The 46426-nt window shown below is 37.9% G+C and carries 39 protein-coding genes, 1 tRNA gene and 1 rRNA gene; 33 read left to right on the top strand and 8 right to left on the bottom strand.

Translation table 11 applies throughout. The annotated features are described in order from the left end of the window. A 5S ribosomal RNA gene (rrf, locus tag E7A03_RS09540) occupies positions 1-107 on the top strand; the annotation flags it as partial. A gap of 682 nt (positions 108-789) precedes the next feature. Here the strand turns inward: rrf and E7A03_RS09545 are convergent. Both E7A03_RS09545 and E7A03_RS09550 read right to left on the bottom strand, forming a co-directional pair. Beyond that, the gene (locus E7A03_RS09545) at positions 790-999 is read right to left on the bottom strand and encodes a TOBE domain-containing protein (RefSeq protein WP_004693239.1); all 210 of its coding nucleotides are present in this window, start codon (positions 997-999) and stop codon (positions 790-792) included. A gap of 88 nt (positions 1000-1087) precedes the next feature. Next, positions 1088-1161 (bottom strand) — tRNA-Gly (locus tag E7A03_RS09550). Between the two features lie 138 nt (positions 1162-1299). Here E7A03_RS09550 and E7A03_RS09555 point away from each other — a divergent pair. The 20 genes from E7A03_RS09555 to E7A03_RS09650 all read left to right on the top strand — a co-directional run bounded on the left by E7A03_RS09555 (position 1300) and on the right by E7A03_RS09650 (position 25519). Continuing rightward, the gene (locus E7A03_RS09555) at positions 1300-2631 is read left to right on the top strand and encodes a PepSY-associated TM helix domain-containing protein (protein WP_004693241.1); all 1332 of its coding nucleotides are present in this window, start codon (positions 1300-1302) and stop codon (positions 2629-2631) included. A 97-nt stretch (positions 2632-2728) separates the two neighbouring features. After that, positions 2729-3886 (top strand): Na+/H+ antiporter NhaA, encoded by a 1158-nt coding sequence (gene nhaA, locus E7A03_RS09560; RefSeq protein ID WP_004693243.1) that lies wholly within the window; start codon positions 2729-2731, stop codon positions 3884-3886. Positions 3887-3921: 35 nt separating this feature from the next. Next, complete coding sequence (nhaA, locus tag E7A03_RS09565; protein ID WP_004693245.1) at positions 3922-5094, top strand: Na+/H+ antiporter NhaA; 1173 nt, start codon at positions 3922-3924, stop codon at positions 5092-5094. 262 nt (positions 5095-5356) lie between these two features. Next, positions 5357-5965, top strand: a complete 609-nt coding sequence (locus tag E7A03_RS09570; RefSeq protein ID WP_004693247.1) for a peptidoglycan-binding protein — start codon at positions 5357-5359, stop codon at positions 5963-5965. Positions 5966-6191: 226 nt separating this feature from the next. Beyond that, positions 6192-7010, top strand: coding sequence for a pur operon repressor (gene purR / locus E7A03_RS09575; protein ID WP_004693249.1), 819 nt, complete (start codon positions 6192-6194; stop codon positions 7008-7010). Positions 7011-7141: 131 nt separating this feature from the next. Next, complete coding sequence (gene glmU / locus E7A03_RS09580; RefSeq protein ID WP_004693251.1) at positions 7142-8515, top strand: bifunctional UDP-N-acetylglucosamine diphosphorylase/glucosamine-1-phosphate N-acetyltransferase GlmU; 1374 nt, start codon at positions 7142-7144, stop codon at positions 8513-8515. A gap of 127 nt (positions 8516-8642) precedes the next feature. Continuing rightward, positions 8643-9596, top strand: coding sequence for a ribose-phosphate diphosphokinase (locus E7A03_RS09585; RefSeq protein WP_004693255.1), 954 nt, complete (start codon positions 8643-8645; stop codon positions 9594-9596). Positions 9597-9606: 10 nt separating this feature from the next. Continuing rightward, on the top strand, positions 9607-10185 hold the full coding sequence (pth, locus tag E7A03_RS09590; protein WP_004693256.1) for an aminoacyl-tRNA hydrolase: 579 nt from the start codon (positions 9607-9609) through the stop codon (positions 10183-10185). A gap of 57 nt (positions 10186-10242) precedes the next feature. Beyond that, positions 10243-11724, top strand: coding sequence for an aminotransferase class I/II-fold pyridoxal phosphate-dependent enzyme (locus E7A03_RS09595; RefSeq protein WP_287509180.1), 1482 nt, complete (start codon positions 10243-10245; stop codon positions 11722-11724). 2 nt (positions 11725-11726) lie between these two features. Then, positions 11727-12413, top strand: coding sequence for a dTMP kinase (locus E7A03_RS09600; protein WP_004693261.1), 687 nt, complete (start codon positions 11727-11729; stop codon positions 12411-12413). Positions 12414-12488: 75 nt separating this feature from the next. Beyond that, entirely contained in the window at positions 12489-13529 is a 1041-nt protein-coding gene (locus E7A03_RS09605) for a DNA polymerase III subunit delta' (RefSeq protein ID WP_004693263.1), read from the top strand. Further along, on the top strand, positions 13530-14375 hold the full coding sequence (locus E7A03_RS09610; protein WP_004693266.1) for a PSP1 domain-containing protein: 846 nt from the start codon (positions 13530-13532) through the stop codon (positions 14373-14375). After that, positions 14368-15093 carry a tRNA1(Val) (adenine(37)-N6)-methyltransferase gene (locus E7A03_RS09615; RefSeq protein ID WP_004693267.1) on the top strand — a complete coding sequence of 242 codons (726 nt, stop codon included), beginning with the start codon at positions 14368-14370 and terminating at the stop codon, positions 15091-15093. The genes E7A03_RS09610 and E7A03_RS09615 overlap by 8 nt, the downstream gene beginning before the upstream one ends. Next, positions 15083-15931, top strand: a complete 849-nt coding sequence (gene rsmI, locus E7A03_RS09620; protein ID WP_004693269.1) for a 16S rRNA (cytidine(1402)-2'-O)-methyltransferase — start codon at positions 15083-15085, stop codon at positions 15929-15931. The genes E7A03_RS09615 and rsmI overlap by 11 nt, the downstream gene beginning before the upstream one ends. 34 nt (positions 15932-15965) lie before the next feature. Continuing rightward, the gene (metG, locus tag E7A03_RS09625) at positions 15966-17912 is read left to right on the top strand and encodes a methionine--tRNA ligase (RefSeq protein WP_004693272.1); all 1947 of its coding nucleotides are present in this window, start codon (positions 15966-15968) and stop codon (positions 17910-17912) included. After that, complete coding sequence (locus tag E7A03_RS09630) at positions 17912-18682, top strand: TatD family hydrolase (RefSeq protein WP_004693274.1); 771 nt, start codon at positions 17912-17914, stop codon at positions 18680-18682. Before metG ends, E7A03_RS09630 begins: the two co-directional genes overlap by 1 nt. Positions 18683-18896: 214 nt before the next feature. Next, the gene (ppx, locus tag E7A03_RS09635; RefSeq protein WP_004693276.1) at positions 18897-20444 is read left to right on the top strand and encodes an exopolyphosphatase; all 1548 of its coding nucleotides are present in this window, start codon (positions 18897-18899) and stop codon (positions 20442-20444) included. Then, positions 20444-22009 carry a Ppx/GppA phosphatase family protein gene (locus E7A03_RS09640; protein WP_004697172.1) on the top strand — a complete coding sequence of 522 codons (1566 nt, stop codon included), beginning with the start codon at positions 20444-20446 and terminating at the stop codon, positions 22007-22009. Before ppx ends, E7A03_RS09640 begins: the two co-directional genes overlap by 1 nt. Beyond that, positions 21999-24116 carry a polyphosphate kinase 1 gene (ppk1, locus tag E7A03_RS09645; RefSeq protein WP_128114301.1) on the top strand — a complete coding sequence of 706 codons (2118 nt, stop codon included), beginning with the start codon at positions 21999-22001 and terminating at the stop codon, positions 24114-24116. Before E7A03_RS09640 ends, ppk1 begins: the two co-directional genes overlap by 11 nt. Positions 24117-24541: 425 nt before the next feature. Beyond that, the gene (locus E7A03_RS09650) at positions 24542-25519 is read left to right on the top strand and encodes a 3D domain-containing protein (RefSeq protein ID WP_004693280.1); all 978 of its coding nucleotides are present in this window, start codon (positions 24542-24544) and stop codon (positions 25517-25519) included. A gap of 122 nt (positions 25520-25641) precedes the next feature. Here E7A03_RS09650 and msrB read toward each other — a convergent pair whose 3' ends face one another. The 3 genes from msrB to E7A03_RS09665 all read right to left on the bottom strand — a co-directional run bounded on the left by msrB (position 25642) and on the right by E7A03_RS09665 (position 28898). Then, entirely contained in the window at positions 25642-26580 is a 939-nt protein-coding gene (msrB, locus tag E7A03_RS09655; RefSeq protein WP_227036790.1) for a peptide-methionine (R)-S-oxide reductase MsrB, read from the bottom strand. Further along, positions 26581-27702, bottom strand: coding sequence for a 5-methyltetrahydropteroyltriglutamate--homocysteine S-methyltransferase (locus E7A03_RS09660; protein WP_227036791.1), 1122 nt, complete (start codon positions 27700-27702; stop codon positions 26581-26583). It abuts the gene before it with no gap. 257 nt (positions 27703-27959) lie between these two features. Beyond that, the gene (locus E7A03_RS09665) at positions 27960-28898 is read right to left on the bottom strand and encodes a LysR family transcriptional regulator (protein ID WP_316074088.1); all 939 of its coding nucleotides are present in this window, start codon (positions 28896-28898) and stop codon (positions 27960-27962) included. A 106-nt stretch (positions 28899-29004) separates the two neighbouring features. Here E7A03_RS09665 and rnmV point away from each other — a divergent pair, with 106 nt between their 5' ends. Continuing rightward, positions 29005-29532, top strand: coding sequence for a ribonuclease M5 (gene rnmV / locus E7A03_RS09670; RefSeq protein ID WP_004697202.1), 528 nt, complete (start codon positions 29005-29007; stop codon positions 29530-29532). Between the two features lie 13 nt (positions 29533-29545). Continuing rightward, entirely contained in the window at positions 29546-30400 is an 855-nt protein-coding gene (gene rsmA / locus E7A03_RS09675; RefSeq protein WP_221741071.1) for a 16S rRNA (adenine(1518)-N(6)/adenine(1519)-N(6))-dimethyltransferase RsmA, read from the top strand. Between the two features lie 90 nt (positions 30401-30490). On the opposite strand, the gene E7A03_RS09680 is transcribed toward rsmA, so the two are convergent. Beyond that, positions 30491-31738, bottom strand: coding sequence for a sodium/glutamate symporter (locus E7A03_RS09680; RefSeq protein WP_101928140.1), 1248 nt, complete (start codon positions 31736-31738; stop codon positions 30491-30493). A gap of 445 nt (positions 31739-32183) precedes the next feature. Further along, positions 32184-33779 carry a peptide chain release factor 3 gene (locus E7A03_RS09685; protein WP_008713604.1) on the bottom strand — a complete coding sequence of 532 codons (1596 nt, stop codon included), beginning with the start codon at positions 33777-33779 and terminating at the stop codon, positions 32184-32186. A gap of 178 nt (positions 33780-33957) precedes the next feature. Between E7A03_RS09685 and E7A03_RS09690 the strand changes: the two genes are divergently transcribed. Then, entirely contained in the window at positions 33958-36267 is a 2310-nt protein-coding gene (locus E7A03_RS09690; RefSeq protein WP_316074089.1) for a DNA topoisomerase 3, read from the top strand. 212 nt (positions 36268-36479) lie between these two features. Here E7A03_RS09690 and E7A03_RS09695 read toward each other — a convergent pair whose 3' ends face one another. Continuing rightward, positions 36480-37778, bottom strand: a complete 1299-nt coding sequence (locus E7A03_RS09695; protein ID WP_316074090.1) for a DEAD/DEAH box helicase — start codon at positions 37776-37778, stop codon at positions 36480-36482. Positions 37779-38315: 537 nt separating this feature from the next. Here E7A03_RS09695 and E7A03_RS09700 point away from each other — a divergent pair. From E7A03_RS09700 to scfA, 9 genes are all read left to right on the top strand, one after another. Next, positions 38316-38549: a FeoA family protein gene (locus E7A03_RS09700; RefSeq protein WP_004697076.1), complete on the top strand. Its 234-nt coding sequence runs from the start codon at positions 38316-38318 to the stop codon at positions 38547-38549. 9 nt (positions 38550-38558) lie between these two features. Next, the gene (gene feoB / locus E7A03_RS09705) at positions 38559-40931 is read left to right on the top strand and encodes a ferrous iron transport protein B (protein WP_005387093.1); all 2373 of its coding nucleotides are present in this window, start codon (positions 38559-38561) and stop codon (positions 40929-40931) included. Positions 40932-41162: 231 nt separating this feature from the next. Beyond that, entirely contained in the window at positions 41163-41369 is a 207-nt protein-coding gene (locus tag E7A03_RS09710) for a FeoB-associated Cys-rich membrane protein (protein ID WP_004697259.1), read from the top strand. A 104-nt stretch (positions 41370-41473) separates the two neighbouring features. Then, a complete protein-coding gene (locus E7A03_RS09715) occupies positions 41474-41734 on the top strand; it encodes a DUF6110 family protein (protein ID WP_004697111.1) in 261 nt (86 codons plus the stop codon). A 14-nt stretch (positions 41735-41748) separates the two neighbouring features. Further along, positions 41749-43887 (top strand): heavy metal translocating P-type ATPase, encoded by a 2139-nt coding sequence (locus E7A03_RS09720; RefSeq protein ID WP_316074091.1) that lies wholly within the window; start codon positions 41749-41751, stop codon positions 43885-43887. Between the two features lie 116 nt (positions 43888-44003). Next, positions 44004-44408: a hypothetical protein gene (locus E7A03_RS09725; RefSeq protein ID WP_316074092.1), complete on the top strand. Its 405-nt coding sequence runs from the start codon at positions 44004-44006 to the stop codon at positions 44406-44408. Beyond that, positions 44401-45243 carry a hypothetical protein gene (locus E7A03_RS09730; protein ID WP_008600577.1) on the top strand — a complete coding sequence of 281 codons (843 nt, stop codon included), beginning with the start codon at positions 44401-44403 and terminating at the stop codon, positions 45241-45243. Before E7A03_RS09725 ends, E7A03_RS09730 begins: the two co-directional genes overlap by 8 nt. Positions 45244-45292: 49 nt before the next feature. Further along, positions 45293-46054 (top strand): ECF transporter S component, encoded by a 762-nt coding sequence (locus tag E7A03_RS09735; RefSeq protein ID WP_316074093.1) that lies wholly within the window; start codon positions 45293-45295, stop codon positions 46052-46054. A 100-nt stretch (positions 46055-46154) separates the two neighbouring features. Then, positions 46155-46298 carry a six-cysteine ranthipeptide SCIFF gene (gene scfA, locus E7A03_RS09740; protein ID WP_004693318.1) on the top strand — a complete coding sequence of 48 codons (144 nt, stop codon included), beginning with the start codon at positions 46155-46157 and terminating at the stop codon, positions 46296-46298. The last annotated feature ends 128 nt before the right edge of the window (positions 46299-46426 follow it).

The following is a 46426-nucleotide window of genomic DNA, read 5'->3' on the forward strand; positions in this document are numbered from 1 at the left end:
ATGGCTATGAGGATCCACCTGTTCCCATCTCGAACACAGTAGTTAAGCTCATAAACGCCGAAAGTACTTGGCTGGAGACGGCCTGGGAGGATAGGAAGCCGCTGATTGACTAAAAGAAAAAGGTCTACCTAAAGGTAGGCCTTTTTCTTTTTGCTAGTCTTCGACTAGCTAACCCTACTAGAGCAGCCTCCAGCCAAGGTTGTAGAGGTTGTATCTATGTACGTGTCCGTGTAAGACGGCCCTGGGAAAAGCAGGGCAGTAGAAGATGGAGGAGTGAAACGACGACAGATTCACTGCATCGCTTTCTTCCGAACGTAAGATTTACCGAGCTGCGAAGCAGAGAAGGGAAATCCACAGTGAGGAAGCAAGTAGGGCAACCGAAGAGGTCTTAGAGCTAAGCGACGCAGCCGAACCATATGAGTGCTTCCGAACGTAAGATTTACCGAGCTGCGAAGCAGAGAAGGGAAATCCACAGTGAGGATTGATAGGAAGCCGCGGCTAATGGTAGTATCTAACTAATCCATACGGTAACGAGGCACAACGTGCCAATGTTACCGAACCGTAAAGCAGTTGAGCTACTTTAAATATATGTAAATAAACTTTATCTAATCGATACCGCGGTGCGCAGCACCAATGGTATCGAACCGTAAACTAGTTGAGCAACTCCATATTTATGTAAATAACAAGCCCCATGATCACAAAATCATAGAGCCTATATATTAATAACAACTTATTAGGAATTTAATATATATACAAAAAAAGAGCTGCCTAAGCAGCTCTAATTCTTTATTATTCTACACCAACCATTACGCTAGTGGATTTGATAACAGCGACAACTTCTTTGCCAACTGCTAAGCCTAATTCTTTAACGGATTGAATAGTAATGTCAGCAGTAACAATATTATTATTACCTACGTTGATTTTTACGATTGCATTTACAGCGCCTTCTTGGATCTCAACGATAGTACCTTTTAATTGATTTCTTGCACTTAATTTCATGGATATCTCCTTAAAAAACAATACAAAAAGTATATATATTATAATATTTTGCATATAATTTGTGATATACATTACATCACAAATTATATGGAGCGGGCGAAGGGAATCGAACCCTCCTCTCAAGCTTGGGAAGCTCGCATTCTACCGATGAACTACGCCCGCACGATGTAAATATTGTATCATATATTTACATATACATTCAAGTAATCATAGATATATCTATGATTATACCTATAGTAGTAAATGTATTGAATTACTTTCAATCTAGATGTATAAAATAATAGAAAAGGAGGAATTCGTATGTCAAAAGTATATAAAGTTCATAAATGGTTATCTATCATTTCCTTAATTTTCTTCTTAATGTTTTGTATTACAGGATTAGTACTCATGTTTCGAACTGAGTTAAATGCATGGGCTCAAGGTGGAACAACACATCATTCATCAGCTATAATGTCGATGAATGAACATGAAGAATCTATATTTAAGTATGCTGATCAGGGGGCACTACTTGTTAAACAGAAATATCCATCAAAAGATATTTTGAATATATCCCCTGCTATGGGGGCTACACATATTTTACGGTATCGTATTATTGAATCTACGGCTACGGTAGCACCTCCAGCTCGCATGGGAATGGGTGGGGATTATGTTTTATATAATCCTATATCTAAAGAACTGATTACTTCACATAATGAGCCTCCTGTACATCCTTGGATTCGTAGTATGTTACATACTCTTCATCAATTACATACACGATTAGATTTAGGTAAAATTGGCATATATATTGTAACATTCTTATCATTTTTATGTAGTCTCACTATTATTTCAGGGATTTTTTTATATGGTCCATTTCGTAAAAGTTATTCTAAAGCCTCTGTTTTATCTAAGAAAATGAAAATAGGTGCATTACATCGTGAATTCTCAATAGTTGCAACGGTCTGGGGATTTATATTATGTATAACAGGTGTATGGATTGGGGGCTTTTTTATTGCAAATGATAACTATAATGCCGATGTACTTCATAATGCTAAACAGGAACTTTCGATTGGACAATCTGAAATATTGCAACCATCAGAAGCAATTTCTCGTATAATGAAAGTATATCCAGATCGACAAGTTATTTCTATGGATTATCCATCTAAGTTTAACAATTACCATTATGCATTTTATTTAGGTGCAGAAAATGATGATGATCCAGCTATGTTTCTTGGACAGCCTGTATATGCTAACTTGTATGTCGATTCTAGTAATGATAGATTTTCTACTAAAGCAGTTCCATGGTATTTTACAGGTATGACAACTATGATTAACCTACATATTCATAATCATAATACGATGGCTCTGAAGATATTGTGGGCTATATGGGATATTGTTCTCATTATTGGTATCGTGACTGGACTTATGATGACTATTATTAGAAAGTATAAAAAATCAGATGTAATTCTATCTAAAGTATCGGTAGAGGAAAAGCATATTTGGCGTACACCATTATTTTGTAGTATATCTGTTCTTATAGGATTGCTTCTACCACTTTGGCAAAATCCTGTTATGAATACGATTGCTGCTATTTGTTTAACTGTATCACTTATTGTATTTTTTATCTCTTTACTTAAAGAAAGTAAACAATATTGATTATTTTCGAACTGAAATGATATAATAATAAATATAGTTGTTTTTATATACATAAAAATACGTATTATTATTTATGACTCAGAAAGTGGTAGTTATTATGAATTTTATAAAAGCATTTTTCCAGTCAGAGTCTGCTGGTGGGATATCCTTGCTGTCCGCTGCTATTTTAGGCGTTCTTGTGGCGAACTCACCGATTGCAGCACAGTATTTTGCAGTCATGCAAATACACCTTGGTCCAATGACTATACTGGAGTGGGTAAATGATGCCTTAATGGCTCTTTTTTTCCTTTATGTTGGTATAGAGATCAAGAAGGAAATGATTTCTGGGGAGCTTGATACGAAGGCGAAACGTGTGCTTCCCGTATTAGCCGCATTTGCAGGTGTTATTACGCCAGCTATTGTGTATTATTTTGCGGCTGGATATATGCCAGAATATAGACATGGTTGGGGGATTCCTACCGCTACAGATATTGCTTTTGCTATAGGCGTTATTACAATGCTTGGTAATAAGGTATCTACAGCGATGAAAGCCTTTCTAGCTGCATTAGCTATTATTGACGACTTGATTGCCATAGTCGTTATTGCTCTCTTTTATGGGGCAGGCGTTAACTTTATGGATTTAATAGCTGCTGCGGCTGTAACTGGTTTACTGATTTATACTAATAAGCAAGGCTATTTAAGACCACTTCCGTATTGTGTTCTAGGATTAGTTCTTTGGTATTTAGTTTTAAAATCTGGTGTGCATGCTACCATTGCCGGTGTTGTACTGGCTATGACAATTCCTTTTAAAGGTAAAGTTATAGATAAGGTAGTATATCCTATGGAAGAATGGGCGCATGCTTTACGCAATTGGGTAAACTTCCTAATTATACCATTATTTAGTTTTTTAAATGCTGGTGTATCCTTTGCTGATTTTTCCATAGACAATTTATTCCATCCTGTAATCATAGGTGTTTCATTCGGTTTAATCTTAGGAAAACAATTAGGTATATTCTCTGCCGTCTACATTTTGGTTCAATCTAAGGCAATTAAGATGCCTACAAAAACGACGTGGCCTGAAATTTATGGGACAGCTATTTTGTGTGGTATTGGCTTTACTATGAGCCTTTTTGTTGCTACACTGGCTTTCCCACCAGGTATAACACAAGAAATGGCTAAGGTAGGTATCTTTATAGGATCAATCACGGCAGGCTTGCTAGGTGCGATTGTCCTAATTTTAGCTTATCAAATACGCAAGATGCGTGGTAAAATTTAATAAAATAATCTTTTGTAAGTATAGAAAGGATTCAAATGGAACGCATTTTTGTTTTCTTACGTTCTCCAGGTGCAGCTACATCTGTACTCCTAGGAGCAACAGTACTCGCTTTAATTTTAGCGAACTCTCCATCATCTGAACAATACTTTCAAATCGTTAATCACCATATAGGTAATCTAACAATTTTAGAATGGGTTAATGATGCATTGATGGCAATCTTCTTCCTTTTTGTAGGTCTCGAAGTTAAGCGTGAATTAGTATCAGGTGAGCTTAATACTAATGCTAAGCGTGTGATGCCAGGCATTGCCGCATTATTTGGTGTTCTAACGCCCGCTTTTATCTACTACTTAATTGCAGGTTTTCATTCTGAATATATACATGGTTGGGCAATACCAACTGCTACGGATATTGCATTTTCCATCGGTATTATATCTGCGTTAGGCTCTAGAGTACCGAATTCAATGAAAGTATTTCTAACAGCTCTTGCCGTTATAGATGATTTGATTGCTATCATCGTAATTGCAATCTTCTATGCGTCAAGTATTCACATGATGTATTTAGGTGTGGCTGTCGTAGTTGTAGCTGCTTTAATCTATTGTAATAAGCAAGGATATGTACGACCTTTACCATATATCATTTTAGGGTTTATCCTTTGGTATTGTGTATTAAAATCTGGTTTACATGCAACTATGGCTGGTGTAATCTTAGCTATGACAATTCCTTCAAAAGGTAAACGAGGCCGTAAGTATGTTCGTCCAATGCAACATTGGGAACATTTATTATCCAATTGGGTTAGTTTTTTAATTGTACCAATATTTGCATTCTTTAATGCCGGTGTAGATTTACGTAATGTATCTGTTAATGACTTAACACATCCTGTAGTGCTTGGTGTTGCATTAGGTCTTATTATAGGGAAACAATTAGGTATTTTTGGTGCAGTATTTGCGATGGTGAAATGTGGCCTTGTACCAATGCCTACAGAAGCTAATTGGAAGCATGTATATGGTACTGCGATTGTATGTGGTATAGGCTTTACAATGAGTATCTTCGTATCTATCTTGGCATTTGAACCCGGTCACGCTCAAGAAATGGCAAAAGGTGGCGTTATACTTGGCTCATTAATCTCTGCATTATTCGGCTACATCTTCTTAAGACTTGTTGGTGCAAACCGAAAAGAATGTCATATTGGTGTATACCATAACTGCTAAAATTGAATAAAACTATTAAATCTCCATTATAGACTGAAGAGTATTTCCGACTTTAGAAGTAATCTAAGCGAATATTCTTGCAGGATATAATGGAGATTTTCATTGGTATCTTATAATTTTATGATATATATGTAATACACCCTTAAAACTATACTATAACTATAATTTAATATATATGAATTATTGATATTAATAGAACTTTTATGGTTTATAGATTATTTAAAACTGTATAGTATACTACTTAATGTAAGGTGAGGTGTATATGATAAAAAAAATAATTATTACATGTACGCTTGTTTGTATGATTGTAATGGTATCCTCTGTATCATTAGCAAAAACTATTGATCGGGGGCAACGAGGGCATCACGTTAGTAAGGTGCAAACCATGTTAAAGCATCAAGGTTTTTTACATGATTCTATAGATGGCATTTACGGTCATAATACAGAACAAGCTGTTCGAAAATTTCAAAAATCTAAAGGGCTCCCTGTAGATGGTCGTGTTGGTCCTGCTACGATGAATGCTTTGGAAAAGATGGAGACTCGTTATGGAGGCCATGGCACAGAACGCAATCATAATGGAGTGCCTAATAAATACTCTAAAGTTTTAACGATGGAGGCTAGTGGCTATTCATCTCAAGATCCTGGCAACGGAAAATATACAGCTACAGGTAGTCGTCTACGGAAGGGACTTGTGTCTGTAGACCCTAAATTAATTCCTTTGGGAACGCGATTATATATTGAAGGTTATGGCTATGCTGTAGCTGACGATGTAGGTGGTGCTATTAAAGGGCATCGCATTGATTTAGCTTTTGATTCTCGTGCAGAAGCATTACAGTTTGGACGTCAATCTGTAAAGGTTTATATTTTATAATGATAACTCTCTAGTTTTATATGATTATATGATAGATGTATAGACTACAATCATATTCTTGTATAAAATGCTAGAGAGTTTTTCTTTTACCGAATTATAATGTATTCAAAACCTCGAATATTCGGAAATTATGGTATAATAAATAATAGATATATGATGATGACTCATGATGTTAAATTAATGAGCATACTCAATAGTTATATGATGAATAGTAAAGGATAATCCTATGGATAAAGTACGGCGTGTAGAACGAATGGTGGCAATGACAAAACTGTTAGTTGATTCACCGCAAAAATTGATTCCTTTAAATTACTTTTGCGACTTTTTTGGCATGGCTAAATCAACGGTTAGTGAAGATTTGACATGTGTAAGGCAGTCTATGGAACACTTTCAACTGGGGACCTTAGAAACGGTGGCCGGTGTAGCTGGTGGGGTACGATTTATTCCGCATCGTAAGGGAACACAAGCGAACGATATTTTACGCGATGTACAAGCTCGTTTAATGGAGCCAGATCGCATCATTCCAGGTGGTTTTATTTATATGTCTGATATCTTATATGATTGGCATGTAATGACACGTCTGGGTGAGATTATTATGACTCGTTTCGTGGACCGTGAACCAGACTATATTTTGACTGTAGAGACAAAGGGGATTCCTTTGGCTGTAATGGTAGCGAGAGCTTTCAATAAACCACTTGTTATTGCTAGACGTGATAGTAAGGTAACAGAAGGTTCTGCTATTAGTATCAATTATGTAACAGGTTCCTCTGGGCGCATTCAAACTATGACTCTAACTAAACGGGCAATTCCTCCAAATGCGAAAGTGTTAATTATCGATGACTTTATGAAAGCTGGCGGTACCGCTAAGGGGCTTAAAGAATTAGTTCTTGAAATGAGTGGTGTCGTTGTTGGCACAGGTGTTCTTGTAGCTACAGCTGAACCAAGTCCGAAGTTGATCGATGATTATGAATCACTATTTACTTTTTATGGTATCGATGAAAATACAAAGAAAATTAGTATAGAGCCTGTGTTAGATGCAGAGTAAATCATTAATATTAGGAAGATTATAGGCTGATATAATGGTTTATATTGAGTATTGACCTATGGGCTAAATAATGACGTAAATAATATTTAAAATGGGTTAGAGATATAAGAGATAACAGATAGGAGATTACTATGAATATTGCAAGCCTTATTTTAGCTGCTGGTAAGGGCACGCGTATGAAGTCTAAATTGCCAAAAGTGTTACACAAGGTCGGCGGTAAGGCGATGGTAGAACGCGTTCTTGAAACGGTTCAATCCATTGGTACCAATCGCGATGTTGTTATTGTTGGTTTTGGTGGCGATGCAGTACAAAATTACTTGGGAGAGCGTGCTGAATTTGTTCGTCAAGAAGAACAAAATGGTACAGGTCATGCAGTTAAGATGGCTCAACCAGTACTTGGTGACTATGATGGTACAATCTTATTGTTATGCGGTGATACTCCCCTGGTTACAAAAGAAAGTTTAGAAGCGCTTTTAGAAGAACATAAAAATTCCGGTGCAGCAGCTACAATTTTAACTGCTCATATGCCGGATCCAACTGGTTATGGACGTATCATTCGTAATGAAGTGGGTTCTGTAGTTCGTATCGTAGAACAGAAAGATGGTAAACCTGAAGAATTAGCGGTTCAAGAAGTAAATACAGGTATGTACGCTTTTGATAGTAAAAAACTATGGCCTTGCTTAGATCAATTATCTGATGATAATGCCCAAGGTGAATTGTATATTACTGATGTAGTAGGTATTCTCGTAAATGGTGGCGACAAGGTAAGTGCATACATGACTAAGGATTTTGAAGAATCTTTAGGTGTAAACTCACGTTTGCAATTAGCAGAGGCTGAAGCTATATTAAAACATCGTAAAAATGTTGAGTTAATGACTGCTGGCGTAACAATTATTGACCCTGAAAATACCTATGTGGCTCCTGAGGTAACAGTAGGTGCAGATACAATTTTGCATCCTGGTACAGTCCTTGAAGGTGATACTATCATTGGTGAACGTTGTGAAATTGGACCACATACTCGTTTGACGAATGTAAAAGTCGGTAATGATACGATTATCCATTTTACTTATGGTCATGACTGTGAAGTAAAAGACGGTGTAGATGTAGGTCCATATGTCCATTTGCGTCCAAATACAGTTTTAGGTAATAAGGTTCATGTAGGTAACTTTGTAGAAGTTAAGAACTCTATTGTTGGGGAAGGTACCAAGTTTCCACATCTCTCCTATATCGGCGATAGTGATGTTGGGGCCGGTGTTAATATTGGCTGTGGCACTATTACCGTAAATTATGATGGGAAAGTTAAGCATCGTACGACTATTGGTGATGGTGCATTTGTTGGTTGTAATAGTAACTTAGTTGCTCCTGTAACAATAGGTAATTATAGCTATGTAGGTGCGGGCTCAACTATTACTAAAAACGTACCAGATAAGGCCTTGGCGGTAGGTCGTAGCAAGCAAATTGTGAAAGATAATTGGGTAACAGAGGATACTTTCAAAAAGAAATAAAAAAAATCTCATATTTTTTAACACAATTAGGTCAAAATAGTATACAATAAAAAGGCAATAGTGTGTATCTGTAATGTATGGATTATGGATAAGTAACCAGTATAGGAGCAAATGAAAGGGTAACAAAATGGCATTTGAAGACGGCAAAAAACTCAAGATTTTCACAGGTAATGCAAATCCTGCATTGGCAAAGGAAATTTGTGATTATTTAGGGTTGCCTTTAGGTGAAGCATTTGTAGGTCGTTTTAACAATGGCGAAGTACAAATAATGATTGATGAAAGCGTACGTGGCAAAGATGTATTTATCATTCAACCAACTAGCTATCCTGTAAATGATAATTTAATGGAACTCATGGTTATGGCTGACGCGTTAAAACGCGCTTCTGCACGTCATATTACTGCAGTAGTTCCTTACTATGGCTATGCTCGCCAAGACCGTAAGACTCGCGGTCGTGAGCCGATTACAGCTAAGTTAGTAGCTAATTTGATGCAAACGGCAGGTATTACACGTCTTGTAACAATTGATTTGCATGCAGGCCAAATTCAAGGTTTCTTTGATGTGCCTGTAGATCATTTGTTTGGCGCATCTATTTTGGCTAAATACATTAATGAAAAAAATATGGAAGATGTTATCGTTGTATCTCCTGACCTTGGCGGTGTTACAAGAGCTCGTGATTTGGCTGACCGCATTGGTGCACCGATTGCAATCATTGAGAAAAAACGCCCTGAACCAGGTGTGGCTAAAGTTATGAATCTCATCGGTGATGTGGCAGGTAAAAACTGTATTATTATCGATGATATCGTAGATACGGCTGGATCCTTGGTTGAAGGTGCTAAAGCATTGGAAGAATTCGGTGCTAAATCCGTTACCGCCGCTGTTACACATGCAGTGTTGACAGATCCGGCAAGTGAACGAATTGCAAATTCCAATATTAAGGAACTTATCGTTACTAATACTATTCCATTGCCGGAAAATTGCAACTTACCAAATATTACGCAATTATCCGTAGCTCCATTGTTGGGTGAAGCAATTATGCGTATCTTCCATGAAGTGTCTGTAAGTAATTTATTTGATAAATAATAGGTGATTCTTGAAATTAGTAGTAGGCCTCGGTAACCCCGGCAAGCAATACGAAAAGACAAAACATAATATTGGATTTATGGTTATTGATGCCATAGCCGATAGTGTCCCTCACACGCCTTGGAGAGAGGAGCAACGTGCTGAGGTATGCAGTATTACCGTAGATGGTGAGAAAGTATTACTTGTAAAGCCGCAAACATTTATGAATCTAAGTGGTGAGTCTGTAGGACCGTTAATGCGGTACTATAAAATTGATCCATCTGATGTGTATTGTATCTATGATGACATGGATTTACCTATAGGTAAGTTGCGTATTCGACCAAATGGTAGTTCAGGTGGACATAATGGGATTAAATCTTTAATTTCCCATATAGGAACAGAAAATTTTCCTCGTTTCCGCGTAGGAATTGGACGTCCATTGCCACAATGGACTGTCATTGATCACGTTTTAGCACCATTTAGTGAAGAGTCGCAAGAGAAGGTACAAAAAGGTATTAAGGATACGGTAAAAGCCGTATTAGGCACCTTAGAGGTAGGTATTGATAAAGGCATGAATCAATTCAATCCTAAACGTCGTCCACGGCGATAAATACATGCATAAGGGCATGAGTCTCATTGAGATTCATGCCCTTTTTACGAGGTACATATGAGTAATCAAGAAAAAATGCCTTTTGTAGAGGCTTTAGAATCATATAAAGAACAACATTTTGTGCCCTTTCATACGCCAGGTCATAAGATAGGTGTTGAAGCACCTCAACTGTTAAAGAATTGGATGGGGCCAGCGTTATCCTATGACTTAGGTGTTATGTATGCTTTAGATGATTTACATGAACCTGAACGGGAATTAAAAGAAGCGCAAGACTTAACAGCCGAATTATATGGAGCTGATTGTTGTTGGTTTTCTATTAATGGTACTACAGCTTTGATCGAAGCCATGATCATGGGGACTGTAGGGCCTGATGAAATCATTATCATTCCTCGAGAAGCACATCGTTCCGTTATTAGTGGGCTTGTCCTCTCAGGAGCCAAACCAGTATATATGGACTGTGATTTTGATGAACGCTGGGGAATTCCACTAGGTGTATCATTAGAAAATGCTATCAAATCAATGGATGCACATCCAGAGGCAAAGACGATTCTTTTAATTTATCCAAACTATTATGGCGTGGGCATAGATATTGTTAATATCATACAAGAGGCTCATAAGCGGGGACTTATTGTACTTGTTGATGAAGCTCATGGGCCTCATTTGCCGTTCTCTGAAAGTTTACCTATAGAGGCTATAGAGGCTGGAGCAGATTTGGTGGCTCAAAGTACACATAAATCTGTTGGCTCTTTGACACAAACATCTTGGCTATTAGGGCAAGGTAAAAAAATTGATAAGCGGCGTATTACGCAAATGCATCAAATGCTACAAAGTACGAGTCCAAACTATATTTTCCTTGCTTCCTTAGATATGGCGCGCCATCAATTAGCCACAGCAGGTAATGATTTAGTAAGTCGTGCAGTAGAGTTGAGTATGTACTTACGTGAGGAACTCAATAAAATTTCTGGTATTGCTACTATGGAATATACAGATATTCAAGAGCGGGTAATAAATTATGATTGTACTAAGGTGCTGATTGATGCAAAAGGCTTAGGTTTAACAGGTGTAGAATTTGAACATTTATTGCGCAATCATCGTATCGAAGTGGAGTTAGTACAGGCAAATCATGTGTTAGTGCTTATTACCATAGGTGATACAAACGAGTCTGTAACTGCTCTTATTAAGGCTGTACAAGCTGTAAGTGAAAAGGTGTTACGTACATTTAAAGAATTTAATAATACAGAGGAAGAGCAATTGCAAGACATTAGTAAAGATTCTGCGCTGCTGCCAGCGCCTATTGTGCGCATAACCCCTCGTAATGCTATGTATGCAAATCGTGAGCAAATACCGTTAAAAGAAGCACTTCATCGTATTGCAGGGGAGACAATTGCTTATTATCCACCGGGGATTCCCTGTGTAGCAGTAGGTGAAGAGATTAGTGCCTCTGTGTTACAATATATAGAGAATCGAAAGGCTCTAGGTTATGTACCTAATGGGTCTGATGATATGACATTGGAAACAATTTGGGTGTTACAGGAGTAATTATGGGGACTTTGATTATATTAGAAGGCGGAGACGGCAGCGGTAAGGCTACACAAACTAAACTCTTAGTAGAACGCTTGACCAAAGAAGGGCATGCCGTTAAGTCTGTGAGCTTTCCAAACTATGATAGCGGCGCCGCTATGCCTATTAAAATGTATTTAGCTGGTGAATTTGGTAAGAATGTACATGATGTAAATCCTTATGTGGCAAGCTCCATGTACGCTATCGATCGATTTGCTTCCTTTAGAACTGATTGGGAACAGTTTTACAAAAATGGGGGAATCATCATTGCAGATCGTTATACAACGTCTAACATGGTGCACCAAATGGTAAAATACGATAATCCGAAGGAACGCACTGCATTTTTAGATTGGCTTGAAGATTTTGAGTTCCAAAAATTTGGCTTGCCTAAACCTGATGCGGTATGCCTTTTAGATATGCCCCTTGAAGTGAGCGAAGCCCTTATGGCGGAGCGCACTGGTAAAACAGGAGGCAATACTGGTGATATTCACGAAGGAAATCATGCATATTTAGTAGCCGTTCACGGTGCGTATGAAGAATTAGTAAAGCGTTATCAATGGCACCGCATACCTTGTGCTTATAAAGCTAAGTCTAGTCAGTATACGTTGCGTACTATTGAAGAAATTCATAATGATGTATATAGTGTAGTAGAAAATCTACTACCTTAGAAAAAGGCGACTCTTTTAAAAGTCGCCTTTTTCCTATATAATATTAATATTGAGCATGTATTGATAGGAGGCGCTATGACATATTTTGATTCTATAATTGGTCAAGATTCGATTAAGGCACACCTATCTGAACTTGTAAGTCGTAATGCATTACCTCATAGTCTCTTGTTTTATGGCGAATCTGGTCTTGGCAAGCTAGATATGGCCATAGGCCTAGCATCTTTATTACTAGGGCGTCAAGTATTCTCTCAACCTAAGGGGGAATCTTATTTAGCAGAGGTTAAGGAAGCCCGTTTAGCAAATGGGGATACGGAAAAACGTATCGAAGCCGAAGGATTACCTATCTATATGGATAAGGGTGATGCCTTTTGGATTCGCCCTATGAAAACAACCTTAAAGGTAGAGCAGTGGTATTCATTATTACAAGATCATCTGTCTGTGGCGGGCAATGGGAACCGCGTTGTCATTGTGGAGGACTTTCACACAGCCAATGCAGTCATGGCAAATTCTATGCTAAAAACCATTGAGGAACCGCCCGAACAGGTGTACTTCATCATTATTACGAACAAGATTAACACCGTATTGCCTACCATCATTTCTAGATGTATGGGCGTTGGTTTTAACAGTGTTGATGTAGATACGATTCGCACCGCTTTTGTAGCGCGTGGAATTACCGGTGATATAGAACAGGCTTTGTTAGCTGGTCATGGTAATCCACAATTGGTGGAAAAACTGGCGACACAAGATTGCATTGAAATGCTAGAGTTAGCCGTTAAGGTGATGGACATATTAGCTTTTGAAACGCGATGGTTTACTATGATTTCCTTAGCTTGTGAAAGCTTATCTCGTGAAAGCCTAGCGGAATTGATGCACTGGCTACGCCTTGTAAGTAGAGATATGATGGCTATTAAAATGGGTGCTCAAGATACGCAATTACAAGTACCTATGTACAAAACTCAATTATTACGATTATTACCGCGCTGGTCCATGCAAGCATTGGCTAAGGTTATTACCGAAACATTGCAAGCAGAACGGGCTTTGCGCTTACATATAAAAACCGCTCTCGTGGTGGACGGTCTTAGTATCGCCCTTCATGATGCTCGGGAGGAGGATTAAATGCTAACCATAGTTGGCGTACGCTTTAAAAAGGCGGGAAAGATTTATTATTTTCAGCCTGAACAATTAGAACTATCCGTTGGGGATGGGGTTATCGTTGAAACAGCACGTGGTGTAGAATACGGCACGGTTGTGATTGGACCCAAAGAGGTCTTTGAAGATTCTGTTGTTGCCCCTGTGAAACCTGTTATTAGACAGGCAACTTCTAAGGATTTGAAACAAATTGAGAAGAATAAAGAGCGCGAAGAAAAAGCCTTTGAAATTTGTCTCGAAAAAATTGAAAAACGCAAGTTACCGATGAAACTTATCAATGTGGAATACACATTTGATATGAATAAGATTATATTCTTCTTTACTGCAGATGGCCGTATTGACTTCCGTGAGCTCGTTAAAGATTTGGCAACTATATTTAGAACGCGCATCGAGTTACGCCAAGTGGGTGTCCGTGATGAGGCTAAAGTACTAAATGGTATTGGTGCTTGTGGTCGACCTTTGTGTTGTTCAAATTTCTTAGGTGACTTTACGCCTGTATCGATTCGCATGGCAAAGGATCAAAATTTGAGCTTAAATCCTACGAAGATTTCTGGTGTATGTGGTCGATTGATGTGTTGCCTTAACTACGAAGATGATTTATATAAAAAAGGTGGCGACCTATATGTGAAGAAGGAACGCCCTCAATCTCCTCAAGATATAGCACCTCCTGGCATTGGTAAGGAGGTTGTTACCGATGAAGGTATTGGTAAAGTTTTAAAGGTAAATCATCATAAACATACTGTAAAGGTACAGCTCGAAGCGGGCTGTACTATCGATTTGAAATGGTCCGAGGTGGCATTGCCTGATGAATGATCAAGAACGACTTGATGATTTAATTATCGATGGCTTACAGATTTATCAGCGTTCTGATATGTTTCGCTTTTCCTTTGACGCCATAGCACTCATTCATTTTTGTCGTTTTAATGGTCGTCATACCTATGTTGATCTTGGAACGGGGTCAGGGGTTATGCCGCTTATAGGTACGTCATTAGGGGCAGGTCATATTACAGGTATAGAAATTAATGAAACTCTCGTTGAGTTGGCTAAGCGTAGCGTAGAACATAATCGTAAACAAGATGTGGTAAATATATTATGTGGCGATTATCGACATATGACATATCGCGATATACAAGATAAGCCTTTTGATGGTGTTATTGTTAATCCCCCTTTTTATGATTGTGAAAGCGGTGCAAAGCCTACATCTGAAGAGCGTACTTTAGCACTTCATGATGGACATACAACTTTATGTGATGTTCTGAAATCGGTACAGTCCTTTATTAAATGTAAAGGTCGCTTGTGGATGATTTATAGTGCTAGTCGCTTGCAATATGTATTACATGAACTAGAAAAGTTTAACTTCCAAGCAAAACGAATTCGGTTTGTTCATGGTATGCTAGATAAACCAGCAAAATTAGTTTTGATAGAGTCTATTTTTCAAGGTCAGGCAGGTCTTGTACTTGAGCCACCACTCATCGTTTACAAAAAAACGAATGTGTACACGAAGGAGGTGTCCTCTTGGTATGAACGATAATGAATGGGGCACCTTATACTTGGTGCCTACACCGATTGGTAATTTAGAAGATATGACGTATCGATCTGTTCGTATTTTGGGTGAGGTAGATGCTATTGCGGCTGAGGATACGCGTCATACGGGCATATTGTTAAAACATTTTGATATTAAAAAGCCTTTGATTTCTTATCATGAACATAATAAGGAGGAAAAAGGTGCTTATATTATGGAGCTTTTGTTAGAAGGTCAGTCTATTGCTTGCGTTAGTGATGCGGGTATGCCTGCTATTTCTGATCCAGGGGCAGACCTTGTAACAAAGGCCATTGAAGAAGGCATAACTGTAGTTCCATTACCAGGAGCCAATGCGGCGTTAACAGCACTTATTGCATCAGGTTTAGATACTAAATCCTTTACCTTTGTAGGGTTCTTGCCTAAACGGGGGAAACATCGTATTGAAGAATTAAAAAGACTTTCACAAGTGATGGGAACTTTGCTGTTTTACGAAGCCCCGCATCGATTACAAGAGGTTTTACAAGATATGTATGAAGTCTTTGGTAATCGCTCTATAACGGTGGTAAGGGAACTGACGAAGAAGTTTGAAACCTTCGTACGCACCGATCTAGAAAGCCTTATAAAGGATTTAGAACAGCTCACCTATAAAGGTGAATTCGTCCTTATCGTAGGCGGTGCTGATACAGTGGAGTCTGATACTAGTGAAGTGTTGGATAAACCAGTATCTTATGAAGATGCTGTGCAAGCCCTTGTAGATACAGGGGTACCTAAAAAAGAAGCTATTCGCCAGGTGGCAAAGCGTTTTAACGTTTCCCGCCGGGATGTATATAATATTGTAGAACGTTAAACCTTCCCATTCGAAGGTTAGAAGGAGGCTCATCATGGGAGACACAAAGAAAACGTATTATATTACGACACCTATTTATTATCCAAGTGCTAAGTTGCACATTGGTCATACGTATTGTACATCTGTAGCCGATACAATCGCACGTTTTAAACGATTAGCAGGATATGATGTACGTTTTTTGACTGGTTCAGATGAACATGGCCAAAAAATCCAACGTGCTGCAGAAGCACAAGGCATTACTCCTCTTGAATATACTACAAATATTGTAAATGGTTTTAAAGCATTGTGGGAAAAAATGCATATTTCCAATGACGATTTTATTCGGACTACCGATGAACGTCATGAAAAGGTTGTTCAAGCGTTATTTACAAAAGCTTATGAGAAGGGCGATATTTACAAAGCCGAATATGAAGGCTGGTATTGTACACCGGACGAAACTTTTTGGACAGAGCAGAAGCTAGGACCTAATCATACTTGTCCGGATTGCGGTCGCCCTGTAGAGCGTGTTAAAGAGGAAAGTTATTTCTTCAAACTCGGTAAATATACGGATCAATGGCTTAAGTTTATTGAAGAGAATCCTGACTTTATTCAGCCTGAATCTCGGCGTAATGAGATGATTCAATTTGTAAATCAAGGTCTAGAAGACTTGGCGGTGTCTCGTACATCCTTTGATTGGGGAATCAAGGTTCCATTTGATCCTAAACATGTAGTATATGTTTGGTTCGATGCATTAGTGAACTATATTAGTGCACTCTCTCCATTTGATGGTGATGGTGAACTATATAAAAAATACTGGCCTGCAGATCTCCATTTAGTAGGTAAGGAAATCGTACGTTTCCATACTATTATTTGGCCTATGATGCTCATGAGCCTTGAGTTGCCATTACCAAAAAAGGTATTTGGACACGGCTGGATGATTGTAGATGGCACAAAGATGAGTAAATCCTTGGGGAACGTAATCGATCCAATCCCATTGATTGATACATATGGTGCAGATTCTTTGCGTTATTACTTATTAAGCGAGATTACGTTAGGTAATGACGGCAACTTTACGTTACCTAACTTCGTTACAAAAATTAATGCAGATTTATCTAATGATTTAGGTAACTTATTAAACCGTACTATTGCGATGATTGAAAAATACCATGGTGGTGTGATTACAAAATGCGATGATATGGATGATTTGGATCGTGATGTATCTACATTAGCCGTTCAAACTGCAAAAGATTTTGAAGCGGCGATGGAAAATATGGAGCTTAATAAAGCTATCAAAACTGTATGGTCCTTCATTGGTCGCATGAATAAATACATTGATGAAACAATGCCTTGGGTATTGGCTAAATCTGAAGATGCTCATGATAAAGCGCGCTTGCAATCTGCTATGTATCACTTGGCAGAGGCATTGCGTATCATTGCCATCTTAGTAAGTCCTGTAATTCCTGTAGGAGCTCCAAAAATCTGGGAACAATTAGGGCTTACAGGTTTTGAAGCGGCTACGTTGGAAGATGCTAAAACTTGGGGATTATTGGCAACAGGTACTAAAGTTGTAAAAGGTGAGCCTATCTATCCACGTTTTGAAGTTCCTGAAATGGTAGATGTAGTTGTTACAGAAGAAGTTGAAGAAGCTATAGATACATCTAATATTCCACCATTAAAAGAAAATATTACCTATGATGACTTTGAGAAACTCGATCTTCGTGTAGCTAAAGTTATAAGCTGTGAAAAGGTGCCTAAGTCCAAGAAGTTGTTGAAATTTGTATTGGATATCGGTATTGAAGAACGCACAGTATTAAGTGGCATTTCCCAATATTATGAACCGGAGGCTATGGTTGGTAAAAAGGTAATTTATTTGTCTAACTTGGCTCCTAAAAAGATGATGGGCATTGAGTCTTATGGTATGATTTTGTCCGCCTCTGATTGGGAAGAACATTTAGAGGTAACAAATATCGAATCATTACCGGCAGGAAGTGTGGTTAAATAATGAAACTTTTTGATACACATGCTCATGTGAATGATGGGCGCTTTGATAATGATCGTAATGAGATGTTACAAGCCTGCTTTGATACAGGTGTAGAATATATTATGATTCCTGGTGTTGACAGAGGTACCGTTGAGTCTGGTTTAGCTTTGGCTAAACAGTACGATCAATTATATGCGGCTGTAGGGACTCATCCCCATGAATCAAAGGACTTTACAGAAGAAGACTACGAGTTTTATAAGGAACAAGCTCTTAACAATGATAAGGTACGTGCTATTGGTGAAATTGGACTAGATTATTACTATGATTTTTCTGACCGTGAAACACAAAAACGCGTATTTATTCGTCAGTTAGAGCTTGCTCGTGAAGTAGATCTCCCAATTATTATCCATGACCGCGATGCACATGGTGATATTATGAATATCTTGCGCAATGAAGGGAAGGATAACTGGGGCATTTTCCATTGCTATTCTGGTAGCTGGGAGATGGCAAAAGAAGCCATTAAAATGGGCTTTTATATTTCCTTTGCAGGTCCTGTAGTATTTCCTAAGTCTACAAATCTTAAGGAAGTGGCAAGACAAGTGCCATTAGAACGAATACTTATTGAAACCGATTCACCGTATTTGACACCACCACCATTTAGAGGCCGTCGTAATGATCCAAGTAAAACTCAGTTTGTGGCAGAAGAAATTGCAAGCCTTAAAGGGCTCGATGTAGATGAGTTTTGTGAAATTGCTTTTAATAATGGTAAACGAGTATTTGGTATCGAGTAAATGTAGAAACTAGTTCATAAGATAATTAGCGAATAAAATATCTGTTTGGCTTTAATTACTAAGTTTTTGCGTACAAAGTATTAGAATACATGATAAAACTAAATTAGAATTATAAATTATAAAACGCGGTTCTCCCTTAGCGGTGAGAATCGCGTTTTTCTATGGTATACTAAAGTATATTCAGACTGAACAGAAGTAAGATGAGGATAGCAACATGAAACGTATTGCATTTATAGATTTAGGCTCGAACTCAGTTCGTTTTGTCATATATGAAATTTCTAAGACTGGTAGTTATCGACTGATATATCAAGAGAAAGAAAGTGTACGTCTCAGTGAGAATATGTGGGGAACTCACGAACTGACCAAAGAAGCTATGGAACGCTCTTTGCGTGCTCTAAAAGGTTTTGTACACATGGCTGATGCAATGGAGGCAAATACGATTAAAGCTGTTGCTACCGCAGCAGTACGTTTGGCTAAAAATGGGGATGCTTTTATTAAATCCGTAAAAGAACGAACGGGTTTGGATTTAGAATGTATTGCTGGTGAAGAAGAGGCTCGCCTGGGGTTTCTTGGCGTTATCAATACCATTGGACTTAAGGATTTTATTATTTTTGATTTAGGTGGTGCCAGTACCGAGATAACCCTTGTACGAAATCGTCATATTACAAAATCGGTGAGCTTGCCGATAGGGGCCCTTACCTTAACAGGTACCTATCAAAAAGGGGATGAATATACTCCTAAAGAACTTGATAAACTGACGAAAGTTGTAAAGAAAACGATTAAGGAACATACATGGCTTCGCAATGTGAAATTACCGCTTCTTGGTATCGGTGGCACTGCTCGTAATATTGCTAAAATGGATCAACGCAAGTTATCTTATCCTATTACAAAGCTACATAATTATGAAATTCCATATCATAGATTCCATGAAATTTTGGAAGAAGTAAAAGGCAAAACTCTAGAGGAGCGCAAAAAGATTAGTGGTTTATCATCGGAGCGCGCTGATATCATTATTGCAGGTCTCACTATCGTAGAAGAATTATTTAACTACGTAAATACTAAAACACTCGTTGTTGGTGGTTGTGGTTTGCGAGAAGGTTTATTTTACGACTATTATGGAGCGCACTACTTAGGTGGTAACTCTATTATTGATGATATTTTAGTACATTCTGCAGAGAATGTATTATTAGGTATGACTAAACATGAGTTAGTTCATGCTAAATATATTACAGATTTAGCTATTAAACTGTATGATGAATTAGAACCACTTCATAGAGCTGATAAAAATACAAGACGTTGTTTGATTGCGGCTAGCTTATTACATGATATTGGTAAACGGATTAATTATTATAGTCATGCCCGACATGGCTGTTATATGCTTGTCAATAGTAATTTATATGGGCTTTCCCATATTGAACAAGCTTTTAGCGCGTTCCTTGTTATGAACTCTCATGGTTTGACGCCAAAAGAGTATAAAAACTTCTTATACGGTAAATTGTTAGATCAAGAACAGCGTTTGTTGGGACAAAAAATATCTATTATTCTAGCCTTGGCTGAAGCTCTTGATGAAAGTCATGAACAATTCATTCGCCATTTATCCGTGAATCTAAAATATACTAGTGTACAATTAGTAGTAACCTATTTGAACGGTCGCGATATAAGTGTCACAAAAGCGGCTGTAGAGAAATTAGGAAAATCTTTTAAAAAAGAATTCAAGAAAACATTAGAAATAGAGTGGAAGGAAGCTCGTAAGGAGGCATAATGGCATTACCAAAAGCGTTACGATATGCAGTGCTACATGTAGGCTCCAGTAGCATGAGTATTACTATTTTAGAATACAAGGGCATCGATGATGTACGCGTTATAGATTATGCAGCTAGGGAGGTAACCTTTGGGGAAGAATTATTCCAAACCTCTCGTTTAAGTTTTGAAACGATTGAGGAAATTTGTCATATATTAAAGGGATATAAACAATTAATGGCTGATTACGGTGTGAGTCGCTCTAGATTATATGGTACTACTGTAATACGTGAAGCCGCTAATCGTCGTAGTATTCTGGACCAAATTTATATTCAAACAGGTATGCGTGTTGAGGTTATCGACATGCCTAAAGAGGTGTATTACAAATATGCCTTACTATACTACAAGATGACTAATCAGTACCGCTTGACGGATCCTACAAAGGCAACATTATTCCTTGATATTACTTCTGGTGGTGTAGGTTTAACCGTTTGGCGTGGTGAAAGCTTATTATTCCAGCGCAATATGCATAGCGGGTCATTACGTGTTATGGAATCTTTTAATCGCAACCAACGTTCCTCTACATCGTTTCCAATGGCTATTACTGAGTATTTACATCGCATGATAGGCCCATTACGGGAGGAGCTTAAGACCTTCAATATTAATAGTGTTATTTTATCAGGCGATGAAGCTCAATATATGGCGCGTCTCATGGGAGATGGCAGTAATAAGGACGATATTATTACAATTGAACCAGAACGTTTTAAGGGCTTCATCAAATCCTTTGATGGTGTAACAGCCACTAAGTTGATCAATCGATATAAACTACCTGAATATAAGGCGAATATTTTGATGCCTACTATGATTTTATTTAATGAAATTATAACAGCTATAGAGCCTAAATCGTTGATTTTTAGTAGCTTCTCCTTCTCTCAAGGAATAAGCTGGTTCTATGGCGTTGAGGCGGAAAATAATCCCTTTATGTACCAATTGCGTGAGCAAAATGCTCAATTAGCTCGTGCTGTTGCCGCTAGATATCATACAGACAGCATTCATGATGCTGAGGTGGAACGTTTCAGTTCTTTATTTTGTAAAACATTACGCCATAAAGGTTTACCGGAGCGGTGGGGTTACTTATGCCGCATTGCAGCTATATTGTGTTCTGTAGGCAAGTTTGTTAATTTACGAAACCATGGAGAGCATGCGTATCATATTGTGATGGGCACAGATATTTTTGGGCTTTCAGAAGAAGAAAAACAAGTAGTTGCAAATGTCGTATTTTATCACTATAAGGGAACTCCATCTGATGATGATACATATTTTAATTCCTTAACAGAATTACAAAAGATTCAGGTTACAAAGTTAGTAGCTATCATTCGTGTGGCCTGTGCTCTCGACGCAGGGAGTAACCAAAAAATCTCAGATGTTATATTGGAAGAGCGCGATAATGTATTGTATGTATTCTGTCGCACTAATGAGGATATTTCTCTAGAATGGTGGACGTTTAATCGAGATGCTGAATATTTTACAGAAGTATTTGGTATGGAACTTATGCTTGTAAGAGGAGGTGACCGCCATGTTCAGTAATGCTAAATATTATTTTAATCGTGAATTATCTTGGCTAAAATTTAATCAGCGTGTACTATTAGAGTCCATAGATCCAAATACTCCGCTGTTGGAGCGGTTGCGTTTTATTGCTATTGCTAGTTCTAATTTAGATGAGTTTTTTATGATTCGAGTGGCTGGCTTACGTCATCAAGTTGTGAATGGCATTGTTAAATATGATGCAGCCCATATGGATGCAAAAGCACAATTAAAGGCGATTGATGAATCTGTACAACGTCTTGTTTCCATGCAAAGCACGTATTTAAATAATGTACTGACTGAACTAGAGGCTCATGGCTTTTTCTTTACCCATCCTGATACACTAGATGTAAAAACAAAAGCTTGGCTACGCCATTATTTTGAGGAACATATATACCCCGTAGTAACACCATTGGCTGTTGACTCGGGGCATCCATTTCCATTTTTAACAAATCATACCATTAATGCAATTGTACGTATCTTTCAAATACAAGAGGATGGGACTAAGGATTACAAGATTGCTATCTTGCCAATACCATCTGTATTAGATCGAATCATTGAAGTTCCAAGCCGTGGTAATAAGGAACATCGATTTGTTTATCTAGAAGATGTCATTACTTATTATGCAAATCAATTTTTCCAAGGTTATGGTATTGAAGATTATATGGTTTTCCGTATTACTCGTGATGCAGACCTTGAAATAGATGAGGAAGAAGCAACAGATTTGCTATCTGAAGTAGAGGCATCCTTGCGGCGTCGCCGTCGTGGTGATGCGGTACGTCTTGAAGTTTGTGGAGAGATAAAGGATCACTTATTAGACTTTGTCCTTACAAGTGTAGAATTAGAGCAAAAGGACGTATATCGCATTGATGGACATTTGGATTGCCGTATGTATTTTGATTTCTGTAATTATCCAGGTTATGATAAGCTCCGATATGAACCGTTTGATCCTAAGATTCCTAGTGAATTAGTTGATTATGAAGGTGATAGCTTATTTTCTATTATTGGTAAGCAAGATCTTTTTGTTCATCATCCCTTTGAATCTTTTGCAGTGGTTGAGCAATTTATTGCACAAGCAGCTATAGATCCTGATGTATTGGCCATTAAACAAACATTATATCGCGTTAGTGGGGATTCTCCGATTATTGCGTCCTTAATAAAAGCGGCAGATAATGGGAAACAAGTAACCGTCCTTATGGAGGTTAAGGCGCGATTTGATGAAGAAAACAATATTCATATGGCTCGTCGACTCGAAAAAGCGGGATGTCATGTTATTTATGGTTTAAAAGGTCTTAAGACACACTCTAAAATTACTATGGTGGTACGCCGGGAAACGGATGGTATTAGGCGGTATGTCCATCTAGCAACGGGAAACTATAATGGTAAAACAGCTCGCATGTATACTGATTGTGGTATATTTACTTGTAATGATGAGTATGGCGATGATGCGTCACGTTTCTTTAACTTGATTTCTGGATATTCTGACCCACCAATTTGGAATAAGTTTATTGTAGCGCCTTTAAATTTACGTGAAAAAATTATGGAACTTATTGACCGTGAAATCGAGTTTGCTAAGAATGGGGAAGAAGCCTATATCATTGGTAAGATGAATTCTCTGCTCGATAAAAAGGTCATTGCTAAGTTGTATGAAGCTTCTTCTGCTGGAGTTCGTATCGATCTTATCGTGCGTGGTATTTGTACGCTTCGTCCTGGCATTGCCGGTGTTAGTGATAATATCACAGTACGCTCAATTGTGGGCCGTTTTCTTGAACATCATCGTTTGTTCTACTTCCGTAATGGAGGGAATGAAAGTCTGTATCTATCTAGTGCAGATTGGATGCCTCGAAATTTGAATGAACGTGTAGAGCTTATGATTCCTATTGAAGATAAACGCCATAAAGAACGGGTAAAAAGTATTTTAGATTTATATTTAGATGATACATTAAAAGCTCATTTTATGAGAGCAGATGGTTCGTATCATAAAATCAATGATCGAGAGAATCCTATATCTGCTCAAGAGGAACTAATGAAAGCTGCTATTGAGCATGAACACAGAGAGTCAATGACGGTCATTGAACGGTTACAACCGATGTTAAAAATGAATAGATGATGAAGAAACCTTAATATATTAGGTAATGAATTTTAATACAATTACATAACATATAAAAAGCCCATTATATGGGCTTTTTTACTTTCTTATACATTTAAAAATGAGGGTAAAGTGAAGTTTTGGGTATTCTAGAAAATATTGGTAACAATTGACAAACACATAAAAATACAAATTTAGTAATAAAAAATCTGTATATACTATATGTGGTATTAGTATTGTATATATGTACACAATTCGGAATATATTGTATAGTATTTAAAAATATCGATATGTACGCATACAGTGGACTTTTATTAAAAAATACAAAATACAAACTATTATAAATTCAGTATTTATAAAGGGTTTTGCCCTATTGTTAACTTACAGTGTTTGACAGGTTATATCTATCTGTAGTAGAATAATACCATTACAGGAGGGATTACAACATGAGAATTCATAAGACACACAAGCGATATATTTCGTCTGTTGTTGCCGGATTGATTGTAACAGCTGTAACCATGACCGGATTTTCTTATAATGATAAAACCGTTACCGTAATGGTCGATGGTGCAGCACACACTGTTAGAACGCATTTAAATTCTAACGAAGGCATTGTACGCGATGCCGGGGTTAAGTTAAATCCAAACGATAAAGTTATTTCTAGTTCATCTACAGTTCAAAATGGAACAACCTTAACGGTTGTTCGTGCTATTCCAGTTTATGTAACTGTAAATGGTAAAACAAGAGCTGTATTCACTACAGAAACAACTGCTCAAGGTGTTGCTAATGAGCTTGGTTTCAAAGCACCTAACTATGTAGTAGTGGGCGATGAAAATGGATCTGTTTTAAGTGGTACACGTATAACAATTGCTCAAGTAACAAGCCGCTCTCTATCTACAGTAGATCAAGAGGTTGCTGTTGAAGTGGTTCGTCAAAAAGATGATACTATGGCTAAGGGCGAAGAAGAGGTTGTTCAAGTTGGTCAACCTGGCTTAGAACGAGTACAACGTGAAACACTATATAGTAATGGTACAGTTATTAAAACTAATGATGTATCTAAAGTAACACAACGTGCAATGGTACCTACAATTATTAAAGAGGGCACTCGTGAGGTGACTACATCTCGTAATGTAGCAGGACGTGCATCTCGCGCTATCGTAATGGAAGCATCTGCTTATCTTGCTGGCGATGGTGATGGTGCTGGTATTACCGCTACGGGTCTACCTGCAGTACGTGGCATTGCTGCAGTAGACCCAGATGTTATTCCATTGGGCACACGTTTATTTATTCCTGGTTACGGTGAAGCTATTGCTGCCGATACAGGTGGTGCTATAGTAGGTAACAAAATCGACCTTGTAATGGACTCTTATGGGGAGGCTATGGACTTTGGTCGTCAAGACGTTACAGTGTACGTTTTGGACTAATATGATGATTTAGAGGGTATATCTATAAGATATATCCTCTTTTTATTGGACCTACTTAGCTCAGTAATATTCAATTATAATAGATATAGTAGAAGGACGCCTTATGATTAAGGCGTCCTTTTTTAGTCTTCAATATATGGAATTAAGTATTCGTATTTGGTACCCTTTAATTCTTCTTTAGGGATAAATCTTAAAGCTGATCCATTGATACAGTAGCGAAGAGAGCCATTAGGACCATCTTCAAATACATGACCTAAATGAGCATTACCGATGCGGCTACGAACTTCTATGCGATTCATACCATGTGAGTTATCTTGGTAATATTTGATAACATCTTTAGCTATTGGCTTAGTAAAGCTAGGCCAGCCACAATGGGAATCGAATTTATGGGCTGATACAAATAGTGGCTCTCCAGTGGTGATATCTACGTAGAGACCTGCTTTGAACTCATCTGTTAGTTCATGGCTGAAAGGTGCATCTGTAGCAGAGTTTTGAGTTACTTCAAACTCTTGTGGCGTTAATGCCTCTAAATCTTCCTGGGAAGGTTTAGCATATGTATTATCATCGATGAGTGGTTCATCAGATAACCCCAATGGAATGTGACAATAGCCATTAGGATTTTTGTCTAAGTAATCTTGATGATATTCCTCAGCAGAGTAGTAGTTCTCTAAAGGCAATACTTCGATAGCAAATGGTTTGCCTTCAAAAGCTTGAGCACGAGCTAAGGTACTTTCAATAACGGCCTTATCTGTTGGATCAGTATAATAAATACCCGTACGATATTGAATGCCTACATCACCACCTTGTTTATTAACGCTAAATGGATCGATAGCGCGTAGGAAATATTGAATTAAGTGGTCTAAAGATAGTATATCAGCATCGTAAGTAACCTTGAGAGCTTCTACGTGGCCACTATTGTGGCATACATCTTCATAACTTGGATTCTCTGTAGGACCGTTAGCATAGCCTACTTCAGTAGAAAAGACACCGGAGATTTTTCTGATGTATCCTTGAAGGCCCCAGAAACAACCGCCACCTAAATATATTGTATGTTCATTCATTTAATCACCCCATACTTCTTGAGCTATTTCTTTAACTAATGCTAGTTTAGCCCATTGTTCTTCCTCGGTCAATTGGTTGCCGATTTCACAGGATGCAAAGCCGCATTGAGGGGATAAGCAAAGTCTTTCGAGGGGGATATATTTTGTCGCTTCTTTGATACGTTCTTTGATGACTTCTTTGTCTTCTAACTCTGGGCGTTTAGATGTGATAAGGCCTAATACAACTTTCTTATTAGGAGAAACTTCACGCAATGGCTCAAAACCTCCAGAACGATCATCATCAAACTCTAAGTAATAAGCGTCTACATTCTCTTTGGCAAATAGAATAGGGGCGATAGGTTCGTAACCACCGCTAGCAGCCCAAGTAGAGTTATAGTTGCCACGGCATACATGTGTGGTAAATGCTAAGTCGTGAGGGCGTCCTTCAAGTGCCAAGTTATTCAAACGTAAATATTTAGCAGTTTCACCTTCGATGGTTACGCTTTTATCTTTTTGGCGACCTGTCCAGTAAGCGTGATCACAGCACATACCCCAAGTACAATCATCGAATTGAATGTTGCGGCAACCTGCATCATAGAGGTCTTTAATCACTTGGCGATAGGCAGCTGCAATATCTTGAATGAGTTCTTTTAAATCAGGGTAGAAGGAGCGTGTTGTAATGCCGTTATCCTCACGAAATAATTCAGCTAAGAATTGGGATGGGGCTGGGATTGTTTGACGCGCCGTAGTATTTTCGTCTTCAAATTGTTTTACAAATTTGAAATGCTCAACGAATGGGTGGTTTGTTCCCGTAATTTTACCAGTAAGGGCGAGGGAACCTGGCGCTGTTTCTTGACCGACAAATTTGTAACCGTGTTCTAGTTCAATCTCTTTTACGCCGTTAAAGCCCCACATGAAATCTAGATGCCAATAGGCACGGCGAAACTCGCCATCTGTAATCACTGGTAGGCCAGCCGCTTTCTGTTTTTGAATGAGGTCTGTAATGAGACGATCTTCAACGGCTGTTAATTCTTCTCTAGTAATATTTCCGTTATTGAAAGCTTCGCGAGCTTCTTTTAATTCTACAGGACGTAGGAAAGAACCTACAATATCAAAGTGGAATGGTGCTGTATGTTTAGCCATAATAATAATCCTCCTTATATAAACGGTAAAACCGATAATTTCGATAGGCTTATTATAGCGAAGTATGATTATATATAAAAATATCAATATGTTTAAGTTTGATATAGTTTAAAGCTATGTTGATATAAATTTTTGCTCGATAAGTTATACCTATAGAAAAGCACTCTCTAAAAAGAGAGTGCTTTATTAATATATTATTTAATCGAACTAAATTGAACAATCGTGTTATATAGACTTATTAATAATATGATATATAATTATTTTTTGTTTTCCGGTAATTGAATATGTCTACCGTAATTACTAACGTATTGTTCTAGGGCGTGGATATATTCTTGACCTAAACGGCTGCGTTGCATTTTATTATTAATAATATAGCCGATATGCATTAAACCTTCTTCGGCAAGTGGTACTGAAATGATGTTTTCACCATTTACCTCTTTATCGATTACACCACTAGATACAGTATATCCATCAAGGCCAAGTAATAGGCTAAATAAAGATGCCCTATCGCGAACACGGATATGTTTTGGGCGCACTACGGTACTGAAGATTTCTTCAGAGAAGTAGAAGGAGTTGTGATCGCCTTGCTCAAAGGAAATATATGGATATTCCTCTAATTCGTCCATAGAGACTACCTCTTTATGGGCTAATGGATGCGTTTTACCAATAAAGATATGAGGATGGGCCGTAAATAATTCAGTAAAGGTTAATTCGTTAGTGTGAATTAATTTTTCTAATACAGGACGGTTGAAATCATTATAATAGAGCAAACCAATTTCACTCTTCATATGAGCCACGTCATCGATAATTTCATAGGTTTGTGTTTCTCGTAAGGATACATCATATTGATCGATTTCAGCGCCTTTTAAAAGCTCTACAAAGGCATTGACTGCAAAGGAGTAATGTTGAGTAGACACAGAAAATTGTTTTTTACCACCGCTTTGGCTCTTATATTGCTCCTCTAAAAGGGCTGCTTGTTCTAACACTTGGCGCGCATAGCCAAGGAAGCGTTCCCCTTCTTTAGATACGGTAATTCCTTTATTAGTACGATCGAAAATGGTAATACCCATTTCTTTCTCTAGTTCTTTAATAGCCTTGGTGAGACTCGGTTGAGACACAAATAATCTCTTGGCTGCCTCACTAATACTGCCTATATTGGCGATTGTTGTGACATACTTTAATTGTTGTAAGGTCATAATTGGCCTCCTTTTATATATTACACTATTAATACTACTCGATTATAAGTATTTAAGCAATGTTATATATATGTTACAATGTATTAATAGAATAAAAGGGGGATATATGTTAAAACAAGTCATTGTCGTAGAAGGAAAATCTGATATACAACGTATCGCTCAAGCTGTAGACGCTGATTGCATTGCTACAGAAGGATTTACCCTCAGAAGAGGTGTTATCGATATGATTCGCGTTGCCTATGAGAAACGTGGCATTATTATATTAACTGATCCTGATACAGCAGGGGAGCGAATCCGACGCGTTTTAACTAAAAAATTCCCTAATGCACAACATGCTTTTGTGCCTCGTGACGAAGCGTTTGCAAATGATGATATTGGCATAGAACAAGCATCTCCAGAGTCAATCAGAAAGGCTCTATCTACATTACACGTAGAATCTCTAGAATCATCTAACGAATTTACTATGGTGGACTTAGTGCGTCACGGATTGTCTGGTATGCCTGATAGTGCGGCTCGTCGAGCGGTTATTGGTGCTAAATTAGGTATTGGATACGGTAATGGAAAGCAATTTTTATACCGTTTAAATCATTATGGTATAACCCGAGATGCTTATGAAGAGGCAGTAAATTGTTAAAATAGGAGTTAAGATGTTAGAATCAGTAATTGCAAGCCCAGAGGTTGTGCATTATATATGTAAGCGCTTTGATATTAAAATGAGCAAAAAGCTAGGACAAAACTTCCTTATTAAGCGAGGTATAGTCGATGAAATTGTACATGCTGCGGAAATAACCGTGGGAGAACCTGTTCTAGAGGTCGGCCCTGGTATTGGTACGTTGACACAAGGTTTAGCTCAAAGTGGGGCAGATGTAACGGCTATCGAGCTAGATCGTCGCTTATTAGAGGTACTAGATACGACATTGGCATCTTATGACAATGTACGTATCATTCATGGTGATGTGTTAAAGCTTGATGTGCCAACGATTATGAATCATAAACCATTTAAAGTGGTTGCCAATTTGCCATACTATATTACAACACCTATTATTATGTCTTTGTTGGAAAGTAAACTACCTATTGAACGTCTAGTTGTGATGGTGCAAAAAGAGGTGGCCTTACGGATGATAGCAAAGCCCGGTACAAAGGACTATGGCGCATTATCTGTTGCTGTTCAGTATTATACGGAACCAGATATTGTTCTTGATGTACCGCCTAAATCTTTTTTGCCAGCTCCAGCGGTGACAAGTTCTGTTATCCGTTGCGTATTGCGTGATAAACCACCTGTAGATGTGATTGATGAGAAACTATTTTTTCGCGTTGTGAAAGCTGGTTTTGCGCAACGCCGTAAAACATTCTCTAATACGATGAAGACAACGGGTTTAACAAGAGATAGAATTGAAGAGTTATTAGCAAAAGCAAATATTGATGGTCAACGAAGAGGTGAGACCTTTACACTTCAAGAATTTGCCGATGTAGCCAACGCATGGGCAGCATTAATCAAATAGTATAATACATAAAGAGCTTATTGGACTAATAAAATATCATTCCAGTAAGCTCTTTTTCATGAAAAAAGGACCCGAATGGGTCCTTTTTAGTTAGTAAAGAATGCCAGCCATGGTTGTAATGAGGAAAGCATTCGCAAAGTCAATTAAGAATGCACCTACTAAGGAAACTACGAGCCAAGCACGAGGAGATGGGCCGTGTTTACTTGCTAAGGATAACATGTTAACTAATGCGTTTGGTGTAGCACCCAATCCGAAACCGATAGCTCCGGCACCAAGCATAACTGCATCGTAGTTGCGACCAAAGAGGAAGTAAATAAGGTATGCAAATACACAGATAAGTGCCATTTGTACAACTAAGATTGTAATAAGCGGTAAAGCAAGATCAATTAATTGAACTAATTTCAAGCTGTTGATAGCCATTGTTACGAATAAGGATAATGCTACATTAGATACTGCATCAAGAGCTGCATCGTTGATTTTGTATGCTTTAGTAAAGTCACCAAAGTTACGAATTACTGCTGCACAAATCATAGCGCCAATATATGCAGGTAGTGGAGTAAGAACAGACAATCCAGCACTTACGATGGTACCGATACCTAATGCAAGGCCAATCCACATACAAATTGTTAAAAGATCTTGAGAGTTAAATTGTTTGCCGCCGCTCTCAACGTGATCTTCGATTATATCGATGCCTTCATCCTCCATTAATTCAGGATTTTCATAAGGTGTTTTAACTTTATGCATTTTAATAATGCGTTCACCTACAGGCGCGCCGAGGATTGTACCAGCTACCATGCCGAATGTTGCAGCTGCAACTGCTGCGGAAGCGGTACCAGGGATACCAAGTAATTGCTCGTAATATGGACCAAAGGCACCAGCTGTACCAAGGCCGCCAATCATAGATACAGAACCTGCCATGATGCCGATAATCGGCTCAATCCCTAATGCTTTGGCAATCATAATACCTGCAGTATTTTGTACTACAATCCACACTGCACATGCTAAGAAGAAGAAAATAATAAAGATACCGCCCTTTTTGAGGACTTTTAAGGATGCCATTAAACCGATCGTGGTAAAGAAGGCAAGCATTAAAAATGTTTGTAAGGAACCTTCAAAGGTAATGTTTAAAATTTTATAATAAGACAAAATAGCAGTTAAAAATGCAAAGGGTAGAGCACCTACAGCTGGTGCAGGCATACACATACGTTGTAAGAACTTGGAATGCTTATTGATCCAAGTACCGATGAATAAGGTAATTACGGCAAGACCTACAGTTTGAATCATGGACAGTTTTAAGGTCCATACATTGTTGACTAAGGCTAAGTCAATAAGTGGCATAAAATCACTCCTTTAAAATAAAAAATAAATCTGAGTTTTATGGTATCATGAATGGTCAAAAAATACTATAGAATATATAACGTATAAAAAGTTTATATTTTTATCTTTAAACACTCATAACAACACAAAAAACAATAATATTAATAAAACAAATTTTATGATTATACATATAAATATAGAAAAGTAATAATATATATTACTTATGTACATAATCATACTATATGTATTCGACTTAAATCTGTGATTTTCCTTCTTGTTATAAAAAAATAAACTGGAATATATTTTTTATATTTATAATCATATAAAATATACTCCAGTTCTAAAACTTAATATTTTTATGTTGATTTAGTAAGACTCTAAATTATATATGGCGATAAATTCGCTCTATAAATGCATGTTAAGATATAACTAAAATGTATAGACCTAGCAATAAGTTAATTAGAAGTTATAGCTCATGGTGTAATTTAGGGGTCGTTAAGAATGTTACATCCGGATTACGCTCTTGAACCCAACCCATTTGCCATTCATTAGAGATAAGAACTACGGTGCGATCGCGATTATCTTTTACAATCATCGCATTATCTATACCTTTCAAGGATGCAATATCAACTTCGCCGTCAATCCAACGAGCAACACCATATGGCAAAGTATGATTTAATAAATCTACACCATATTCATTTTTGAGGCGGTACTCAAGAACTTCAAATTGAAGCATACCTACGGCACCGACTACGAAGGAATCAAGGGCGCCTGGTTGTTCAAAGATTTGAACAGCTCCTTCTTGAGCCAATTGAGTCATACCTTTTTGGAACTGTTTACGTTTCATAGTATCCTTTGGGGATACGCGGGCAAAGAATTCCGGAGGGAATACAGGGAAGTCACCGAAAGTTACTTTGTGTTTTTGTGCACAAAGTGTATCGCCTACCCCCATAGTACCTGCATCAAAAACACCGATAATATCGCCTGGGTACGCATCTTCTACGATGGTACGTTCCGTAGCCAAGAATTGTTGAGGCTGAGATAGACGGATTGTTTTATTAGATTGGCGGTGTAATACGGACATACCTTTTTCGAATTTACCTGAGCAGATACGCATAAATACGATGCGGTCATGGTGGTTCGGGTCCATATTTGCTTGGATTTTAAATACTAGAGCAGAGAAGTCTTCGCTAGTGGGTTGTACCATTTCCTCTATCGCTTGTCGTGGAGCAGGGGATGGAGCTAGTTCCAAGAATTTTTCTAAGAATGGTTTTACCCCGAAGTTCGTCATAGCAGAACCAAAAAACATAGGGGTCAATTCACCAGCACGAACTTTATCGAAATCGAATGGATCGCCAGCAACGTCTAGCAACTCAATATCGTCGAGCAATGCTTGGTATACATCGTCACCTAATAGCTCTTTCATGCGCGGATCCGTTAAAGCACCTTTTTCGGATGCAAGTTTTTCTTGACCATGAGTTTCGTCTTTTGCAAAGAGTTCGATAGTTTCGTGCTCTCTATCGTAGACGCCTTTGTATTCGCCGTTGATACCGATAGGCCAGTTCATAGGGCACGTACGGATGCCGAGAACATTTTCGATTTCTTCCATTAGATCGAATGGACTGCGACCGAAATGGTCAATTTTGTTAACAAATGTAAAGATAGGAATACCGCGTTCTTTTGATACAGCAAATAGTTTCTTTGTTTGGGCCTCTACGCCTTTTGCTACGTCGATAAGCATGACTGCACTGTCGGCAGCCATCAATGTACGGTATGTATCTTCTGAGAAGTCTTGGTGACCAGGGGTGTCGAGGATGTTTACGCGGCAACCGTCGTAGTCAAATTGCAACACGGAGCTCGTTACAGAGATACCACGTTGTTTCTCAATTTCCATCCAGTCGGATACGGCGTGTTTTGCAGTTTTACGAGACTTTACGGACCCGGCTAAGTGAATGGCACCACCATATAATAATAATTTTTCCGTTAATGTTGTTTTACCCGCATCCGGGTGAGATATGATAGCAAACGTACGGCGACGTTGTACTTCTTCTAAAAATGTCATGATTCACCTCTATTAATGTGTTGTGAAAGCAGATAAATCTTTAGGTTTTACTTTCACAGTCTATATATCGTAAAAATTATACATGATTTTTCTAGTTATGACCACTAAATTGTAGTATAATGAGATTTCATAGAACGGCTTGGGGTTAGCCGTTATCTTCAGGTTAAGGAGGGGATCCATGCGGTTATTTATTGCAGAAAAGCCATCCATGGCTCGCGAAATCAGTAAATGCTTACCAGAAAATAAGAATATCCAAAAACGGAATGGTTATTTTATCCAAGGGGATGATGTGGTGACTTGGGTAGTAGGTCATGTATTGCATCAGGCTGAGCCAGGAGATTACGATGATAAATATATCCGTTGGCGCCCTCAAGATCTTCCTATCGTGCCTGATGAGTGGAAATTGCTTGTCACAGATAGCAGCCGTCAACAGTTTGAAATTGTAAAAGACCTTATTAGTAAAGCAGATGTCATTGTCAATGCAGGTGACCCGGATCGAGAAGGTCAACTTTTAGTTGACGAAGTTTTGTACTATGTAGGTAATACAAAACCAGTGCAGCGTATTCTATTAAATGCCCTCGATGAAAAATCTATTCGTTCTGCTCTTGATGATTTGAGAGATAACAAGGACTTTCACAATCTATATCGATCTGCATTGGCAAGAGCGCGAGCAGACTGGCTCATTGGGATGAATTTATCTCGGGCCTATACATTATCTGAACGTTATAAAGGTCATAAGGTAACATTGCCAATTGGTCGTGTAAAGACGCCAACGTTAGCTCTTGTTGTACGTAGAGAACGAGAGTTAGCTGCATTTAAACCAGTAGACTATTTTACTGTAAAGGTATTATATAACCATCCTAATGGGGTGTTTTGGGCGACTTGGCAGCCTACAGACGAACAAAAGGGGCTTGACCCAGATGGACGACTCATTAATAAAGCTATTGCTGATGAATTAGTAGAATGTTTACAAGCTGGACCAGACGGTTTTATTAAAGGTGTTACAAAGTCTAAGAAAAAAGATGTACAACGATTGCCTTTATCCTTATCATCCTTACAAGTATTGGCAGGTAAAGCCTTTTCTTATGATCCACAGACTGTACTTGATACAGCGCAAAAATTATACGAAAAGAAATTAACTACCTATCCACGTTCTGATTGTGAATATTTACCACCCAATCAATATAATGATCGCAATGCAATCCTCAACAATCTACAAAATGCAGGTGATGAGAGATTAGCACAGTGGGCTGCCGATGCAGATCGTTCTATTAAGAGCCGTGCTTGGAATGAAAAGAAAATTACCGCCCATCATGCTATTATTCCTACAACGGTGGCCTGCAATATAAATAGTTTGTCCCAAGAGGAGCGAAATATTTATTTCCTCATCAGTCAAGCTTATATTGCGCAATTTTATGGGGAGCATATTTACGAGCAAACTAAAATTGTAGTAGAACAATGTAAGGAAGAGTTTGTAGCTAATGGTCGTGTAGTTATCGAAGAAGGATGGAAATTGCTTTATAAACGACATAAGTCTAAATCTACGACAGACAATGACGAGCCTGATCTAACCGATGAGCGTGGGGCTGAATCAGACCCTAAAAAAGAGGTTATTGAAGAAACGGACCACTTGCCAGCAGTTAAAAAGAACGATACTGTTTTATATACGGATTCTTCTGTAGAGGCTAAACAAACAAAGCCACCATCCCGTTTTACGCCCTCCACATTACTACAAGCGATGAAGGAAATTCATAAATTCGTAAAAAATGAAGATTTGAAAAAACAATTAAAGGCTGTATCTGGTATTGGTACAGAAGCAACGCGGGCAAACATAATTGATGAGCTTATCAGTCGAGACTTTATGAAAACGTCAGGGAAGAAGCAAGTCTTATCTCCAACGGAAACGGGCTATCTCTTAGTAGATGCTCTGCCAGAAGAGCTGCTTTATCCTGATGAAACAGCTGTTTGGGAAGAACGCTTAGCACTTATGAGCGAAGGAGAGGATACATTAGATTCCTTCTTAGCGGATCAAATTAAGTTTTTAAAATTATTAATTGATAAACTTGGTTTTGATAAAGTAGTAAGCTCTGATCAAATGATGCCCAATGTGGTGCGAACTATAACGAGTCAAAATCGTAAGCGCCCTATGGATAGTGAAAGCGTAGACTTGTCTTCCTTACCTGTATGTCCTAAATGTAAAAAAGGACGTTTGCAACAGCGGAATGGTAAATTTGGTGCCTTTTTAGGGTGCACGAATTATCCTACGTGTAAACATACTCAGCCAGTAGAAGGGGATACTTCTAGTGTTGAAGGTAATATTGAAGTATCTGATGAAGATAAACAATATAAATGCCCTAGATGTAACGTAGGTTACTTTGTGAAACAAGAGGTGAGAGGTCGAACAAACTGGATTTGTAGCAATCGATCTCAATGTAAGACCCAATGTTCTGATGTAGATGGGGTACCGAGCATTTATGCCAACAAATAAAGTAACCAATAAAAGGTAACTTATTATCGGTAAATATATATAATCGAATATAGATTATTGTAAAGTTTTTAGTTATCTAAGATTACCAAGAAACAACTATTTTTACAGTGATAATAAAAAGACGCGTACAGCTTAGCTGTGCGCGTCTTTTTTTGAAACTGTTCTTGTAGAAGAAAAATTGCTTCATTTAGTTTAGGATATTAAGCTGAATTTTATCTGCGTTTGCAACGACGACCAGTTTGGGAGGTAGAAGCACGGCGTTGGCGTGTATTGGAGCCTTTATGGCCTCGTGCTTTGTGAGCTTTAGCCTTAGTGGATTGGTAAGTGCTTGTAATCTTAGGTTTACTAGCTAATTTTGTGCGTTTTGGAGCAGTGCTAGCATTGCCCTTAGTTTTGATCTGACCATCCTTAGTATATTTTGTAAGTGTGGCTTGGATAGCTCGTTCGATGCGTCGTAACCATGATTCGTCTTGTGGTGTCGCAAAGGTTACAGCCACGCCAGAGTTACCAGCACGACCTGTACGGCCAATGCGGTGGATGTAGTAATCTACATCGCGAGGTACGTCGTAATTATATACATGTGTGATACCTTCGATGTCGATACCGCGAGCCGCAATATCGGTAGCCACTAAGATTTGTGTTTTAGCTTTTGCAAAGTCTCGCAGAATTTGTGTGCGACGACCTTGTGTCAAGTCACCGTGCATTTCTGCTATATTGAGCCCCGCTGCAGTTAATTCGTAGGATAAACGAATGGCACCTTCCCGTTTATTACAGAAAACTATAGCTAAAAACGGATTATCATCTTCAATCATTTTGATGAGCCGTTGTGTTTTTTCTTCAGGATTCATCATATACACTCGTTGATCAATTGATTCGAGAGTGATGTGTTTTCCTTCTGCCGTTACTGAAACGGGTTTAGACATATATGCCTTTGCGAGATTTCGGATTTTATCTGGAATTGTAGCGGAGAATAGTAATAGTTGTCTATTGGCATCTGTTTGGCCGATGAGATTTTCGATATCTGGTAAGAAGCCCATGTGAAGCATTTGGTCTGCTTCATCTAGTACAACACGACGAATACAGTCTAGATGGAGAGAACCGCGCTTTGCATGATCCAATAGACGACCAGGTGTACCTAAGATGACTTGAGGTCGGCGGCCTAACTGTTGTAACTGTGCCTCGATTGTTTTGCCGCCGATAAGAGGGAGGATATCTACATTTAAAATAGAACCTATTTCCTTCGCTTCATCGGAAATTTGTTTAATTAGTTCTCGTGTAGGCGCAATGATAAGCACTTGTTCTTGATGAACATCAGTATGTACACGTTGTAGAATTGGCAGTAAGAATGCTAGTGTTTTCCCCGTGCCGGTTTGAGCTTTGGCTATGACATCATTCCCTTTAAAGACGACAGGAATGGATTGTTCTTGAATTGGCGTAGGCTCCTTTATACCTTGTTTTTGTAGGGCTTGGATAAGTTCATCACAAACACCTAAAGATTTAAAAGATTTCATGAATCGTCCTTTCTATAATACATATTATATTAATTATAACGTATGCACATATTAGGGGCAAATGAATTGAACTTGGAAGATGTATAGTCTTAACATACTCTAGGCTCAATAAATATTATAGTATTTTGGGTATATTTTTTTGATAATATATGGAAAAATACTGATATAACTAAGTAAAATGAGAAATGAAAATATTAAAATAGCTACATTTAAACTGTTTATAAACTATTAATTGAGAATGTGAGAGTATTTGTAAATGATAATCTTAATAGAGTTTATTGATTACAGTATCTAAATATATAGCTATGAAATATTAAATTTCAGCTAGTATTCAGTATTTTATTAGATAATTATATAGATAATCTCATATTAAATATGATAATAAAATATAGATATGAGATAAAAAATAACCATAAAAATGATAATAATTGTTGAAATTAATGCTTGATTTGATATAATAATTTAAGATATTAATACGCATTATTATTTTGTGTGGTTAATATGAGGTTGTTAGGTACAATAATTAGGAGGTGTCGTATGGCTATCAAAAAGTTGAAAGACATGAAGCCAGGTGAGTCTGGTCTTATTGTTGCACTACATGGCAGTGGTAATGTTAAGCATCGTCTAATTGACATGGGTCTTGTAAATGGTACAAAAATCCATGTTATGAAGTTTGCCCCTTTGGGGGATCCGGTGGAAATCAAAGTAAAAAACTTTGAATTAGCACTTCGTACAAGCGAAGCTGGCATGATTGATGTAGAGGTTCAATAGGAGGTTCACATGGCAGAAAATGGGCAAATTCGCATTGCCTTAGCAGGTAACCCTAACTGTGGTAAAACTACAATGTTTAACAATATCACAGGGGCGAAGCAACACGTTGGTAACTATGCCGGCGTTACAGTAGAAAAAAAGGAAGGCCATACGAACTTTGATGGCCATGAGTTATTGTTTATTGACTTACCAGGTACATATAGCTTAACTGCACGTTCCTTGGATGAGTTAGTAGCGCGTAATGTTATCGTAAATGATAACCCAGATGTTATTGTTAATGTTCTTGATGCATCTAACTTGGAACGTAACTTATATTTAGCTGCACAATTATTGGAACTTGAAAAGCCAATGGTTATTGCTCTAAACATGGCTGACGTTGCTGAAGAAATGGGCATCAAATACGACCTAAAAAAAATGGCAGAAATGACAGGGGCTACAATTGTTAGCACAGTAGGTCGTACAAACATTGGTACAAAAGACTTGTTAGAAGCAATAATTAGTGTAGCTGCTTCTCAAAAAGCTCCTGGTGTAACAATTAACTATGGTGATTTGTTAGAAGGTAAAATTAGTGAGCTTGTAGAATTGCTAAAACAAGCGGGCACTGTTACATATCCACTTCGTTGGATTGCTGTTAAGTTGTTAGAAAAAGATGCTGACGTTATTGGCAAAGTTATGCGCTTTGATAATACGGAAGCTGTTATTCAAAAGGCTGAAGCTATTCGTGAAGAAATTAAGGATCAAGTTGATCTTGATATTGTCTTCCAAGAATATCGTCACCGCTTTGCAGTAGAAGTATATAATACATGTTTAACACAAGCGCCAACTCAATTGGAAACACGCTCTGACCGTTATGACAAAATCTTAACGCATCGAATTTGGGGCTTACCAATCTTCATGGTTGTTATGTACTTATTGTTTGCGTTCGTTAACTTCGTTGGTGGTATTCCTCAAGGTTGGATCGAGGATGGTTTCGCTGCATTACAAGCTTATGCGGTTCAGACTATTCCAGAGGGCCAATTACAGTCACTCGTATCTGATGGTATTATTGCCGGCGTAGGTGCGGTACTTTCATTCTTACCATTAATTTTATTACTCTTCCTTGGCATTTCTTTCTTGGAAGATACAGGTTATATGGCTCGTGCAGCCTTCGTTATTGACCGTGTAATGCGCGCATGTGGCTTACATGGTAAATCCTTTATTCCTTTATTATTGGGTTTCGGTTGTTCCGTACCATCCGTAATGGGTGCCCGTATCCTCGACAACTACAAGGATCGAATGGTTACGATTTTGATTACACCATTCATGAGTTGTTCTGCACGTTTGCCAGTGTATATCTTATTTGCAAATGCGTTCTTCCCAAATGGTTGGGATAGTACTTTAGTTGTATTCTCTGTATACTTCTTGGGTATCATCTTCGGTATTATCTTTGCAAAAATTTTCCGTAAGTTCTTATTTGCTGGTGAAGCAGAACCATTTGTAATGGAATTACCTCCATATCATTTGCCTACATTGAAAGCTACATGGATGCACATGTATGAACGTGCTAAATTGTACATCATTAAAGCCGGTACTTTCATTATGGCTGCTTCCATCTTGATTTGGTTCATCACTGCATATCCAATGGATGTAGAATACTCCAAAGATTATGATGCAGTGAAAGAACAAGTTGCTCAAGAGTATGAAGTAAAAGATGCAGCTACATTATCTCAATTCGGTATTGCTACAGATGACCAAAAAGATGCAGTTGATAAAATTGTTGAAGATATGAAATCTACTGTACAAGATGCTACTGATGCTGCTAAGCAAGCAGGAGAAGATGAACCTGAAGTAGCAGTAGAGGATGATTCTGAAGCACCTGAATTATTCAATGATATTAAAGATGAAAATAAAGACTTGTTCCCAGCAGCATGGGCAATGTATAAAAACAGTGCTAACTTAGATGCTGAAAATGACAAACTTGATAAAGAACAAGCTGCTGAAAAAATTGAACAATCCTATGCAGCATCCTTTGGTAAAGCTATTAACCCAGTACTTGAACCATTGGGCTTCGACTGGAAAATGGGCTTATCTCTCGTAGCTGGTTTAGCGGCTAAAGAGGTAGTAATTTCTACATTGGGTACAGTATATGCAGTAGGTGGTGATGATAAAAATCCAGCTCCATTGACTGATTACTTACAAAATGATCCAAACTTCTCACCATTGATTGCATTAACAATGATGTTGTTCGTATTAATTTACCCACCTTGTTTGGCAACATTAGCTGTTATCAAACGTGAAACAGGTTCTTGGAAATGGGTTGCATTCATGTTCTGCTATGAAAATACATTTGCATGGATTGCATGTTTCATCTTCTATAACATTGGTCGCGCATTAGGTTTCTAATCTAGAGTCGCTAAATAGGAGAGTTTAGCCACCTTTAGATTCTTTAAACAAAAATGAATTTAAAAATTGCGATTTTGTTATAAGTAATTTAAAAATAATACTTGATAATTATCAATATTCGTGGTTAAATGATAATGAGAAAAGGGAAATATCCTTTAGATATTGCTTTTATCTTGTTTATCACTAATACACATATTATAATTTAGTAGATATTGAGAAAGAGGCATAATAATGGATAATCTTGTTATAGGACTCATAGTTGTATTAGCATTAGCTTATATCGGTAATAAATTTTACAAACAAATGTCTGGTAAAGGTGGCTGTGGCTGTGGTGGCGGTAGCTCCAAGTCTGGCTCTAAAAAATCTTCTGGTTGCGGTGGTAACTGCAGCTGTGATGGTTCCAATAAAGCACTAGGCATTAAACGTACTGCTAAGTAAGCTAATACGAATTCTGAATTTGAATGAGGGGTCTCTATAATGGCTCCTCTTTTCAAATATAGTAATTAAATTTTTTATCATATTTAGTAGAAAGGAATATTATCATGTTCAACATCGATCAAAAAAATCTTAAAAACGCTAACTTATTCGCAGCAGGTCTTGCATTGGGTACTGTAGGTCTTAAAGTGTTAACTTCTAAAGACGCTAAAAAAGTATATGCTGGTATCGTAGCAGCTGGTCTTCGCGCTAAAGAAACTGTATTAGAAACAGCTGAAAAAGTACAAGCATCCGCATCTGATGTATTGGCAGAAGCTCAAGAAATCAACGAAGCACGCAACGAAGAAATCTTTGAAGAAAACAAATAATTGAGGATTTAACTATGTTACAATTTTCTGTTGTACGAAAACTCAGAAATCGCTTACACGTTAAGGTGTCTGGGCATCGCTTTACAGAAGCAGAAGCTGCTTATGTAGAGGATACATTGCTCCTTAATGATGCAATTGTAGATGTAACCTTCTACACTCGTAGCAGTCAAATCGCCATTAAACATAATGGTGATTCTGATGCTGTGCGTGATGCAGTACTTGGTCTACGCGATTTAGATTTGTCCGAAGCACCAGCTTTGAACGAATACTCTCCACGCTTGGTAAATAAAAAATACCGTGAAATGATGATTAACCGCACAGCAGTTTACTTAGGTAAAAAAGCAGTGTTACCTGCACCAATTGCGGCTGCATGGGCATGGTTTGATGGGATTAAATTTATCGGTAAAGCGATTAAAACATTGTGGCAACGTAAGTTAACTGTAGAAGTACTTGATGGTGTAGCTATTGGTGCTGCATTACTTCAAAAAGATTATCCTACAGCTGGAGCCGTTATGTACCTATTGGGTATTGGTGATATCTTAGAAGAATGGACTCACCGTAAATCCGTATTGAATCTCGCTCAAAGCATGTCCTTGAACGTAGATAAAGTATGGGTATTGGTGGATGATATTGAAGTAAGCAAACCTGTTAATGAGGTTGTAGCTGGTGATCAAATTATCATTCGTCAAGGCGAAGTGATTCCATTGGATGGTGTCGTTATCGACGGGGTTGTTCTTGTTAATGAAAGCTCCATGACAGGGGAACCAGAAGCGGTTCGCCGTGACAAGGATACTTCTGTATATGCAGGTACTGTTGTTGAAGACGGTAAAGCTATTGTAGAAGTACGTAGCACATCCAAAACATCTCGTTACGAAAAAATCGTTAACCTCATTGAAGAGTCTGAACAAATGAAATCCGGTATGGAACAACAAGCATACCGCATGGCTGATAAATTAGTTCCAATAAGCTTTATTGGTGCTGGTTTAACATATTTGTTGACTCGAAATGTGATGAAAGCATTGTCTTTCGTTATGGTTGACTTCTCTTGTGCTCTAAAATTATCCATTCCATTGGCAGTACTTTCCGCTATGCAAGAAGCATCTAAACGCGGTATCACTGTTAAAGGTGGTAAGTTCTTAGAACAAATTGCACAAGCAGATATGATTGTGTTCGATAAAACAGGCACTCTTACTAAAGCTGAACCTGAGTTTGAACAAATTATTCCATTTAACGGTCATGATGCAGATGAAATGTTGAAATTAGCTGCATGTATTGAGGAGCATTTCCCTCATTCCATGGCAAAAGCAATTGTACGCGCTGCTAAGGATCATGCATTACCTCATAAGGAAATGCACTCTGACGTAGAATACGTTGTGGCTCATGGTATTGCATCTAAGGTTGGTCGCTATCGTGTACGCATTGGTAGTGCTCATTATATCTTTGATGATGAAAAAACAAAGATTCCTGCTGATGAACAAGAAAAATTCAATAATTTACCAAATACATCTTCACATATTTACCTCGCTATTGGTGGTACATTAGCAGCGGTTATTTGCATTAAAGACCCTGTACGTGAAGAGGCAAAACAAGTTATAGCTGATTTGCATGCATTAGGCATTAAAAAGGTTGTCATGATGACTGGTGACTCTAAGCGTAATGCACAACGCGTAGCTGATGAACTTGGTATTGATGAAGTGCATGCAGAAGTATTGCCAGAAGATAAGGCAAGTTATGTAAAACAAGCCAAAGCTGAAGGCTATACTGTTATGATGGTAGGGGACGGTATCAATGACTCCCCAGCAATTTCTGAGGCTCATGTTGGTATCGCTATGAATGAAGGCGCTCCAATTGCTCAAAAGATTGCGAATGTTACTATTTCTTCCGATAATCTACAAGCTCTTGTAGATTTGCGCCGCATTTCTATTGCATTGATGAAACGTATCAAAGCAAATTACAATGGTATCGTTGGTTTCAATGGTGCTCTTGTTGGTGGCGGTGTACTTGGCTTTATGCCACCAAGTCAAACTGCTTGGTTGCATAATCTATTCACATTGGGGATCGGGCTTGAAAGCATGACACCATTGTTGAAAAAAGAAGAACCAAAGGAAACTGTTCCTACAATTGATGTAACAGCTGATTCTGTAGTAGCTTAATCAAAGGAACCTCCATATAGGTATTGATTTACCTATATGGAGGTTTTTCTTTTTTGATGACATTTATCTATGATTATTGTAAAATACAAGGAGATTACATATCGTAGGAGATTTATATGAACATTTTGATAGATATTTGCAGACGCTCCTTCTATTTGAATCTATTTATTGTGGTAATTCCCATTATTGCATATATGATTCATAATGGATCGAGTGCGACAGTAGCACTAGTATGGTATTTGTTGTTATCCTTGTGTATGCCTTGGGCCTATTTATCATTTAAAAGCAGTACCTTTGATGAGGGTAAATCTATAAGTCGTATCGCTTATGTAGTGAGTTGGGTTGTCGTTCACGGTATCAGCTATAAAGGAATTTTCTTAGGTATTGATTTATCCATGTTGTGGGGATGGCCAACAGTAGGTCGTGATATAGCCTTTTTATTAGCTATGTATTTTAGTGTCACATTTAGCTTGATTATAGCTTATGGCTTAACTCGATTGGTGGGAGACCGTAATGAATAAAAGTTTTTGGTTATTTACGTTAATTTGTTCACTTTTTGTAAGTGCTATTACGACAGTACTTTCATTAAGTGGGGCACTATCAATACCCATTTTAGTGTTCCCCGTTTTGTCGCTAGTCATACCAATTATGGTGCGACGACTAAAGAATGCCAAGTTTAACGATGATTTACCGCTAAGCATGGGCTATCATGCTTATAGTTGGGCTTGGTGGACGGTATTTTCGTTTCTTCATACACCATTTAGCTTTAATGTAGATAATGGATTAGCAAAAGTACTACTTTTATTTGTAGTATATTTTATCGTTCAAGTTCTTATTGAGCTATGTGGCTTATTAGCTACAAAGTTTTTCAATCGTACTCATCGATGGGGTATGATTGATGAAGCATTAGATATAATTGTCTATACTATACCGATTCCATTCTTGTATATTGGCTCAATCCTATATATAGATTTACAGGATCCGATGGTATATTTTATGTATGCATCATCTATGAATGTAAATATATTATTTGCTGAACTTGTATTATTACTAGTTTCTTTATTGGTCTTTGTATTCTATTTGTATCCAAGAGATTTAGCATATAAGGGTGTACGTTTGTTGCGTATCATTATTACTGCAGGTATATGGCTTGCTATGAACGCTCATATTTTGTATGGTGGTTATATTCCAGAATTTATTTTATCTTTAGTTCCCACCGTTTTTCCAACGTACCAAGGTAATCCACTAGTGTTTGTAACTCCAGCTTTATTAGAAGCTGGTGTGACAGGTGTAGCAGTGATTATAGGTGCATTGGTAGAGCGTGGTATTATTTCACGATGCCGTGAACGTATTTAATTTCTAGTTTCGACTTATATCCGTAAGGAATGAGAGCGAAGGAGGATCTATGAACAACATTGAACGTCCATTGGATGATAACTCAACTGTATCAATCCACGACAATGAAAAACTGAAGCAAGTTGAACGTAAAGAAGCCAAAAAAGAGAAGAAAAGTGGCATTACGATTCGAGAATTGACGATTATTGGTTTACTAGCCGGTATCACTATTGCATTAGGCCTTTCTGGATATGGTATTATTCCATTAGGTCCGCTAAATGTAACAACTTTACACGTACCAACTCTAATTGGTGCTATTGTAGAAGGACCAAAAGTGGGAGCCTTTGTAGGCTTTATCTTTGGTTGCTATAGTTTGTGGCAAAATATTACAGCTCCTAATATTTTATCCCCACTATTTATTAATCCAATTATTTCCGTATTACCACGTATACTTTTCCCAGTATTAGCATATTTGGTATATCTATTATTGTGGAAAGCACCGCAAGGTCCACGTATTATTGTTTCTGCTTTTATGGGGACCGTATTCCATACAATCATGGTTATGGGATTAATCTTCTTACTCTATGCAGATATGTTTGCTCTTAAAATGAATCTTAGTCCAGATCAAGTATTAGGCTCTGTCGTATTCTTGTCTGTTACACATGGTATTCCAGAAGCCGTTTTTGCTGCTGTAATTGTAACACCAGTGGCAATGGCTTTACGAAAAGTATTGCGTAAGGATGCTCCTAAGAAAACTAAAGGTGAATCTATGCGAGACGCAAAAGTTACAGACCATCAATTAGGAGAAACTGAAGTGGTAGAAACCAAATAAGCTGAAGTTGTAGATGAAAATATAACGAAATAGTATTTTACAGGCTTTTTATAAATATGATAAAATAAATATCATTCGATAAGTATTGAGGAGGATAATCATGGCTAAACGTATTCGTACTATCAACACTGAATCCTTACAAAAAACTGCTAAAACTGGCGGTTGTGGGGAATGTCAAACATCTTGCCAATCCGCTTGTAAAACAAGCTGCACAGTTGGTAACCAAGTTTGCAAACAAAAATAATGAAGAGGCTCGCTTAGCGGGCCTTTTTTATTATTTTATTGTCTTTAGACTGGTTCGTGACGTAGTCGCGAACCATAAAACCACCCGCTATGCGGGTGCGGCAACGAAAGTTATACAAAAAAATCACC

Origin of the sequence: Veillonella parvula, from assembly GCF_032472435.1 — a bacterium.
In the GTDB taxonomy this organism is placed as follows: Bacteria; Bacillota; Negativicutes; order Veillonellales; family Veillonellaceae; genus Veillonella; species Veillonella parvula_N.

Bases quoted from the DNA above. Each gene is read 5' to 3' on its own strand.
- E7A03_RS09545 (WP_004693239.1), bottom strand. From the start codon at position 999: ATGAAATTAAGTGCAAGAAATCAATTAAAAGGTACTATCGTTGAGATC.
- E7A03_RS09555 (WP_004693241.1), top strand. From the start codon at position 1,300: ATGTCAAAAGTATATAAAGTTCATAAATGGTTATCTATCATTTCCTTA.
- nhaA (WP_004693243.1), top strand. From the start codon at position 2,729: ATGAATTTTATAAAAGCATTTTTCCAGTCAGAGTCTGCTGGTGGGATA.
- nhaA (WP_004693245.1), top strand. From the start codon at position 3,922: ATGGAACGCATTTTTGTTTTCTTACGTTCTCCAGGTGCAGCTACATCT.
- E7A03_RS09570 (WP_004693247.1), top strand. From the start codon at position 5,357: ATGATAAAAAAAATAATTATTACATGTACGCTTGTTTGTATGATTGTA.
- purR (WP_004693249.1), top strand. From the start codon at position 6,192: ATGGATAAAGTACGGCGTGTAGAACGAATGGTGGCAATGACAAAACTG.
- glmU (WP_004693251.1), top strand. From the start codon at position 7,142: ATGAATATTGCAAGCCTTATTTTAGCTGCTGGTAAGGGCACGCGTATG.
- E7A03_RS09585 (WP_004693255.1), top strand. From the start codon at position 8,643: ATGGCATTTGAAGACGGCAAAAAACTCAAGATTTTCACAGGTAATGCA.
- E7A03_RS09595 (WP_287509180.1), top strand. From the start codon at position 10,243: ATGAGTAATCAAGAAAAAATGCCTTTTGTAGAGGCTTTAGAATCATAT.
- E7A03_RS09600 (WP_004693261.1), top strand. From the start codon at position 11,727: ATGGGGACTTTGATTATATTAGAAGGCGGAGACGGCAGCGGTAAGGCT.
- E7A03_RS09605 (WP_004693263.1), top strand. From the start codon at position 12,489: ATGACATATTTTGATTCTATAATTGGTCAAGATTCGATTAAGGCACAC.
- E7A03_RS09610 (WP_004693266.1), top strand. From the start codon at position 13,530: ATGCTAACCATAGTTGGCGTACGCTTTAAAAAGGCGGGAAAGATTTAT.
- E7A03_RS09615 (WP_004693267.1), top strand. From the start codon at position 14,368: ATGAATGATCAAGAACGACTTGATGATTTAATTATCGATGGCTTACAG.
- rsmI (WP_004693269.1), top strand. From the start codon at position 15,083: ATGAACGATAATGAATGGGGCACCTTATACTTGGTGCCTACACCGATT.
- metG (WP_004693272.1), top strand. From the start codon at position 15,966: ATGGGAGACACAAAGAAAACGTATTATATTACGACACCTATTTATTAT.
- E7A03_RS09630 (WP_004693274.1), top strand. From the start codon at position 17,912: ATGAAACTTTTTGATACACATGCTCATGTGAATGATGGGCGCTTTGAT.
- ppx (WP_004693276.1), top strand. From the start codon at position 18,897: ATGAAACGTATTGCATTTATAGATTTAGGCTCGAACTCAGTTCGTTTT.
- E7A03_RS09640 (WP_004697172.1), top strand. From the start codon at position 20,444: ATGGCATTACCAAAAGCGTTACGATATGCAGTGCTACATGTAGGCTCC.
- ppk1 (WP_128114301.1), top strand. From the start codon at position 21,999: ATGTTCAGTAATGCTAAATATTATTTTAATCGTGAATTATCTTGGCTA.
- E7A03_RS09650 (WP_004693280.1), top strand. From the start codon at position 24,542: ATGAGAATTCATAAGACACACAAGCGATATATTTCGTCTGTTGTTGCC.
- msrB (WP_227036790.1), bottom strand. From the start codon at position 26,580: ATGAATGAACATACAATATATTTAGGTGGCGGTTGTTTCTGGGGCCTT.
- E7A03_RS09660 (WP_227036791.1), bottom strand. From the start codon at position 27,702: ATGGCTAAACATACAGCACCATTCCACTTTGATATTGTAGGTTCTTTC.
- E7A03_RS09665 (WP_316074088.1), bottom strand. From the start codon at position 28,898: ATGACCTTACAACAATTAAAGTATGTCACAACAATCGCCAATATAGGC.
- rnmV (WP_004697202.1), top strand. From the start codon at position 29,005: ATGTTAAAACAAGTCATTGTCGTAGAAGGAAAATCTGATATACAACGT.
- rsmA (WP_221741071.1), top strand. From the start codon at position 29,546: ATGTTAGAATCAGTAATTGCAAGCCCAGAGGTTGTGCATTATATATGT.
- E7A03_RS09680 (WP_101928140.1), bottom strand. From the start codon at position 31,738: ATGCCACTTATTGACTTAGCCTTAGTCAACAATGTATGGACCTTAAAA.
- E7A03_RS09685 (WP_008713604.1), bottom strand. From the start codon at position 33,779: ATGACATTTTTAGAAGAAGTACAACGTCGCCGTACGTTTGCTATCATA.
- E7A03_RS09690 (WP_316074089.1), top strand. From the start codon at position 33,958: ATGCGGTTATTTATTGCAGAAAAGCCATCCATGGCTCGCGAAATCAGT.
- E7A03_RS09695 (WP_316074090.1), bottom strand. From the start codon at position 37,778: ATGAAATCTTTTAAATCTTTAGGTGTTTGTGATGAACTTATCCAAGCC.
- E7A03_RS09700 (WP_004697076.1), top strand. From the start codon at position 38,316: ATGGCTATCAAAAAGTTGAAAGACATGAAGCCAGGTGAGTCTGGTCTT.
- feoB (WP_005387093.1), top strand. From the start codon at position 38,559: ATGGCAGAAAATGGGCAAATTCGCATTGCCTTAGCAGGTAACCCTAAC.
- E7A03_RS09710 (WP_004697259.1), top strand. From the start codon at position 41,163: ATGGATAATCTTGTTATAGGACTCATAGTTGTATTAGCATTAGCTTAT.
- E7A03_RS09715 (WP_004697111.1), top strand. From the start codon at position 41,474: ATGTTCAACATCGATCAAAAAAATCTTAAAAACGCTAACTTATTCGCA.
- E7A03_RS09720 (WP_316074091.1), top strand. From the start codon at position 41,749: ATGTTACAATTTTCTGTTGTACGAAAACTCAGAAATCGCTTACACGTT.
- E7A03_RS09725 (WP_316074092.1), top strand. From the start codon at position 44,004: ATGAACATTTTGATAGATATTTGCAGACGCTCCTTCTATTTGAATCTA.
- E7A03_RS09730 (WP_008600577.1), top strand. From the start codon at position 44,401: ATGAATAAAAGTTTTTGGTTATTTACGTTAATTTGTTCACTTTTTGTA.
- E7A03_RS09735 (WP_316074093.1), top strand. From the start codon at position 45,293: ATGAACAACATTGAACGTCCATTGGATGATAACTCAACTGTATCAATC.
- scfA (WP_004693318.1), top strand. From the start codon at position 46,155: ATGGCTAAACGTATTCGTACTATCAACACTGAATCCTTACAAAAAACT.